This is a genomic window from Streptomyces sp. T028 (assembly GCF_048159505.1).
GTDB lineage: Bacteria > Actinomycetota > Actinomycetes > Streptomycetales > Streptomycetaceae > Streptomyces.
Genome location: NZ_JBLRVZ010000001.1, coordinates 221,006 through 277,895, shown reverse-complemented (window position 1 = coordinate 277,895; position 56,890 = coordinate 221,006). Strand labels below are relative to the sequence as shown.

Here is a 56,890-nt window from a genome sequence, read left to right as displayed (position 1 = left end):
CGATCTGTCGGCCGCCGACCGTGGCCCTCAGGCGCGTGCGCTGCTCCATGCGCAGCTGCACAGTGCCGCCCATGACATCGGCTTCTTCCAGCTCGTCGGACATGGGGTCAGCAAGGAGGAGACCGAGCGGCTGGTCGGGGCCATGCATGCCTTCTTCCGGTTGCCCGAGGCCGAGCGGCTCGCCATCGACAACGTGAACTCGCCGCACTTCCGGGGCTACACGCGCACCGGTGACGAGCGGACCGGCGGGCGGCAGGACTGGCGGGACCAGATCGACATCGGGGCCGAGAGGCCCGCGCGCATACCGGGGGCCGGTGAGCCCTCGTACTGGTGGTTGCAGGGGCCCAATCAGTGGCCTGCCGGGCTGCCCGAGCTGCGGGAGGCCGCGCTCGCCTGGGTCGAGCGGCTGAGTGGGGTCGCCGAGCGGCTGTTGCGGGAGCTGCTCGCGTCGATCGGCGCTGATCCCGGGTTCTATGACTCCGTCTTCGGGGAGCGGGCGCATCCGCAGCTGAAGCTGGTGCGGTATCCGGGAAGCTCGGGGGACGGGGCCGGGCAGGGGGTGGGGGCCCACAAGGACTACGGGTTCCTGACGCTGCTGCTTCAGGACCAGGTGGGTGGGCTTCAGGTGCAGCGGGAGGACGGGCTGTTCCATGACGTGCCGCCGGTCGAGGGCGCGTTCGTGGTGAATCTGGGGGAGCTGTTGGAGGTGGCCACCAACGGGTATCTCGTCGCCACCAATCACCGGGTCGTGTCGCCGCCGGGGGCGGTGGAGCGGTTCTCGGTCCCGTTCTTCTACAACCCCCGGCTGGACGCTCGCGTGGAGCCGCTGGTGTTCCCGTACGCCGCCGCCGCGCCCGGGGTGACCGACGATCCGGCGAACCCGCTGTTCGCTGAGTACGGGTTCAACGAGCTGAAGGGCAAGCTGCGGGCCCATCCGCTGGTGGCCGAGCGGCATCACGCGGAGCTGCTCAGCCCCGCGTGATCACCCTGGGAACGGCTCGTACGGCTCAGTGTGCGATGGCCTCGTAGCCCTCGATCTCCTGGGGGCCGCGGGTGCCGGGGCCGATGTAGCGGGCGGAGGGGCGGACCAGGCGGCCGGTGCGCTTCTGTTCCAGGATGTGGGCCGACCAGCCGGCGGTGCGGGCGCACGTGAACATCGAGGTGAACATGTGCGCGGGGACCTCGGCGAAGTCGAGGACGATCGCCGCCCAGAACTCGACGTTCGTCGCGAGGACACGGTCGGGGCGGCGGGCGTGCAGTTCGGCGAGGGCGGCCTTCTCCAGAGCCTCGGCGACCTCGAAGCGGGGTGCGCCGAGTTCGCGGGCGGTGCGGCGCAGGACGCGGGCGCGGGGATCCTCGGCGCGGTAGACGCGGTGGCCGAAGCCCATGAGGCGTTCGCCCTGGTCGAGGGCACGCTTGACGTAGGCGTCGGCGTCGCCCGTGCGTTCGATCTCCTCGATCATGCCGAGGACGCGGGAGGGGGCGCCGCCGTGCAGGGGGCCGGACATGGCTCCCACGGCGCCGGAGAGGGCGGCGGCCACGTCGGCGCCGGTGGAGGCGATGACGCGGGCGGTGAAGGTGGAGGCGTTCATGCCGTGTTCGGCGGCGCTCGTCCAGTAGGCGTCGACGGCCTTGACGTGCTTGGGATCGGGTTCGCCGCGCCAGCGGATCATGAAGCGTTCGACGACGGACTGGGCCTTGTCGATCTCGCGCTGCGGGACCATGGGGCGGCCCTGGCCTCGGGCGGACTGGGCGACGTAGGACAGGGCCATGACGGCGGCGCGGGCGAGGTCCTCGCGGGCGTGTTCGGCATCGATGTCCAGCAACGGCTTGAGGCCCCATACCGGGGCGAGCATGGCGAGGGCGGACTGGACGTCGACGCGGATGTCGCCGGAGTGGACGGGGATGGGGAACGGCTCGGCGGGCGGCAGGCCGGGGTTGAAGGCGCCGTCGACGAGGAGGCCCCAGACGTTGCCGAACGAGACGTGGCCGACCAGGTCCTCGATGTCGACGCCCCGGTATCGCAGGGCGCCGCCTTCCTTGTCCGGTTCGGCGATCTCCGTCTCGAACGCGACGACTCCTTCGAGTCCGGGTACGAAGTCGGACATGAGGCGGCTCCTCGTGAGGTGTGCGGCGGGTTGTGGCGCCGACGGATCCACAGCGCCGGTGCGGCGCACTCGTCGTGGCATCTGCACCATATCCCCGAGTGTCACCTTTGGGGAGTGGTGCGGCACTCAGTGCCACGCGGCGCGGGGATGTCTCCCGTACGGCGGCCCGCAGAGGGATTCCATACGGCAGGATGACCATGTGACCGACGCAGATTCCGTCTATTCAGGGCCCGTGCCCGATCCCTCCGCCATGCGCAAGCAGTACCGGGCGGAGGGCCTCGACGAGGCGGATCTGGCCGCCACGCCCGTGGAACAGTTCGCGCGCTGGTTCAAGGAAGCGGCCATCGAGGCCCATCTCTTCGAGCCGAACGCGATGGTCGTGTCGACCGCGGACGCGCAGGGGCGGCCGAGTTCGCGGACAGTGCTGCTGAAGCAGTTCGACGAACAGGGGTTCGTCTTCTATACGAACTACGAGTCCCGCAAGGCACGTGACCTCGCCGAGAACCCGTATGTGTCGTTGCTCTTCCCGTGGCATCCGATGGCCCGGCAGGTCATCGTGCAGGGGGTGGCGCGGCGTACGGGGCGGGACGAGACGGCGGCGTATTTCCGGACCCGGCCGCACGGCTCGCAGCTCGGGGCCTGGGCGAGCGGCCAGTCGTCGGTGATCGCCGGGCGTGCCGAGCTCGATACGTCCTACGCGGAGCTGACGGCGCGGTATCCGGAGGGTGAGCAGGTGCCGGTGCCGCCGCACTGGGGCGGGTTCCGGGTGGTGCCGGAGTCGGTGGAGTTCTGGCAGGGCCGGGAGAACCGGCTGCACGACCGGCTGCGGTATGTGGGTCGGACGGAGGGCGCCTGGTCGGTGGAGCGGCTCGCTCCCTGAGCGGTACCCGCGTTCACGCTGTCAAGGTTCACTGTGAGGTTGCCGCGGTCGGGGACTTGCGCCGGGTGGGAACGGGGCCCGGCGTTGCCGGGTGCCGCTGCGCCCACCCGTGCCGCCTGGGGGCACCTCCCAGGCCCTTAAGGCACTGGGGGAGGCACGACTGCCCGCAGCTACGTCCGGTGTGGCACGACTGCCCGCAGCTACGTCCGGTGTGGGGGTGCCCAGAGCCCGTCCAGCAGTTGCGCCCACTGTGCCACCACGCGTTCGCGGCGGGCGGTGTCGTCGGTGAGGAGGTTGGCGAGGCCGAGGCCGCGGGCCATGTCGAGGAGGCCCTGGACGGTTTCGCGGACGCCGGGGACGGATTCGTCGGCGTCGAGGAGTTCGACGGCGATGCGGTGGGTCTCGCGGCCGACGCGGCCTTCCAGTTCGGTGACGCGTGGTCCGAGTTGTTGCTCGTTGGAGGCGGCGACCCAGAGGTGGAGCGCGGCACGGAAGAGGGGGCCGGTGTAGACGTCGACGAGGGCGGTCAGGACCGCGCGGCGGTCGGCGCCGCCGTCGGGGAACAGGGCGCGCAGGGCCAGGCAGCGTTCCTCGGCGACGTACTCGACGGCGGCGGTGAAGAGGTCCTCGCGGGTGGGGAAGTGGTGCTGGGCGGCGCCGCGGGAGACGCCCGCGCGTTCGGCGACGACGGTGACCGTGGAGCCCGCCCAGCCGTGTTCGGCGAGGCAGGCCACGGCGGCTTCCAGGAGCCGCTGCCGGGTGGCGCGGCTGCGGTCCTGTTTGGGGACACGATCCCCGGGCCGGTCGCCGGACGGCCGGTCGGCCGTGGTCACAGCACCCATGCGGGATCCCGTCGTTCGAGGAAGGCCGTCATGCCTTCGCGGGCCGGCGCGGAGGAGAACAGCCGGGCCGAGAGTGCGGTGAGGTGGGCCGCGTCCCGGTCGAATGTCTCCAGCACCCTAGCCGTGAGCAGGCGTTTCGTCTCGGTGAGGGCCTGTGGGGCGGATCTGCGGAGTCCGTCGAGGACGGGTGCGAGGACGGTGTCGACGTCGTCGCCGGTGGTGGTGAGCAGGCCGACGCGGGCGGCTTCGGGGGCGTCGAAGCGCTCGCCGGTGAGGTAGTAGCGGGTGAGGGCGCGGGGGTCGGTGCGGGGCAGCAGAGGGAGGGAGATGACGGCGGGTGCGACGCCGATGCGTACCTCGGTGAAGGCGAACGTGGCCGGGGTGGCGGCGGCGGTGATGTCGCAGGCGGCGAGCAGGCCGAGGCCGCCGGCCCGGACGTGACCGGTGACGCGGGCGACGACGGGCTGGGGCAGTTCGACGATCTGGCGGAGCAGGGCGACGAACGCGTCGGGGGCGGGCGGGTCGCGCAGGTCGGCACCGGCGCTGAAGGTGTTTCCGGCGTGGGTGAGGACGACGGCGCGGACGTCGGGGTCCTTGGCGCAGTCGGTGAGCGCGTCGGCGAGTTCGCCGACGAGGGCGGCGGAGAGGGCGTTGCGGGTGTCGGGGGCGTCGAGGGTGAGGGTCTCGACGCCGCGCGTGCGGGTGCGGCCGACGCGGGTCACGGGGTCTCCCTGAGCTGCCGGCGCAGGATCTTTCCGGAGACCGCGCGCGGGACGGCGTCGATGAAGGTGACACGGCGGACGCGCTTGTAGGGGGCGACACGTTCCGCGACGTACATCGCGATCTCTCCTTCGGAGAGGTCGGGGGACGTGGGCTGGCGGACGACGAAGGCGTGCGGGACCTCGTTGCCCTCGTCGTTGTACTCGCCGATGACGGCGGCGTCGGCGACGGCCGGGTGGGTGAGGAGGAGGGCTTCGAGCTCGGCGGGGGCGACCTGGAAGCCCTTGTACTTGATCAGTTCCTTGACGCGGTCAACGACGAAGAGCCAGCCGTCGTCGTCGACGCGCCCGATGTCGCCGGTGTGGAGCCAGCCGTCGGGGTCGATCATGGCGGCGGTGGCGTCGGGGCGGCCGAGGTAGCCCTTCATGACCTGGGGTCCCCGGATGAGGATCTCGCCGTCCTCGCCGGGGCCGAGGTCCTTGGCGGGGTCGTCGAGGCACACGATCCGCATCTCGGTGCCGGCGATGAGCCTGCCGACCGTTCCGGCGGGGGCGTCGCGCATGGCGTCGAGGGAGACGACGTGGGTGCCGGGGGACAGTTCCGTCATGCCGTAGGCCTGGCCGACGGGCGGCAGGTTCAGGCGGTCGGAGCAGGCGGCGGCGAGGTCGGCGTCCAGGGGTGCGGCGGCGCTGATGACGTACTGCAGGGACGACAGGTCGTACTGGGTGACCGCCGGGTGCTTGGCGAGGGCGAGGACGATCGGCGGGGCGACGTAGAGGCCGGTGATGCGGTGGGTCTGGATGGCCGCGAGGAAGGTCTCCAGGTCGAAGCGGGGCAGGACGACGACCGTGGCGCCCCGCCTGAGGGGGGCGTTCATCAGGGCCGTGAGGCCGTAGATGTGGAAGAACGGCAGGACGGCGAGGATGCGGTCGCCGGGGCCCGCGGAGATGGCCGGTTCCAGCTGGGCGAGGTTGGTGGCGATCTGCCGGTGGGTGAGCATGACGCCCTTGGGGGTGCCGGTGGTGCCGGAGGAGTACGGCAGGGCGGCCACGTCCTCCACGGGGTCGATGTCGACCTGCGGCTCGGGGGCGGCCGAGGCGAGCATGTCGATCAGGGAGCGGTGCCCGGGCGCGCTGTCGCAGACGAAGATCTCCTGGACACCGCCCGCGAGTGCGGCGGCCCGGCGGGCGGTCTGCAGGAACGGTGAGACGGTGACGATCCAGCGGGCCCGCGAGTCGCCGAGCTGCTTGGCGAACTCCTCGGCGGTGGCCAGCGGATGCACGGTGGTGACGGAGGCACCCGCGCGCGTGGCGGCGTAGAAGGCGATCGGGAAGGCGACGGTGTTGGGGCTGTGCAGAGCGAGCACATCGCCCTTGCGGACCCCGGCCTCGGCGAGGGCGGCGGCGACGCGCCGGTGGAACCGGTCCACCTGCTCGTAGGTGAGGGTGGTGCCGTCCGTGCCGTCGATCAGCGCGGGCTGCTCGCCGAAGGCTGCGGCGCTGCCCAGGACGGCGTCGTGGATGGGGAGTTCTACGGGCGGGACGTCTGCGTACACGCTGCGGAACACGGTTCCTCCAAGACGGGTCAGTACGACTTGGGCAGGCCCAGGGTCTGGTGGGAGACGTAGTTGAGAATCATCTCCCGGCTCACCGGAGCTATACGAGCCACGCGCGAGGCCGTGATCAGCCTGGCGATGCCGAACTCCGTGGTGAGGCCGTTGCCGCCGAGGGTCTGCACCGCCTGGTCCACGGCCCGCACGCAGGCTTCCCCCGCCGCGTACTTGGCCATGTTGGCGGCCTCGCCCGCGCCGGCGTCGTCCCCCGCGTCGTAGAGGTGGGCGGCCTTCTGCATCATCAGACGGGCCAGCTCGAGCTCGATGTGCGCCTGGGCGAGGGGATGGGCGATGGCCTGGTGGGCGCCGATGGGGGTCTTCCAGACCGTGCGGTCGCGGGCGTACTCGACGGCCTTCGCGAGGGCGTGGCGGCCCATGCCGATCGCGAACGCGGCCGTCATGATCCGCTCCGGGTTGAGGCCGGCGAACAGCTGGAGCAGCCCGGCGTCCTCTCCCCCACTGCCGAAAGCGTGGGAGGGGCCCCCACCGACGAGGGCCTCGGCGGGGAGCCTGACGTCGTCCAGGACCAGCTCGAACTGCTTCTCCACACTGTGCAGTTCCATGTCGATCCTGCGGTGCGTGAAGCCGGGGGCGTCGCGCGGGACGATGAACAGGCAGGGCTTGAGGCTGCCGGTGCGGCCCTCTTTGTCGGACACGGTTTCGGTGCGGCCGACGATCAGCGTGGCGTCGGCGATGTCGACGCCGGAGACGAAGACCTTGCGGCCGGTGAGCAGCCAGTCGGTGCCGTCGCGGCGGGCCGTGGTGGTGATGCGGTGGCTGTTGGAACCGGCGTCGGGCTCGGTGATGCCGAAGGCCATGAGGCGGGAGCCGTCCGCGAGGGCGGGGAGCCACTCCTGTTTCTGTTCCTCGGTGCCGAAGCGGGCGATCACCGTGCCGCAGATCGCCGGGGAGACGATCATCATGAGGAGGGGGTTGCCCGCGGCGCCCATCTCTTCGAGGACGAGGGAGAGTTCGGCGATGCCACCGCCGCCGCCTCCGTAGGCTTCGGGGAGGTTGACTCCGATGTAGCCGAGTTCGGCTGCCGCGTGCCAGAGGTTCTCGGTGGTGGTGTGGGCCTTGGCGAAGGAAGCTACCGCTGCGCGGAGTGCCTTGTGCTCGTCGGGTTCGATCAGGGTCGTCACTGTGGCTCCTTCGGGTGCGGGTTCGTCGTGGCTGGTCGCGCTCACGCGGCGGAGCCGCATATCAATTGCAGCCCCGCGCCCCTTGAGGTTGGCTGCTCTCCACGACTGCCAAGAGCGCGCCCATCTGCACTTGCTGTCCTTCGGTTACCGGTACCGCCGTAACCGTCCCAGTCGTCGGGGCGGAAATGACGTGTTGCATCTTCATCGCTTCGAGCCACACCATCGGTTCGCCCGCTTCGACACTCGATCCGGTGATCAGGGCGGGCGCCAGCTTGACGACCGTGCCCGGCATCGGGGCCAGGAGGGAGCCGGGGGCGTGCTGCGTTTCCGGGGCCGGGAAGCGCGGGAGGGCCGTCAAGGTCTCCCCGTTGATGTGGACCTGGTCGCCGTAGCGGGCGATCTCGTAGCGGTGGCGTACGCCGTCAATCTCCAGGACGACCAGGGACGGGTCGGCGTGCACGACCTGAACGCCCTCGGCGGTCAGGCCGGTCCGGCCGTGGGTGTAGGCGACCTCGATCTCCTCGCCGCCCACCAAGTACCGCTTCGTCTGCGGCTGGGACGGCAGGTTGCGCCAGCCGCCGAAGCGGGAGCGGGTCCGTGCCTCGGCCAGCGCCGCCGCCAGCGGGGCACAGGAGTCCACCGCCGGTGTGGTCAGGTCGGGCAGGTGGTGGTCGTAGAAGCCGGTCGTCATCCGGGCCGAGGTGAACTCCTCGTGCCGCAGGGAGCGGATCAGGAGGGCGCGGTTGGTGGGCGGGCCGTGGAGGGTGGTGCGTTCCAGCGCGCCCGCCAGCTTGCGGATCGCCTCCGCGCGCGTGGGGGCGTGGGCGACGATCTTCGCGAGCATCGGGTCGTAGTGGACGCCGATCTCGTCGCCGTCGCCGTAGCCGGTGTCCAGGCGGACGCCGTCCGGGACGGCCAGGCGGTGCAGGGTGCCGGTCTGCGGGGTCCAGTCGGTCGCGGGGTCCTCGGCGTAGAGGCGGGCCTCGACCGCGTGGCCACGCGCGCGTGGCGGCTCGGGGGCGAGGGCGGTGCCCTCCGCGACACGGATCTGTTCGGCGACGAGGTCGAGGCCGAAGACGGCCTCCGTGACGGGGTGTTCGACCTGGAGGCGGGTGTTCATCTCCAGGAAGTGCGCGCGGCCGCCCTCGACCAGGAACTCGACCGTGCCCGCGCCGACGTAGGACACGGCGCGCGCGGCCCGTACGGCCAGCTCCCGCAGTTCCTCGTCCAGGGCCGCGGGGAGTCCGGGCGCCGGCGCCTCCTCGATCACCTTCTGGTGGCGGCGCTGGAGGGAGCAGTCGCGCGTGCCGAGCGCCCACACCGTGCCGTGGGTGTCGGCGAGGATCTGGACCTCGACGTGGCGGCCGTTCTCGACGTACGGCTCGACGAACACCTCGCCGTCGCCGAAGGCGCTCGCCGCCTCCGCGCGGGCGGCCTCCAGGGCGGCGGGCAGGTCCGCCAGGCGGCGTACGACCCGCATGCCGCGGCCTCCGCCGCCCGCCGCCGCCTTCACCAGCACCGGCAGGTCCGACTCCCCCACCTCCCCCAGGGGCGCCAGCCCCATCAGCCGCTTCGCGCGCGTCTTGGACGCCATCGCCTCGATGGCCTCCGGCGGCGGGCCGATCCAGACGAGTCCCGCGTCCAGGACGGCCCGGGCGAAGTCGGCGTTCTCGGAGAGGAAGCCGTAGCCGGGGTGCACGGCGTCCGCGCCGGACGCGACGGCCGCCTTCACGACCAGGTCGGCACGCAGGTAGGTGTCGGCGGGGGCCGCTCCCGGCAGTCGTACGGCCGTGTCGGCCACGCGCGCGTGGAGGGCGTTCTCGTCGGCGTCCGAGTACACGGCGACCGTCCGGATTCCCAACTCACGGCAGGTGCGGACAATACGGCAGGCGATCTCGCCGCGGTTCGCCACCAGAACAGAAGTAATCAGGGCAGAAGGAATCATGAGCCTCACATCCGGAAGACGCCGAAGCCACCGCGCACGCCCTCGAAGGGCGCGGTGTGGATCGCGGACAGGCACATTCCCAGGACCGTGCGGGTGTCGCGCGGGTCGATGACGCCGTCGTCGTAGAGCCGCCCGGACAGGAACATCGGCAGGGACTCGGACTCGATCTGCTGCTCCACCATCGCGCGCAGGGCGGCGTCGGCGTCCTCGTCGTACGGCTGTCCCTTCGCGGCGGCCGACTGGCGGGCGACGATCGACAGGACGCCGGCGAGCTGCTGCGGGCCCATGACGGCCGACTTGGCGCTGGGCCAGGCGAAGAGGAAGCGGGGGTCGTAGGCGCGGCCGCACATGCCGTAGTGACCGGCGCCGTAGGAGGCGCCCATGAGGACGGACAGGTGCGGGACGCGGCTGTTGCTCACCGCGTTGATCATCATCGCGCCGTGTTTGATGATGCCGCCCTGCTCGTACTCCTTGCCGACCATGTAGCCGGTGGTGTTGTGCAGGAAGAGCAGCGGGATGTTCCGCTGGTTGGCGAGCTGGATGAACTGGGCGGCCTTCTGGGACTCGGCGCTGAACAACACGCCCTGGGCGTTGGCCAGGATGCCGACCGGGTAGCCGTGCAGGGCCGCCCAGCCAGTGGCCAGGCTCGTCCCGTACAGCGGTTTGAACTCGTCGAAGTCGGAGCCGTCGACGATCCGGGCGATCACCTCGCGCGGGTCGAAGGGGGTCTTCAGGTCACCCGGGACGATGCCGAGGAGTTCCTCGGGGTCGTACTTGGGGGGCTCGGCCGGGCCCGGGTCGTCGTACGCCTTGCGGTGGTTGAGCCGGGCGACCACCCGGCGGGCCTGACGCAGGGCGTCCCGCTCGTCGACGGCGAAGTAGTCGGCGAGACCCGACACGCGCGCGTGCATCTCCGCGCCGCCGAGCGACTCGTCGTCGCTCTCCTCGCCGGTGGCCATCTTCACCAGCGGCGGACCGCCGAGGAAGACCTTCGCCCGCTCCTTGACCATGATCACGTGGTCGGACATGCCGGGGATGTACGCGCCGCCGGCCGTGGAGTTGCCGAAGACGACGGCGACGGTCGGGACGCCGGCGGCGGAGAGCCGGGTCAGGTCGCGGAAGATGGCGCCGCCCGGGATGAAGATCTCCTTCTGGGACGGCAGGTCGGCGCCGCCCGACTCCACCAGGCTGATGCAGGGCAGCCGGTTGGCGAGGGCGATGTCGTTGGCGCGCAGGGCCTTCTTCAGCGACCAGGGGTTGCTGGCGCCACCGCGCACGGTGGGGTCGTTGGCCGTGATCAGACACTCGACGCCTTCCACCACCCCGATGCCGGTGACGAGGGAGGCGCCGACGGTGTACTCGCTGCCCCAGGCGGCGAGCGGCGACAGCTCCAGGAAGGGGGTGTCGGGGTCGAGGAGCAGCTCGATGCGTTCGCGGGCGAGGAGCTTGCCGCGCGCGCGGTGCCGTTCGACGTACTTCGGGCCGCCGCCCGCGAGCGCCTTGGCGTGCTCGGCGTCCAGGTCGGCCAGTTTGGCGAGCATGGCCTCGCGGTGGGCACGGTGGTCGGGGCCGGTGGTGTCCAGCGCCGACGGCAGGACGGTCAAAGGAGTGCCTCCGGGATGTCCAGATGACGGGAGCGCAGCCATTCGCCGAGCGCCTTGGCCTGCGGGTCGAAGCGCTGCTGCGCGGCGACACCGGCGCCGAGGATGCCCTCGACGACGAAGTTCAGGGCGCGCAGACGGGGCAGCACATGCCGGGTCACGGTCAACTCGCCCGTCTCCGGGATGAGTTCGCGGAAGCGGTCGACGGTCAGCGCGTGGGCGAGCCAGCGCCATGCCTCGTCGGTACGGACCCACACCCCGACGTTGGCGTCCCCGCCCTTGTCCCCGCTGCGGGCGCCGGCGACGACCCCGAGGGGAGCCCTGCGCACGGGGCCCGGCGGCGGGGGCTCGGGGAGGTCCGGTGGCGGTGCTTGTTCGAGTACGAGGGTGTCGGCGGCCGGGGATACCGGGATCCGGCGTCCGTCGTCGAGGACGGCGGTGTGCGTGACCTCGTCCTGGGGGACGTACGCGGCCTCGAACACCCCGTACGGGGCGCCCTTGCCGGGTGGGGCGAGGAGGTGGAAGCCGGGGTAGCTCGCGAGGGCCAGTTCGACGGCGGCGCCGCTCAGGGCCCGGCCCACGACGGCCTGTTCGGGGTCGCGGACGACGAGCCGCAGCAGGGCGCTGGCGGTCTCCTCGGTGGCGGCGTCGGGGCGGTCGGTGCGGACGAGGTCCCAGCGCACGTCGGTGACCTTCGCCGTCGCGCCGGCCAGCTGCTCGCGCACCAGGTCCGCCTTGGCCTCGACGTCGAGGCCGGTGAGCACGAAGACGACCTCGCCCCGGAAGCCGCCGATCCGGCTCCGGCCGACCTTGAGGGTGGGCGGCGGGGCCTCGCCGCGTACACCGTCGATCCGGACGCGGTCGGGACCGTCCTCGGTGAGCCGTACGGTGTCGAGGCGGGCGGTGACATCCGGTCCGGCGTACCGGGCGCCCGTCGTCTCGTACAGCAGTTGCGCGGTGACCGTGCCGACGTCGACGAGTCCGCCGGTGCCGGGGTGCTTGGTGATCACGCTGCTGCCGTCGGCGTGGATCTCGGCGAGCGGGAAGCCGGGGCGCCGTACGTCGGCCTCCCGGAAGAAGGCGTAGTTGCCGCCGGTGGCCTGGGTTCCGCACTCCAGGACGTGCCCGGCGACGACCGCGCCCGCGAGGCGGTCGTAGTCGTGCGGCTCCCAGCCGAAGTGGGCGGCGGCCGGCCCGGTGACCAGGGCCGCGTCCGTGACCCGCCCGGTGACCACGATGTCCGCGCCCTCACGCAGACAGGCCGCGATGCCGAAGCCGCCGAGGTAGGCGTGGGCGGTGAGGGCGCCGGGGAAGCCGGCGCCGAGGTCGTCGCCCTCGACGTACGCGACACGCACGGGGACACCGAGCCGGTCGGCGAGCTTCCGGACGGCGTCGGCGAGGCCGGCCGGGTTGAGGCCGCCGGCGTTGGTGACGATCCGCACGCCCCGCTCCCGGGCGAGCCCGAGGCACTCCTCCAACTGGCGCGGGAAGGTGCGGGCGTATCCGGCGGAGGGGTCCTTCAGCCGGTCGCGGCCGAGGATCAGCATGGTCAGTTCGGCGAGGTAGTCGCCGGTGAGGACGTCGAGTTCGCCGCCGGTGAGCATCTCGCGCAGGGCGTCGGCGCGGTCGCCGTAGAAGCCGGAGAAGTTGCCGATGCGCAGAGGTGACGGCGGCGGGGGTGGCGACGGCGGCGGGGGTGTCACGCGGACTCCCCTCGAGGGGCGCGCCCCTCGCCGGGCGGGCCCGCGAAGGCCTGGGCGATGTCCAGCCAGCGGTCCGCGTCGTCACCCTCGGCGCGCAGGGCGAGGTCGGCGCGGTGGGCGCGCTGGGTGACGAGAAGGCAGAAGTCGAGGGCGGGGCCGGTGACGCGGTCGGTGGCGTCGTCGGGGCCGTACGCCCATGACTCGCCGGAGGGGCCGGTGAGTTCGACGCGGAAGTCCTCGAACGGCGGGGTGAGACCGTGCACGCCGAAGGCGTAGTCGCGGGTGCGGACGCCGAGGCGGACGATGTGCCGCAGGCGGTCCGTGGGGGTGCGGACTGCTCCGAGGGCGTCGGCGATGTCCAGGCCGTGGGCCCAGGTTTCCATCAGCCGGGCGGTGGCCATGGAGGCGGTCGACATGGGCGGGCCGTACCAGGGGAAACGGGCGCCTTCGGGGGCGGTGCGCAGGGCGTCGGCGAGGGCCGCGCGGCCGGTCCGCCAGTCCGCGAGGAGCTGCGCGGGCGGCTTCTTCGCGCCCTCCTCGGCGCCGTTGTCCACGAAGTCCCCGGGCTCGGTCAGCGCCGCCTCCACCTCACGGGCGAAGGCCCTCTGGTCGGTCACCGCGAGCAGCGAGGAGTGGTCGGTCCAGGCGAGGTGGGCGATCTGGTGGGCGACGGTCCAGCCGGGGGCGGGGGTCGGGAGCGTCCACCGCTCCGGCTCCAACTCGGCGACGAGCAGATCGAGTTCGTCGCTTTCGGCACACAGGTCGTCGATCACGGGCGTCGGGTCGGCCATGGGGTGGAGCATGGCAGCGCACCCAGAAACAAGCAAGCATGCTTGCATTTAATTTTGGGGGTACTGCCGGGGGGGCGGGTGCCGCCCCAGCGGCACGACTGCCCGCAGCTACGCCAGTTGCCTTCGCCGCCCCACCTGGGTCCGTACCGCACCCATGCTTGCCGCGATGACCAGGGCGATCGCGGCCGTCTCGGGGAGGGACAGGGACTGGCCGAGGACGAGGAGGCCGGCGGTGGCGGCGATGGCCGGTTCCAGGCTCATGAGGATGGCGAAGGTGGCGGCGGGCAGGCGGCGCAGGGCCAGGAGTTCCAGGCTGTACGGCAGGACGGACGAGAGCAGGGCCACCGCCGCGCCCAGCCCCAGGGTCACCGGGTCGGCCAGTTTCGCGCCGGACTCCACGAGGCCCAGCGGGAGGAAGAGCAGCGCGCCCACCGCCATCGCCAGCGCGAGGCCGTCGGCCTGCGGGAACCGGCGGCCCGTACGCGCGCTGAACACGATGTACGCCGCCCACATCGCACCCGCCCCCAGGGCGAACGCGACGCCCACCGGGTCGAGGTCGCCGAACCCCCCACCCGCGAGCAGGAAGACCCCGGCGAGGGCGAGGCCGGCCCAGACCAGGTTGAGGGCTCGGCGGGAGGCGACGACGGAGAGGGCGAGGGGGCCGAGGACCTCCAGGGTCACCGCCGGGCCCAGCGGGATGCGGTCGACGGCCTGGTAGAAGAGGCCGTTCATCGCGGCCATGGTGACACCGAAGACGGTGACCGTGCCCCAGTCGGTGCGGGAGTGGCCGCGCAGCCGGGGTCGGCAGACGACGAGCAGGACCACCGCCGCGACCGCCAGCCGCAGCGCCACGACCCCGAGCGCCCCCGCCCTCGGCATCAACGTCACCGCCAGCGCGCCACCGAACTGCACCGAGATGCCACCGGCGAGGACCAGGCCGACGGGGCCGAGGGCGCCGAAGCGGCCAGGGGTGCCGGCGGTGCCGGCCGAGACGGGGGTGGCGAGGGAGGCTTCCGAGGGGGCGGTCACTGGCGATCCAAGGGCTCGAATGTTCAACCGGATGAACTGTCAAGTCCAGAGTAATGAACTGAAACAGGTGCGTAAACCGCTGACGCCCGTGTCTCGCGCCGTGAGACGTTCAGGTGTCAGGACCGTCCCCGTCCTCCAGCGCGTCCGCCAGCACCTCCGCCAGGTGCCGAGCCCGCACGCCGGCCAGCTGGTCGAGCTGGGTGCGACAGGAGTAGCCGTCGGCGAGGACGACCGTGTCGGGTGAGGCATGCCCTACGGCGGGCAGCAGTTGTTCCTCCGCGCAGGCCACCGACACCTCGAAGTGGCCTTTCTCGAAGCCGAAGTTGCCCGCCAGGCCGCAGCAGCCGCCGCTCAGCTCCCCGGTGAGTCCGGCAGACGCGCGCAGCCGCCGGTCGGGCCCGTCGCCGAGCACCGCGTGCTGGTGGCAGTGGGTCTGGCCGACGACCGGACGGTCCAGCCGGGGCGGTGCCCAGTCGGGCGCGAACCGCTCCAGCGCCTCCGCGAACGTCATCACCCGCGCCGCGAGCCACCCCGCGCGCGGGTCGTCGGGCAGCAACTCCGGGAGGTCCGTCCGCAGGGCGGCGGCGCAGCTGGGCTCCAGGACGACGAAGGGCGGCTCTTCGAGGGCGTCATACGGATCGCCGTCCCCGCCCGTGTCCGTGTCCGTGTCCGTGTCGACGGTGGCCGGCGCGAGCCCCCGCAGCAGCTCCTCCTCCGGCATCAGGAAGGGTTCCAGCAGATCCAGGGTCCGCCGCATGACCTTCCGCGCCTGGTCCAGCTGGCCCGTCGAGACGTACGTCAGCCCGCAGCACACCCGGCCGCGCTGGGCGGTGAGCGGATTGAAGACGTACGACACCCCGTCGCCGACCGCCGCCCTCTTCCACCGGTGGGTGGGCGGAGTGAGCACGTTCAGCCCCGCCGCCTCCAGAACCCGTACGGCCGCCTTTCCGACGGGCGGGGCGAGGTGCTCCGTGAAGGTGTCCGGCCAGAGGAAGAGCGACTGACGGGGCCCGCCGGGCCGCAGAGGCAGCCGCACCCGCGCCACCAGCCGCCGCCCCCACCACCGGCTGAACGTCTCCGGGGCGAGTGGCGGGATCGCGCGCTCCGGGGCGATCCCGGCAGCCCGTTTCGCCGCCCACGCCAGGGGCCGCACGCGCGCGAGGGCGTTCACGAGCCGTGTCGCGCGCGTGCGGGACGCCCAGCACAGCCACTGCGGCAGCCGGCCGAGCGCGTAGTGGGCGGCGGGGCGGCGCCGGCCGGTGTAGTGGTGGTACAGGAACTCCGCCTTGTAGGTGGCCATGTCGACCCCGACCGGGCAGTCGGAACGGCAGCCCTTGCAGGACAGACACAGGTCCAACGCGTCCCGGACCTCCTCCGACCGCCAGCCGTCGGTGACCACCTCACCGGCGAGCATCTCGTGCAGCAGTCGGGCACGCCCGCGCGTGGAGTGCGCCTCCTCGCCCGTCGCGCGGAACGACGGGCACATCACGGCGGACCCGGTCGCCGCCGCCGTACGGCACTTGGCGACGCCAACGCAGCGGCGTACGGCCGCCGAGAAGTCGCCGCCGTCGGCCGGGTAGCCGAAGGCGACCGGCACCGGCTCACGGGGCAGCACGGAGAAGCGCAGACCGGAGTCCAGGGGCGCCGGGCGGACCAGCATGCCGGGATTGAGCAGGTCGTCGGGGTCCCACACGCCCTTCGCACGCTCGAACAGGGCGACCATCTCGGGGCCGTACATCCTCGGCAGCAGCTCGGCCCGCGCCTGCCCGTCGCCGTGCTCCCCGGACAGCGAGCCGCCATGGGCGACGACCAGGTCGGCGAGTTCCTCGGAGAAGCGGCGGAAGCGTCCGATGCCCGCCGGCGACAGGAGATCGAAGTCGATCCGGACGTGGATGCAGCCGTCGCCGAAATGGCCGTACGGCGTCCCGCGCAGCCCGTGCGAGCCGAGCAGCGCCCGGAAGTCCCGCAGGTAGGCGCCGAGCCGGGCGGGCGGCACCGCGCAGTCCTCCCAGCCGGGCCAGGCCTCGGAGCCGTCGGGCATCCGGGTCGCCGTACCGCTGGCGTCCTCGCGGACGCGCCACAGGGCGCGCTGAGCGGCCGGGTCGGTCACGACCAGGGAGTCCACGGTGCCGTCGGCCGCTGCCGCCCGCACGATCGCCTCCGCACGCGCGCGTGCCTCGCCCTCCGACTCGCCGCCGGTCTCCACGAACAGCCAGGCACCTCCGCGGGGCAGCCCCGCCGGTGACGGGACCAGGTCGGCCGCCATGCCCTCGACTGTCAGTGGCCCATACGGCAACAACCCGGCCGCGGCCTCGGCGGCGGCGCTCTCGTCGCCGTACCCGAGCACCGCGAGCGCACGCGCGCGTGGAGCCTCGACGAGCCGTACGACCGCTTCCGTGAGCACGCCGAGGGTGCCCTCCGAGCCGCAGAAGGAGCGGGCGACGTCGGCGCCCTTCTCGGGCAGCAGGGCGTCCAGGGCGTACCCGGAGATCCGGCGGGGCAGCTCGGGGAAGCCGGTCCGCAGCCGCGCCAGCTCCCCCTCGACCAGCTCCCGCAGCCCGTCGGGCGCCCCGGCCCAGCCCTGCCCGAGCCGCAGGCGGCGCCCGCGCGCGGTGACGACCTCCAGCTCGCGCACACTGTCCGCGGTCGTCCCCCACGCGACCGAGTGCGAGCCGCAGGAGTTGTTGCCGACCATGCCGCCGAGGGTGCAGCGGCTGTGCGTGGCCGGGTCGGGCCCGAAGCGCAGCCCGTGCGGGGCGGCGGCCTCCTGGAGCCGGTCGAGGACCAGCCCCGGCTGTACGACGGCGGTACGCGCCTGCGGGTCCAGGTCCAGCACCCGGTTCATGTGCCGGGTGAAGTCCAGCACCACACCCGAGCCGGTGGCCTGCCCGGCGATCGACGTGCCCCCGCCCCGCGCCACGACGGGCACGCCGTGCGCCCGGCACACGTCCAGGACGGCGGTCACGTCGTCGGCGTCCCGGGGGGCGACGACCCCCAGCGGGACCCGCCGGTAGTTGGACGCGTCCATGGTGACCAGCGCCCGGGAGGTGGCGTCGAAGCCCACGTCACCGCGGACGGCCCTGCGCAGCTCGGCCTCGAGTTCTGTCATGTCGTCCACCATCAGCCACCCATCAGCCACCTGTCGGAACACCGTCTCACCCGACGGACGAGGTTTCGCCGAGGTTTCCCCCACCCGATAACCTCCCCCCGTGGCTGAGATCCAGATTCCCTCTGACATCAAGCCCGCCGACGGACGTTTCGGCGCGGGCCCCTCCAAGGTGCGGACGGAGGCGCTGGACGCCCTCGCCGCCACCGGCACCTCCCTCCTCGGCACCTCCCACCGCCAGGCTCCCGTGAAGAACCTGGTCGGCAAGGTGCGCGAGGGCATCTCCGAGCTGTTCTCCCTCCCCGAGGGCTACGAGGTCATCCTCGGCAACGGCGGCTCCACCGCGTTCTGGGACGTCGCGACCCACGGTCTGATCGAGAACAAGTCGCAGCACCTCACGTTCGGTGAGTTCAGCTCGAAGTTCGCGAAGGCCGCCAAGCTCGCCCCGTGGCTGGCGGAGCCCACGGTCGTCTCCTCCGACCCGGGCACGCACCCCGAGCCGCAGGCCGAGGCGGGCGTGGACGTCTACGCCTTCACCCACAACGAGACCTCCACCGGCGTCGCGGCCCCGCTGAAGCGCGTCGCGGGCGCCGACGAGGGCGCGCTCGTCCTGGTGGACGCCACCTCCGGAGCGGGCGGCCTCCCGGTCGACATCACCGAGACGGACGTCTACTACTTCGCCCCGCAGAAGTCCTTCGCCTCCGACGGCGGCCTGTGGATCGGCGTGTTCTCCCCGGCGGCGATCGAGCGCGCCGAGCGGATCCACGCGTCCGGCCGCCACATCCCGGAGTTCTTCTCGCTCCCCACGGCGATCGACAACTCGCGCAAGAACCAGACGTACAACACGCCGGCCCTCGCCACGCTCTTCCTGCTGAACGAGCAGCTGGAGTGGATCAACGGCCAGGGCGGTCTCGCCTGGTCCACGGCCCGTACGAAGGACTCCTCGACCCGCCTCTACACCTGGGCGGAGGAGTCGAAGCACGCGACGCCGTTCGTCACCGACCCGGCCAAGCGTTCGCAGGTCATCGGCACGATCGACTTCTCGGACGAGATCGACGCCGCCGCGATCGCCAAGGTGCTGCGCGCCAACGGCGTCGTCGACACCGAGCCCTACCGCAAGCTCGGCCGCAACCAGCTGCGCGTCGCGATGTTCCCGGCGATCGACCCGGCGGACGTCGAGGCGCTCACGCACTGCATCGACTACGTGATCGAGAAGCTCTGATCGCTCTCGAAGTGACGCAAGAGTAGTGACGCGAGAGTCTCAGCGACACGCCGTCTGCACGGCGTGTCGCTGAGACTGAGCCCACACAATCGGCGCCCACGGCCCTCACGGCACCCACGGGGCGCCCTTGCTCAGCGGTGGGTCCGCTCGGTTCAGCCTCGGATGCCGACCAGCCCGTGCAGGGTGTCGGCGGGCGTCGCGCCGGCCGTCTCCCGCGTGGTCAGGGCGGTGGTCGCCGTGCTCGCCGGCACGGGGTCGGCGAGCTTCTTGCAGACCGCGTCGGCCACGCCGCTGCCGTGCGGGACCGTGCCGTCGGTGAGGTACTTGACCAGGTACTTGTCGAGGCACGCGTTGCCGCTCAGCGAGATGCCGTGGTTGCCGCCGCCCTGCTCGACGACCAGGCTGGAGTGCTTGAGCAGACGGTGGACGGTGACGCCGCCCTGGTACGGGGTGGCCGCGTCGTCCGTCGCCTGGAACAGCAGCACCGGCGGGAGCTTGCTGTTGGCGACGTTCACCGGCTTCAGCGACTTGGTGGGCCAGTAGGCGCACGGCGCGTTGTACCAGGCGTTGTTCCAGGCCATGAACGGGGCCTTCTCGTACACGGCCCAGTTGTCCTTGCGCCACTGCTTCCAGTCGCGCGGCCAGGAGACGTCACGGCACTGCACGGCGGCGTAGACGCTGTAGCCGTTGTCGCCGGAGGCGTCGATGCTCGCGAAGTTCTGGTACGCCTCGACCAGCGGGGCGGAGTTCTTGTCGTTCACGTAGGCGGCGAACGCCGAGGCGAGGAACGGCCAGTAGCCGTTGTAGTAGCCGCCGGGGAGGAACGTGTCCTCCAGCTCGGAGGCGCCCACCTTGCCGCCGGCCGGCGTCTTGGCGAGTTCGGCCCGCATCGCGTACCACTTGGCCTCGATCGCGGCCGGGTCGGTGCCGAGCTTGTACGTGCTGTCGTACTTGGCGATCCACGCCATCAGCGCCTTGTGGCGGGCGTCGAAGGCGTAGTCCTGGGAGATGTTGGCGTCGTACCAGACCCCGTTCGGGTCCACGATCGAGTCCAGGACCAGGCGGCGCACCCGGGTCGGGAAGAGCTTGGCGTAGACCTGGCCCAGGTAGGTTCCGTAGGAGTAGCCGAAGTAGTTGATCTTCTTGGCGCCGAGCGCCTTGCGGATCTGGTCCATGTCCTTCACGGCGCTGACCGTGTTGATGTACGGCAGGACGTCCGCGTACTTCGTGCCGCAGGCCTTGGCGAAGGACTTGGCGCGCGCGAGGTTGGCCTTCTCGATCGCGGCGGTGCTGGGCACGGAGTCCGGGCGGACCGGGTTGAAGTAGCCCGGCTTGCAGTCCAGGGCGGGCTTGGACTTGCCCACGCCGCGCGGGTCGAAGCCGATGACGTCGTACTGGGACGCGACCGCCTTGGGCAACGAGGACGCGACGAACCCGGCGAGTCCCAGCCCGCTGCCGCCGGGGCCACCGGGGTTGACCAGCAGGGGGCCCTGGTACTTCCGCGCGGTGTGCGGGACGCGGGACAGGGCCAGGGTTATCTTCCGGCCCTGCGGCTTGGCGTAGTTGAGCGGCACCTTCACCGACCCGCACTGCAGCGTCGGGTAGTCGTCCGTGGCGCACTTCTTCCAGGTGACCTTCGCGACCTGGGTGGCCAGAGGTGCCTGCGCGGTCTGCGAGCCGGCGGCCTCGGCGGGGACGGCCGTGAGGCTCCCGGCGAGCACGACGGTCGCGCCACACAGCACGGCTGTGCTTCTTCTCATGAACTTCCTTCACACCATGGGGGGTTCGACAGGACCGCAAGCTTCACGATCCTGGCCGGATCCTTCCGAAGAAGCACGGCGGTATGAAGGTTTTCGGCGGAAGATTTGGAACTTGTTTGATTTGAGGGGCGCCTGACAGGCAGCGGAAAGCTGCCACAACGTCAGGACACAGACTCAGGACACAGACTCAGGAGTCGACTCGACGGGGTGCCGGTCACGCACTCTGCGCATGACCGGCCACCGCGTTCTCAGGTCGCCGTACAGCTCACGCTCGGCACCGCCCCGCCCCCGGGCGCGCCCCCGAAGCCGAAGCTCGCCGAACCGCCCACCGGGATCGAGCCGTTGTGGGAGGCGTTCGCGGCGGTCACGGTCGTACCGCTCTGGGTGTACGAGGCGTTCCAGATGTTGGTGATCTGCTGGGAGCCGCTCCAGGTCCAGGTGACCTTCCAGGAACCGATCGCGGTCGTCCCGGTGTTGGTCACCTTCACCTCCGCGTTGAAGCCGCTGCCCCAGTCGCTGCTGACGGTGTAGGCGGCGGAACAGACGGCCGTGCTCCCGCCGCCTCCCCCGCCTCCGCCTCCGCCGCCCGTGGAAGGGAAGCCCGGTGCCTTCACGCTCGCCAGGTAGCCGTCCTTCACGGTGTCCACGGTCTGCCAGTCGTCCTTCAGGATCCCGCCCGTGTCACCGGAGTTGGGGTTCCAGGACCAGAACGTCCAGTGGAAGGAGTCGGCGCCGTACGTCGAGGTGGGGCGGAGGTAGCTCACCAGGGCCGCCAGCCACTGCTGGTCCACCGTCGAGGCGAGCGTCGTACCGAACTCGCCCACCCACACGGGCGCGATGTTCTGCTTGAAGATGTAGCCCCAGTACTTGTCCCAGATCCCCGGCATGTTGGCCGGGAACGTCGGGTCGCTGAACCAGCTCTGCTGGGCCACGCTCGTGGCGTAGTCGTGGGCCGAGTAGACGACCCGGTTCGCGACGTTCAGCTGCACCGCGTACTGCGCGACGCCCATCAGGTTGCCGCCCCACCAGCCGGAGACGCCGTTGAAGGACTGGACGCCCTCCACGAAGATCAGCAGCTCGGGGTTGACGGAGAGGACCGCGTTCCCGGCACGCTGGGCGGCCAGCCGCCAGTCCGTCGCCGTGTCGCCGCAGCCCCAGCAGGCCGGGTCGTGCGGCTCGTTGTGCAGATCGATGCCCACGACCGTGTCCTGACCGGCGTAACGGGTCGCCAGCGTCTTGAGGTTGGCGATCCACGTCGACTCGGGGACCGCGGACGTGTACCAGAGGGCGGACTGGCCGCCGGCGTCCGGGCGGTGCCGGTCGAGGATCACCTTGAGGCCGTCCTGACCGGCGTACGAGACGATCCTGTCGAGGATGCCCAGGGAGTTCAGCCCCTGCAGATCCGCGTTCTTGCCGCTGCTGAAGTCGATGCTGTTGGGGACGGTCGAGCTCTTGAAGATGTCGTCGCTGTACGGGATGCGGATCGTGTTGTAGCCCAGCGACTTCATCTGGTCGATCATGCTCTTGTAGTCGCGGGACCACAGGCCGTGGACGACGTAGTTGCCGGTCTCGAAGCCGAACCAGTTGATCCCGGCGATCCGGACCGGCTGCCCGGCCTCGTCCAGGATCTGCCGGCCGCTGGTGTGCCAGTAACCTGCACCGGCGTCAGCGGCTGCGGCTGCGGGTGCGGGTGCGGCTGCGGGTGGTGCCGCGTCGGCGGACTGCGCGCCCGCCGCCAGGGGGAGCAGCAGGGCCGCGGCGGCGGCGCACAGCGCTCTGCGGAGGTTGCGGAACATGGCGTTGCTTCCTCTCGGGGGCGGCGCGGGCCCGGAACATATGGGAGCGCTCCCACACACCGCGCACCACCCAGGAAACTGACACTGCATGAGCGCGTCAAGGAGGGCGGCGGCACCTGGGGGCTGTGCCGCCGTACCTCTGCCCGACGACCGGCACCGAGTCAGGGACTGTCGGGATTCTCGATGAGGTTGAGCAGGGCGGCGATGTCGTTGATCTCCCCGTCACCGGTGATGAGCGCGGCGACCTTGACGAAGGTGATCGGGTGCGGGGGGACGATCGGGCCGGGCGGGTAGAACGGGCTGATCTGGAGGAAGGTCGGGGTGACGATCACGGGCGAGACCGGGTCCGGCGGCCAGGCGGCCACGTCGTTGTCCGCCCCGACGAACCAATACGTCCCGCCCGTCGTCTGCCCCACGCCGGTCGTCGGGCCCAGCGCGCTGATGAACTGGGCCGTGCCGCCGCCGCCCGGGTTCGTCCTGGTGATGACGGTGACGGCGAGGCTTCCAGTGATGTCGATCTTCTCGCTGGCACCCGTGATCTCGCCGCTCAGCGGCAGGTTGGCGGTGCGCACATGCAGGGCGGGCAGGGCGGTGGCACCGGCCGGCGGGGCGGTGGTGAGGGCCAGCGGGACGGTCAGTCCCAGGGCGGCGACGAGCAGGAACAGCTTGCGGGCGGTGAGTTTCCTTGCGGCACGTATGGCATGACCGCGCATCGGGTCTCCCAAGGGGTGAGAGCCTGTGTCATATCCCCGGCCGGATCAGCGCGCGGCGTCTGGTGCGTGCGATCGCAAGGCGCCGGAGCGCCCTCGTGGCGGAGCCACGTGGGCGTTTCGGCAACGCCGCGAGCGTGCGTGCCAGGCGTCGCGCGCCCGGCCGGGGATATGACACAGGCTCTGAGAGCGGGACCGCGTTCCGAGTCCGCCCCCGTCCCGCGGGGACACCTCAGCCTGACCGGGCGGCCGTACGCGTGTCGCGCCGGGCGGGGCGGACGGGTGACACCGCCTCACCACGGGGACGCTCAGCTACGGCGGAGCAGTCGGCGGAAACCGAAGAAGGCGGCGACGACCGCGGCCACGGCGAGGGCGGCGAACTTGACGTTGCCGGTGGTCACCGAGGAGCCGGAGGAGTCGGAGGCGGAGTCCGAACCGCCCTTGCCCGAAGGGGATTCGGAGGCCGAGCCGCCGTCGGGGGCGTCCTCCGCGACCACGGAGCTCCCGGTGCCCTCGGTGCCGTACATGAGCTTGCTGCCGTCGGCCGAGTAGCTGACGGACTCCCCCTGCCGCTGCAACGGCACGTCGAGCCGGCCCTCGCGCTCGATGTCGCCGCCGTTCCAGTCGTAGGAGATGCCACCGAAGTAGCCGCGTACGGCGAGCTGGGTGCCGTCCGGGGAGAAGGCGGCGTCGGTGGCCCACAGGTCGACGGTGGCGGCGGGCTTGAAGACGTTCGTCCCCGAGGCGGAGAGCTGGGCGGGCCCTTCGTAGAGGTGCCCGCCGTCCTCGTGCTTGTCGATGATGTAGACGCGCCCCGTCCTGGGGTGGACGACCATCGACTCGGCGTCACGGGACCCGTCCGAGTACTTCACGACGTACTGCGTGGCGCGGATGGTCTGGTCGGTGAGGTTCTTGGGCTCGGGCAGCTGATAGATCCACACGTAGGGCCAGGTCACACCGTCGTTGTCGCCGATGTCACCGACGTAGATCTGGTTGTCGGGCCCGATGGCGACGGCCTCGACGTCCCGCTGCTGCCCCACACCGCTCAGGGTGATCCGCGCGACGGTCTCGCCGGTACCGCTGTCGACGGCGTAGAGATAGCTGCCGCTGTCCTGGTCGTTGTGCGTCCAGTAGATGCCGGGGTGCTGACGGGAGGCGGCGAGGCCGCTGGACTCGGTGATGCGCGGATCCTCGATGGTGAAGCCGTTGTTCCCCTTGTCCGCCTTGTCGTCGGCGGCGGAGGCGGGCACGGCGGAGGCGCCCACGAGGAGGGTCGCGGCGATGAGGGCCCCGGCTCGGGCGGCGATGAGGGCCCCGGCTCGGGCGGCGATCAGGGCCCCGGCTCGGGCGGCGAAGGGTCGGCGCATGCCCTCAAGCCTGCCATCCCGCCCGGACGTTCCGTCGCCGTGGCCGGTGTCACACGCCACGCGCGCCCGTGGGCCGCCATGATCCCTCATCATGAGCGGATGCTCAGGTTCATGCCCGTAGGCGACTCGATGACGATCGGCAGCGCGGGCGAACACACGTGGCGCCACCGCTTGTGGCAGCACCTGTGCGCGACGTACGGCGGGCCGTTCACGCTGGTCGGCCCGCGCGAGACGCTCTACGACAAGATGGCGGACGCCCCGACGTCGTACGCGTACGCCGACCCCGCCTTCCCGCGCGCCCATCTGGCCGGCTGGGGCGAGGGCTGGCTGCACATGGCCCCCCTCATCGCCGACGCCGTCCGCACCTCACGGGCGGACGTCCTGCTCGTCTCCCTCGGCCTGATCGACCTCGGCTTCTACACGAACGCCGAGCAGACGGCGCAGAACGCCCGCGCGTTCGTGGCCGAGGCCCGCTCGGCCAACCCCCGGATCCGTATGGTCTGGCTGCCGGTGATACCGAACGTCCGCGCCTCCGACGACCCGGACTTCGGGACCCAGGTCGCCCTCTTCAACGAGCTGCTGGCGAAGACCGCGGCGGACCTGGACGAGCCGACCTCGCCCATCCTGCTGGCCTCGGTCCCGGAGGCCTGGGACATCCACACCGACACCTACGACGGCACCCACCCCAACGCCCGCGGCGAGCACCGGCTGGCGGAGGCCTTCGCGGAGGCCATGCATCAGGGGTGGGGGCTGGGCGGCGAGTACGACGCCTGAGCCGACTCGGCGGCCAGGTGTTCGGCGCAGGGCAGGATGCGGTCCCGCAGATCGTCCCACCCCTCCCCCGCCTCCCCCAGGTAGATCGCCCGCGCCCGCTCCAGCACCGGCCGGTACTCCGCCGGCAGCCGGGGCAGCACCCAGTCGGCGGCGGTGTCCTTGGACCGTACGGCGCCGGTGGCGAGGGTGGCGCGGATCCGGGCGAGGGTGAGCAGCACGTTGCGGGTGTCGTGCTCCAGGTCGGCCATCAGCTCCGGGATCCCGGCGGTGATGCCCCGCACCAGGTCGTCGTACGGCACGGCGTCCAGCACCTCGGCGGGCGGGGGGCCGTACACCGGCGCGTCGCCGAGCAGGGTCATGGTGAGGAGGGGCGCGAGGTCGGGCATGGCCTTGGGCGCCGGAACGGTCCCGTTCTCGTAGTCGCCGCGCAGCCAGTCGCCGTAGAGGAAGTCGCAGACGGGCGGGTAGCGCCAGGGCCGCACGTCCGACTGCACTACGGCGATCAGCTCGACGTACCGCCGCCCGTCCCGCCCGGAGATTACGAGCAACTCGTCGAGCAGCGCGCGCCGTTGAGCGTCCGTCAGCGACTCCCGTACGACGACCAGCACATCGACGTCACTGTGCGGCCGCAGCCCGCCGAGGACGGCGGAACCGTGGAGGTAGACGCCGAGGAGGGTGTCGTCGCCGAGGGTGCGGCGGACTGTCTCGACCAGGTGCTGAGTAGTGGGTCCGTCTGGCATATGCGCGCCCCCCGTGTCCTGGTGACCATGCGTATCGTTGTACTGCGCGGCTGCACTCGTCCATGGGGGCAGCCGGGGAGGAGCGCCAGATGACCGTCCTGGACGACAGGATCGAGATCGACATGGCCGACGAGAACACCAAGCCCTTGGACGAGTGGTTCGAGCGGCTTGAGCGACTGCCCGTCCCCGAGGGATACAAGGTTGAGATCGTCGGGGGCAACATCTTCATGACTCCGCAGCGGGACATCCACTGGGAAACCATTCGCGAGATCCTCTGGGCCCTCGAGGACCACTTCGGAAGGCGGTCGTCGCGGGTCTTCACGGACGTCCGCGTCGATTTCCCCGGCCACCTGAACGGCTTCTGTCCCGACGTGGCCAAATTCCGCGAGGGAGCGACGAAGGACGAAGAGGGCCGCTGGCGGTACGAGGACATCGAGTTCGTCGGAGAGGTCATCTCGAAGGGGACGGCGCCCAACGACTACGGCCCCAAGAAGACGGCCTACGCGGTCGCCGAGATCCCGGTGTACCTCATCGCCGACCCCTACAAGCGCAGGTGCACCGTCTACACGGAGCCCAAGGACGGCGACTACCGGAGCGAACTCCGCGTCGACTACGGCACCGATGTGGACATGACCACCACCGCGCTCGGTCTCATCCTCAAGACCGACCACTTCCCCAGCGACTGACCGATCAGCCCTTGCCTGGAGCGCACTCCAAGACGTTGGCTTGTGCTCCATGAAGTACACGCAGCTCGGACGTACCGGACTCAAGGTCAGCCGACTCGTCCTCGGCACCATGAACTTCGGCCCGCAGACCGACGAAGCCGACTCCCACGCGATCATGGACTCGGCGCTGGACGCGGGCATCAACTTCTTCGACACCGCGAACGTGTACGGCTGGGGCGAGAACAAGGGCCGTACCGAGACGATCATCGGCAACTGGTTCGCGAAGGGCGGCGAGCGGCGCGACAAGGTCGTCCTCGCCACCAAGGTGTACGGCAACATGGCCGCCGACGGCGAGGCCTGGCCCAACCACGACAAGCTGTCCGCCGTGAACATCCGGCGCGCGGTCGACGCGTCGCTCAAGCGGCTGCAGACGGACCACATCGACCTCTACCAGTTCCACCACATCGACCGCTCCACTCCCTTCGAGGAGATCTGGCAGGCCGTCGACGTGCTGGTCCAGCAGGGCAAGATCCTCTACGCCGGGTCGTCCAACTTCCCCGGCTACAAGATCGCCCAGGCCAACGAGACGGCGGCCCGGCGCGGGTCCTTCGGCCTGGTCAGCGAGCAGTGCCTCTACAACCTCGCCGAGCGCCGCGCCGAGATGGAGGTCATCCCGGCGGCCCAGGACTACGGCCTCGGCGTCATCCCCTGGTCGCCGCTGCACGGCGGGCTGCTGGGCGGGGTCATCAAGAAGGAGGCCGAGGGAGGCCGCCGCGCTTCGGGCCGCGCCGCCGACTCACTCGCCACGCCCGCGATCCGCTCCCAGATCCAGGCCTACGAGGACCTCCTCGAGAAGCACGGCCTGGAACCCGGCGAGGCCGCCCTGGCCTGGCTCCTCACCCGCCCCGGCGTGACGGGCCCGATCGTCGGCCCGCGTACCGCCGAGCAGCTCGACTCGGCTCTACGGGCGGTCGAACTGGAGCTGAGCGAGGAGCTCCTGGAGGGCCTGGACGAGATCTTCCCGGGCCCGGGCCCGTCCCCGGAGGCCTTCGCCTGGTAAATCCGGGGCTGCAGGTTCTTTCCAGGGGCGCGGGGCTTTATCCCCCGCGCCCTACTTACCAAGCGCCGCAGCCAACGCAACGACAACGAACATCAGAACAAGCGCACCGGCCATGATCCGGTTCCGGGTCTTCGGGTCCACGCGTCGAGCCTAACCGGCCCCGCCGAGAGCCCATCGCCCGACCGGCTCATAGCGGGGCTGTTCCCCCCGCACCCCGGACCTCGGCAGATGGCTGCGCACCAGCACCAGCTCCTCCACGGTCCAGGTCCGCCCCCGGAACCCGTGCAGCGCCTCGACGTACGGCCGTACGTCCACCGCGTCCCGGCTGCGGGCCAGCGTGAGGTGGGCCTTGTAGCGGCGGTGCTCCCCCATGTCCAGGCCGGCCTTGCGCGCCGCCGCCTCCGCCCGGTCGGCCAGGAGCCGCAGCGCCGGCACATCCCCGTCCGCCCCGACCCACAGGGCCCGACCGTGCCCGAACTGTCCCCCGCCCCGCACGGCCAGCTCGAAGGGCGCGCCACGCCGGGCGGTCCGCTCCAGCCGTGCCGACAGTTCCGGTACGACGCCGTCGTCGACCTCGCCGTAGAAGGCCAGGGTGAAGTGCCACCCGGGGCGGCCGGTCCAGCGCAGCCCCTCCGCGCCGGGCAGCCCGCGCAACTCCGCGACTTCGGCGGCGAGTTCGTCAGCGACGTCGGCGGGAGGCAGCACGGCCGCGAAGAGTCTCATGGGACCAGTCTGCCGGGCGTGTCCCGGTCACCGTGCGTATCGTTGTACCGCGCGGCGGCACTGGTCCATCGGGGTCGCCGGGGAGGAGCGCCACCATGACCGTCCTGGACGACAGGATCGAGATGGCCGAGAGCGGTGAAGAACTCACACTCGACATGATGTTCGAGTGGCTGGAGAAGATGCCCATCCCCGAGGGATACAAGACGGAGATCGTCCGGGGGAGCATCAGTATGACGCCGCAACGGGACACTCACTGGGAGATCATCTTCAACATCTTGACCCAGTTGCACGCCAAGTACCCCCGCCGACGGCTGAAGTCCGACGTCCGCATCGACTACCCCGGACACCTCAACGGATTCGCGACCGACGTCACACTGCTGGCCGAGGACGCGCAACCGGACGCCAGGCGCCGCTGGAGCTGTGAGGACGTGGAACTCGTCGCCGAGGTGATCTCCAGGGACACCGCTCACAACGACTACGGGCCGAAGAAGCTCGCCTACGCCGCCGCCGATGTACCGGTGTACCTGATCGTCGACCCCTACAAGGGCAAGTGGTACCTGCACACCTTGCCGAAGGACGGCGAGTACCACGGCGAGGTGTGCTTCGACTTCGGCGACGAGATCGACCTGACCGGCACCGTCGTCGGCCTCGTCCTCAAGACCGACGACTTCCCCCGCGACTGACGCCGCCGCCGGTCACGTCACCCCACCGTGGCCAGCTCTCCCTTCTCCCGCGGCACGAACCGCACCCGGGGGTGCCCGTGGTGCCAGCCGACCGACAGGCGCAGATTGCCGACGCGGGCCAGGACCAGGCCGATGACGACCGCGGCAGCCGTGGCGATCGCGCCGCCCACCGCGAGGCCGGCGCGGACGCCGTACGCGTCGGTGATCCAGCCCGCTATCGGAGCGCCGACGGGCGAGCCGCCGAGGAACACCATCATGTAGAGGGCCATGACCCGGCCGCGCATGGCGGGGTCGGTGCCCATCTGGATGCTGGTGTTGGCGGTGACGTTGATCGTCATGCCGAACATGCCGATCGGGGCCATGAACAGGGCGAACAGCCACAGCGAGGGGGCCGTCGCGGCGAGGATCTCCATCGCGCCGAACAGCACCGCCGCCCCGATCATCACCCGCATCCGGGCCGTGCCTCGCCGCGCGGCGAGAAGAGCGCCGGCCAGGGAGCCGACCGCCATCAGCGTGTTGAAGAGGCTGTAGGAGCCCGCGCCGGCGTGGAAGACGTCGTCGGCGAAGGCGGAGAGGTAGACGGGGAAGTTGAAGCCGAAGGTGCCGACGAACCCGACCAGGGTGATCGTCCAGATCAGGTCCGGGCGGCCGGCGACATAGTGCAGTCCCTCTCTCAGCTGGCCCTTGGCGCGCGGGGCGCGCTCGACGGCGTACAGCTCGCGGGCGCGCATCAGCAGCAGGCCCGCTATGGGTGCCACGAAGGACAGGCCGTTGAAGAGGAAGGCCCAGCCGGTGCCGACGCCGGTGATCATCAGGCCGGCGACGGCGGGGCCGACGAGCCGGGCGGACTGGAAGTTCGCGGAGTTCAGACTGACCGCGTTCTGCAGCTGCTCGGGGCCGACCATCTCGGAGACGAAGGACTGGCGGGCCGGGTTGTCGACGACCGTGGCGAGGCCGACGGCGAAGGCGGCGAGGTAGACGTGCCAGACCTGGACATGGCCGGAGAGGGTGAGGGCGGCGAGCGCGACGCCGGTGACGGCCATCGCGGACTGGGTGACCAGCAGGGTGCGGCGCTTGGGCAGGCGGTCGACGAGGACACCGCCGTAGAGGCCGAAGAGCAGCATCGGCAGGAACTGCAGGGCCGTCGTGACGCCGACGGCCGTGGCGGAGCCCGTGAGGCTCAGGACCAGCCAGTCCTGCGCTATGCGTTGCATCCAGGTGCCGATGTTCGAGACGACCTGGCCGGCGAAGAACAGGCGGTAGTTCCTGACCCTCAGCGAGCTGAACATCGAGGAGCGGGAGGAGCGGGAGGATCCGGAGGGTCTGTGAGAGGGCTGACGGGTGGTGTCGGGGGTGGTCGGTGCGGGGGCGGAGTCTGCTCCGGGTCCCGTACTCAACAGGGTTCGCCTCCTCGGGTACTGCGGCTTACAGGTGTGCGAGCTTCTCCAGCACGGGGGCGGCGGCGCGCAGTTTCGCCCACTCGTCCTCGTCGAGGCCGTCGACCAGGGTGGCCAGGAAGGCGTTCCGCTTGCGGCGGCTCTCCTCGAGCATGGCCTCGGCCTGCTCGGTCTTGGTGACGACCTTCTGGCGCCGGTCCTCGGGGTGCGGCTCCAGCCGGACCAGGCCCTTGGCCTCCAGCAGCGCCACGATGCGGGTCATCGAGGGGGGCTGGACGTGCTCCTTGCGGGCCAGTTCGCCCGGGGTGGCGCTGCCGCAGAGGGAGAGGGTGCCGAGCACCGACATCTCGGTGGGGCTCAGCGACTCGTCGACCCGCTGGTGTTTGAGCCGGCGGGAGAGCCGCATCACTGCGGACCGGAGCGCGTTCACGGCGGCCGCGTCGTCGCCATGCGTGAGGTCAGGCATCTCTTTAGGGTAACTCATTACTCTGACTAAACAAGCTGGGGCGCGCCAAGATTCCCGTGACCCCGGCCACGGAAACCCCGTCGTCACTCGAACGAGTGAGACGTGCGCGGAAAGTCACTGACGTACGGCGCGGGCCCGCGACCCTCGACTCATGGGGACCACTGTGCTCAGCCTGCGGATAGACGGGGAGCTGCTCGAACGGCTCCGGCAGCATGCCGCCAAACGCGGAATGAGCGTCCAGGACTATGTCGTCCAGACGCTCATTCGCGATGACTTCGACCAGCGCTTCCAGTCGGCCGTCGACGAGACCGAGAAGTTCTACGGGCTCACCTGAGCCGACCGGTAGAACCCCGGTCAGGTCACGTCAGACCGAGGGCCGGCATCAGGTAGTAGAACGTGAAGACCGCCGCGACCACGTACATCGGGGCCGGGATGTCCCGGGACCGGCCCGCCACCAGGCGCAGCAGCACGAAGGTGATGAAGCCCATGCCGATACCGTTGGTGATGGAGTAGGTGAACGGCATCATCACCATCGTGATGAAGGCCGGGACGGCGATCGTGTAGTCGGCCCAGTCGATCTCCTTGACCGAGTTCGCCAGGATCATGAAGCCCACCGCGAGCAGCGCGGGGGTGGCGGCCTGGGACGGGACCATCGTGGCGACCGGCGTGAGGAACAGCGCGACGGTGAAGAGGCCGCCCGTGACGAGGTTCGCGAAACCGGTGCGGGCGCCCTCGCCGACCCCGGCCGTGGACTCCACGAACGCGGTGGTGGCCGAGGAGGAGCCGGCGCCACCGGCGGCGACGGCGAGACCGTCGACGAAGAGGACCTTGTTGATGCCGGGCATCTCGCCCTTGGCGTCGGTCAGCCCGGCCTCGTCGGAGACGCCCATGATCGTGCCCATCGCGTCGAAGAAGCACGACAGCAGGACCGTGAAGACGAACAGGACGCCGGTCAGCACGCCGACCTCGCCGAAGCCGCCGAACAGGCTGACCTCGCCGATGAGTCCGAAGTCGGGGGTGGCGACCGGGTTGCCGGGCCACTCGGGGGTGGTCAGACCCCAGGACGGGACGTCCGCGACCGCGTTGATGATCAGCGCGAGGACCGTCATGGCGACGATCGAGATCAGGATCGCGCCCGGCACCTTGCGGACGATCAGGGCGAGGGTGAGCAGGGCGCCCAGAACGAACACCAGGACCGGCCAGCCGAGCAGATGGCCGTCGGCCCCGAGCTGCAGCGGGACCGTGGTGTGGGCGGCGTCCGGGATCCGGGAGACGAAACCGGAGTCGACCAGACCGATCAGCATGATGAACAGGCCGATACCGATCGAGATCGCCTTGCGCAGTCCGAACGGGACCGCGTTCATCACGCGCTCACGCAGACCGGTCGCCACCAGCAGCATGACGACGAAGCCGGCCAGCACGACCATGCCCATGGCGTCCGCCCAGGACATCCGTGGGGCGAGCTGGAGGGCCACGACCGAGTTCACACCGAGGCCCGCCGCCAGCGCGATCGGCACATTGCCGATGACGCCCATGAGGAGCGTGGTGAAGGCCGCGGTGACACAGGTGGCGGTGACGAGCTGACCGTTGTCCAGCTGATGCCCGTACATGTCCTTCGCGCTGCCGAGGATGATCGGGTTCAGCACGATGATGTACGCCATCGCGAAGAAGGTGGCGAAACCGCCCCGGATCTCGCGGGGCAGGGTGCTGCCGCGTTCGGAGATCTTGAAGTAGCGGTCGAGTGCGCCGTAGGCGGGCCTGGCTCCCGGCTGTTCAGGGGCGGGGACCTTGGCGGGGGCCGAGGTGGGCATGTATTCGGTGTTTCCTACGAAGAGAAGCGGTCAGGCTCAAACCGTTTCAGTATGAACATATAAAGTTGGGATCGGTAATCTCCGCGCGTAGATGTGACCACCTCGTAAGCTGTCCCCATGGCGAAGTGGACACCCAAGCATGAGGCGCCGGAGCCCCTGGAAGGGCCCGTGGTCCCGGTCATCACCGGCGGCACGATCATCTGGTTCGTCCTCTTCCTCGCACAGCTCCCCTTCTACGGCTGGTTCGACGACCACGGCCATCTGTGGTGGCTGTGGACCTGCCTGGCCGGGGGCGCGCTGGGCCTGCTCGGCATCCGGATCACGCGGCGACGGGACGCGGCGATCAAGCGGGCGGAGGCGGCGGCAGCGCAGGCGGAGGCCGACACCGGATCCGACACCGGATCCGACTCCGGCTCCGGCTCCGAGAGGTCGGCCCAGCAGGCTCCCGCCGAGTAGCCGTACACCCCGTACAACCGGCGTACTACCCCCGGTCCGTCCTGGTCCTCCCCAGGTCGGATCTTCGGCATCTTCGGGGGGTGAACCCCCAAATCCGCACGTACCGTCGATTCCATGACCGATATCGACGCGACCGCCACCGTGCCGGCGGCGACCGGGCTGACCGCCGCCGAGGTCGCGGAGCGCGTCGCACGCGGTCAGGTCAACGACGTCCCCGTACGCAGCAGCCGGTCCATCGGCGAGATCGTCCGGGCGAACGTGTTCACCCGGTTCAACGCGATCATCGGTGTCCTGTGGCTGATCGTGCTGGTCGTCGCGCCCTTCCAGGACGGCCTCTTCGGGTTCGTCATCCTCGCCAACACCGGGATCGGCATCATCCAGGAGTGGCGGGCCAAGCAGACCCTGGACTCCCTCGCCGTCATCGGGGAGGTCCGGCCGACCGTGCGCCGCGACGGGGTGGCGGTCCAGGTGGCCACCTCCGACCTCGTCCTGGACGATCTCGTGGAGTTCGGCCCCGGGGACAAGGCCGTCGTCGACGGGGTGTGCGTCGAGGCGGACGGGCTGGAGATCGACGAGTCGCTGCTCACCGGTGAGGCCGACCCGGTGGTCAAGCGGCCCGGTGACCAGGTCATGTCCGGCAGTTTCGTGGTGGCCGGCGGCGGCGCCTTCCGGGCGACCAGGGTGGGACGCGAGGCCTACGCCGCCCAGCTCGCCGAGGAGGCGTCCCGGTTCACCCTCGTCCACTCCGAGCTGCGCTCCGGCATCTCCACCATCCTCAAGTACGTGACGTGGATGATGATCCCGGCCGCGATCGGCCTGATCGTCACCCAGCTGTTCGTGAAGAACAACGACCTCAAGGAATCCATCGCCCGGATGGTCGGCGGGATCGTCCCGATGGTCCCGGAGGGGCTGGTCCTGCTCACCTCCGTCGCCTTCGCGATCGGCGTGATCCGCCTTGGCCGGAAACAGTGCCTGGTCCAGGAGCTGCCCGCCATCGAGGGGCTCGCCCGCGTCGACACCGTCTGCCTGGACAAGACCGGCACCCTCACCGAGGGCGGCATGGACGTCACCGAGCTGCGCACGCTCGACGGCGCCGACGAGACGTACATACGCAAGGTGCTGGGCGCGCTCGGCGAGTCCGACCCGCGCCCGAACGCGTCCCTGCGGGCGATCATCGACGCCTACCCGGACGCCGAGGAGTGGCGCTGCACCGAGTCCCTCCCCTTTTCCTCCGTCCGCAAGTACAGCGGCGCCACCTTCAGCGAGGGCAACGGCGAGAGCAGTACGTGGCTGCTGGGGGCGCCGGACGTGCTGCTGGAGGACGGCGCCCCCGCCCTCGCCGAGACCGGGCGGCTCAACGAGCAGGGTCTGCGGGTGCTGCTGCTCGCCCGGACCGTCCGCGACCTGGACGATCCCGACGTCGCCAAGGCGGCGGGGGCGGTCGCCCTCGTCGTACTCGAACAGCGGCTGCGGCCCGACGCGGCGGACACCCTGCGCTACTTCGCCGAGCAGGACGTCCGCGCCAAGGTGATCTCCGGGGACAACGCGGTGTCGGTGGGGGCGGTGGCCGCCAAGCTGGGGCTCCAGGGCCGTACGGTCGACGCGCGGCGGCTGCCCGGGGAGCGCGAGGCGATGGGCGCGGCCCTCGACGAGGGCACGGTGTTCGGGCGGGTCACCCCGCAGCAGAAGCGGGACATGGTCGGGGCGCTGCAGTCCCGGGGGCACACGGTCGCGATGACCGGCGACGGCGTCAACGACGTGCTCGCCCTCAAGGACGCGGACATCGGCGTCGCGATGGGGTCGGGGTCGGAGGCGACCCGGGCCGTCGCGCAGATCGTGCTGCTGAACAACAGCTTCGCCACCCTGCCGTCGGTGGTGGCGGAGGGACGGCGGGTGATCGGCAACATCACCCGGGTGGCGACCCTGTTCCTGGTGAAGACGGTCTACTCGGTGCTGCTGGCGATGCTGGTCGTGTTCTGGCAGGTGGAGTACCCCTTCCTGCCCCGGCACGTGACGCTCCTGTCCACCCTCACCATCGGCGTCCCGGCCTTCTTCCTCGCCCTCGCCCCCAACAAGGAACGCGCCCGGCCGCACTTCGTCCGGCGTGTGATGCGGTACTCGATCCCGGGCGGGGTGGTGGCGGGGGTGGCCACATTCGTGACGTATCTGGTCGCCCGTCACTACTACAGCGGGGCCGGTGCGTTGGAGGCGGAGACCAGTGTCGCCACGCTCACGCTGTTCCTGATCTCGATGTGGGTGCTGGCGATCGTGGCCCGGCCGTACACGTGGTGGCGGGTGCTGCTCGTCGCCTCCATGGGGGCGGCGTTCTTGCTTGTGCTGGTGGTGCCCTGGCTGCAGGACTTCTTCGCGCTGCGGCTGGTGGGGATGACCATGCCGTGGATCGGGGTGGGGGTCGCGGGGGTGGCCGCGGTCGGCCTGGAGGGTGTGTGGAGGTGGGTCGACCGCCGTTTTCCCGTCTAGCGCGAGGACGGCCGCCCCCGGTGGCTCCGGGGGCGGCCGTCCGCTTCTTACTGTTCTGCCTTACTTCACGTCGATGAAGTCGGCGGCGGAGTTGACCGGCGCGGTCGTGGTGGTGCCGGCGAAGACGTAGCGGAAGTAGCCGTCCGCCGTCGCCTTGACCGTGGTCTTCAGGGTGCCGGTGGAGCTGCTCTTGATGGTCTTGACCGTGGTGTAGGCGGTCGCGCCCTTCTTCTTGAACTGCAGCTTCACCGACTGGGACGCGTAACCGGCGTTCTTGTTGGTGTCCCAGTTGGCGCGCGCCAGCTTGCCGGTGACCGTGATGGTCTTGCCCTTCTTCACCGGCTCCGGGGTGGCGTTGGTGGTGAGGGTGGCCTTGCGGAGGACCTTGGTGGTGCCGAGGCCGGTCTGCCACTTGAAGTCGTCAGTGCTGGCGGCGTCGTTGGGGACGGCGAGGGCACCGACCTTCCACGTACCGGCCTGGCTGTTGGCCAGGTCGTCGTACGCGCTGCTTTCGGTGGGCCGGAACTGGATCTTCGCGGTGCACTTGAGGACCGTCGAGGAGGACGCGGTGCAGGTGCCCGGGTCGTCGCCGAAGATCATGTCGGCCCTCTCGTTGAGAGCGGTGCCCCGGTACAGGATCGGGCCGTTCTCGAAGGAGCTCGTGCTGAGGTCCGCGGGCTTGGTCAGGGTGTACGAGACACTGACGGTGACCTTGGCCGAAGGACCGACCACGATGTTCTTCCCGCCGTTGACCTTCATGCTGGAGAAGGTGACGTCGGGCGCCGCCGTCGGGGCGGCCTGGGCGGCCGGAACGGCGACGGCGGAGAGGGCGACAGCGCCGAGTACGGCGGTCACCGAGGCGCGGATGCGCATGTTGTTCCTCGGGTGGAGAGAAGTACGGATGGCTGGGTTGCTCACTTGACGTCGACGAAGTCACCCGCGGTGGTGACCGCCGGGGTCGTCGAGGTGCCCGCGAAGCTGTAGCGGAAGTAACCGTCCGCCGACGCCTTGACCGTGGTCTTGAGGGTGCCGGTGGAGCTGGTCTTGATGGTCTTCAGGGTGGTGTAGGTGGAGCTGCCCTTCTTGCGGAACTGCAGCTTCACCGGCTGGCCCGTGTAGCCGTGGTACTTGTTGTCGTCCCAGTTGGCGCGGGACAGCTTGCCCGTGACGGTGATGGTCTTCCCCTTCTTCACCGGCTCGGGGGAGGCGTTGACGGTCAGCTTGGAGTAGCGCTGGAGCTTGGTGGTGGCGAGCTTGTCCTGCTCGGCGTAGCCGACCTTGGTGATGTCGATGTCGTCGCTGAACGGGTCCTGGTCGTTCCAGTCGATGACGTACCCGGCCGCCTTCCACGTGGTGGCGTCGGCGTTGGACAGCTCCTCGCCCGGCAGGATGTCGATGGTGCCCTTGCAGTTGGCGACCGTCGTCGTCACCGCGGTGCAGGTCGGCCAGTCGTCCCCGATCAGGACAGGGGCGTTCGTGTCGGTGAAGGAACCCCTGTAGATGTAGACGTCCATCCAGACGTTGTCCGCGTTGAGGTCGAGGTCTTCGGGGTGCGTGACCTTGTAGGTGACCGGAACGGTGACCTTGTTGCTGGTACCGGCGACGATCGGCTTGCCGCTGTTGACCTTCACGCTGGAGAAGGTGACGGCCAACGGGTACGGCTCGTCGGCGGCGGCCGTCGTGCCGGTGAACGCGGTGTTGCCCGAGGCGGCCCGGTGCAGCGCCTGAGCGGCGGCGAGGAAGTCCGCCTTGCTGGGCGTGTCGCCCGCGGCCTGGGCGGCCGGAACGGCGAGAGCGGAGAGAGCCAGGGCGCCGGTGACGGCGGCCACGGTGGCACGGATGCGCATGCAATCCCCCGGTGAAGAAAGGACCCTGACGGTGGGCGTTCCCCTACGGCTCGTCTCGGACAGGGCCCAAGTTGGTGAAGCCTGTTGGCTTATGAGGTCAGATCCGCGACGGGTGTGAATAGTTGTACGAAGTGATGAAGATTTTCTGACGAACCCTCTGCCGGCCCTCGTTGCGCCCCCCTGAACCGGACCTCAGATTGGAGATCGCGGATTGAGCTACCCCTTCGAGTGCGACGGCAGGACTGTGTGGGACGCGGTCTACCACAGCGGAAGGTTGTTCGTTTTGGCTGGGAACAGACCAGCCCCAGGGGTTGCAGGACCGCATCCGTGCCGCCATCCCCCACGTGACAGGCGCCGAGGAATTCACCGCCTACCTCGAAGCTGGTGGCATCCAGGTCCAGGTCCGCGCGGCCCATCAGGAGACCTCCCCGTCCAGCACCTCCAGACAGCCGCCGAGCGCCCTCGCCCCGACGCTCGCCGAACTCACGCTCGGCCACCCAGGGATCAAGCCCGCAGCGGACGGCGTAGCGCTCAGCCTCGGCGGGCGGCGCCGTCCGGCCACACCACGTCCACGGGGATACCCGCCGCCTGAGCTTCAAGGACCGTGTCGGCCGTCCCGCCGCCCTTGCCAGTAGGGGGTTCGCCGTTCCATACGGCGACGAGGCGGTCCGCGCGTTCGATGAGGACGGCGTTGGCGGCCTCGTACGCCTGTCGGTTGGCTGTTTCGTGGGGGAGGACGAGGGCCTCGGCGGCGGCTTCGAGGAGGTGGTCGAAGAGGGGGGCGTGGTCGGGCTTGACCTTGTTCTGGCGGTAGTCCTGGGAGGGGATGATGACCGTCAAGCGACCGCCGGCGGCGAGGACGGCCTCGGCGAAGAGGGAGTCGGAGCCCTTGGCGATGCAGGAGACGCCGACGAGGTCGCCGTTTTTGGCGTACTGCTTGAGCAGGTCGTCCAGGGCGGTACGGATCAGAGGGATGGTGTCCTCGGTCAGGTCCATGTGCCCGGTCACCGCGATGGTCGTCACGGTCGCGTACCCCTTTCAGGTCGAGAGCAGGTCGCGGATCCTATCGCGGGCCTCGCGCACGGGCCGGGCCGCGCCGTTGCCCACGGTGTACGGGTAGAGCTCGCTGAGCTGGGCGCGCACGCGGCTGGAGCGGGTGGCGCGCGCCGCGTCCACCGCGCGGTGGGTCTCCTCCACGGCGCCGGTGAGGTCACCGAGCAGGAAGTGGCACTGGGCCAGGCCGATGCGGTCCAGGGCGTGGCTGCGGCCGGCCTCGGAGCCGCGCTGGGCCAGGGCCTGGCGGATTTCCGTGGCTGCGGGTTCGGCGTGCTGTTTGGGGTTCCGGCGGGCCAGGTCGAGGAGGCGTCCGCCGGTGGTGCCGGCGAGTTCGGCCTCGTCGAAGTAGGCGATCCAGTACGGCTCTTCGCCCGGCTTGGCATCAGCCAACGCCTCGGCTGCCTGGACGGTGGCCCGCTGGAAGGCCGCGGTGCGGCCCATCGCCGCGTACGCCCATGCCTCCCGGGTGTGGAGCATGGCGCGCACCTTCGGGCCGGCGATGTGCCGGGCGCCGTCCTGGGCGAGGCGGATGAGTTCGAGGGCGTCCTGCGGCTGGTCGCGGCAGAGCATCTGGCGGGCCATGCCGGCCAGGACGTTGACGCCGAAGACCCTGTCGTCGCCGGCGTGGGAGGCACGCAGGGCGAGCAGGTAGTAGTTCTGGGCGCGGCGTTGAAGACCGGTGTCCCACGCCATGGTGGCTGCCGTGCCCGCCAGTTGGGCCATCACCTGGTACAGGCGCTGTTCGACCTGGGGTGTCTGATGTTCATCGAGGTGGGCGGCAACCTCGCTGAGCTGTCCCAGGACGGCCTTGCGGCGCAGACCGCCGCCGTACTTGTGGTCCCAGGCACGGAAGGCGCGAGCCGTGGACTCCAGTTCCTCGACCTCCCGTGCGCCGAGCTGTCCGCGACGGCGTGGTCGTGCCGCGGCGGCTGCGGGCTGGAGCCATCCCTCCAGAGGGTCGAGCAGGGCGGCGCCGGTGATGGCGGCCCCGGCCAGAGCGCGGGTCGCGGCGCGTCGGTCCATCACGAGATCGCTCCTCGTCAGGTTCGCGGCCAGGTCCACTGTGGCATCCGGCCGCCACGGGACCTCATCGGTGCTGGGCCGCTCGGCGCCCGGCTCCGGCGGGCGATCCTCCTGGACCAGCCGGGTCTCCCAAGCACGCGGGGCGAGTCCGAGAAGGTGGCCGGGGATGCGGAGTCCGTCGGAGATACGGCAGATGACCTCGAAGCTGGTGACCTGTTGCTGGCCGCTGATGATCGTGGAGACCTTGCCCGGGGTGAGGTGGCAGGCGGAGGCGATGCGGTTCTGGGACAGGCCGCCGTACTTCTTGATCAGGGCAAAGGCGGCTGCGAAGTCGTGCTCTGCCAAGGCTCGGCGGACATCCTCGCGTTCGAGGAGGTCGGGAGCGAGCGGGCCGGGGGTGGTGGCGTCCATGGGGCCAACTTCCGGATCGATCGTAGGCGCGATCAAGCTTCGCACGAAGCCGGGAACGAGTGTATTCCCGCCTCGGGAACACCCGCTGGTCATACCGCAGTTGCCCACGCCCGGCGACGCTTGGTGAGCACCTGGGCCTCGTCGGTGACTGATCCGAAGGTTCGGGCGATCAGGTACCAGCGGATGGAGGAGAGCCATGGCCACGCACTCACAGCAGCCCTGCCTGCCCCGGGCGACCTGGGCGAGGCGGCTGAGCCGGCCGATACTCTTCGCCGCCGGCCAGGACTGGGACGCCATCCGTGTCGAGGCCGCCATCGCCGTACGGGCGGTGCGTTTCCTCGAAGCCTCCGGCACGCCCGTGGGGCCGGTGTTGCACGACCGGGGCAACGGCCAGGCGTACTTCCTCACGCCGCCCGGCACCGCGCAGAGATGGCAGCAGGAGCAGACCCTCGCGCTCGGCGAGGGGGCGTGGGTCGTGCTGGCGCCACCGGGTTGGGAGGACGGGCTACTGCGCTGGGTGAGCGATCCGGCTGACGGCCCCGCGCACACGGCAGCCGGCGACCTCACCATCGCGTTGACCGTCGCGGCAGGTGGGGAGACCTGCTGATGATCCCGTGGATCTGGGCATGCCGAGGGGCGGCTGTGATGGGGCGGGCGGTGGGCCGGCTGGCCCGTTTCACAGGACCGCTCCTGATCGTGATGGTCTCCGCGTCCTGCGGCTTCATGATCGGAGTCGCGGTTTCTATCGCCTCGCCTTCCCCCTGAACTCCCGCTCTCTCTGCCGGTGACCGTACTCCCCTTCAACGGTTCCCCCAGCCGCATGGTCCCGGCAGAGAGCGGCCACCAGCCCACCCAGGGATGGCAGCCTTCGGCGCCCCCGAACGCGGTATCCGCGCAGCCAGCTGCACACAAGTTCAGCGCAGCCGGGTGCGGGGGTCCTGCGCTCCCCCGTCCACGCTTCCCGTGGGCGGCCCAACCACCCCTTCGGAGGTACTCGAATGGCAACCGCGACGACCGAGACGGCGCCGATCATCGGCGACGACTGGCAGCTCACCATCACGATCACGGACTCGCCGGTGCCCGTGGCCGAGGACTGCGACACCAGCGACGGCTGCGAGTCCACCTGCGCCTCCTCCTGCACGAGCTGACCCACCCATCGCGACCGGTGCGGGCCGGACTCACTCCCCGGCCCGCACCGGCCAAGCCGAACGGGACTTCACGATGACGCAGACCAGACTGCTCCGGCGCGGTGACGTGCTCCTGTTGCGGGCCGCCGTGCTCCCGCTCACCGCTCAGCCGGCCCATTGGCCCGACCTTGACGATCCGGCCGACTGCCGCCGGTGGCTTGCGGTTGCATGGGCCCGCCCGTCCTTCGTCGCCGCTGTTCGGGCTGCGTCCCCACAACTCGCACGAGCCGTCGACCACATCCTCGACGAGGACGACGGTGTCCAGCCGAAGCGGGTGCGGAAGGCGGCGAGTGCGATCGCGCGGTACCTTCTGCGGGCTGCCGGACGTCCGACGCCGTTCGGCCTGTTCGCCGGCGTGACCACCGCGGAGTGCGGTCCGGCCGAAGGCCGAGTCGGCACCGGCCACTGTGCCATCGTCCGCCCGGACACGCTGTGGCTCGACCACGTCCGCCGCGACCTCCAGCGGAGCCCCGACGTCCTGCCCCACCTGACCGTTCAGCTCAACGACCTGACGTCACGGCACGGCGACGTGCTGGTACGGCCGCTCTCCGGTGGCCGCACCGCGACCGCCGTCATCACCCAGCCACTCGCTACGGTCCTCGCGCTGGCCGCACACCCCGTTCCATATCAGAAGATCACTGATCAGCTGATCGCCTCGGGCGGCACGGCCGAACAGATCGCGCGGCTCCTCACGGACGCGCTGGAGGCGAACCTTCTGACCAGCAGCCTGTCGGCGCCGCTCACAGAGCCTGACCCCTTGAAACACATGCTGCGTGTCCTGCGTCCCCTCGCAGACCGCTTGGAACCCGAAACGGTCAGCCTGCTCGACGACTTGGAAGACGTACGTCGTCTGCTCGCCCAGCACAACGGGGCAGCCGATCCGGCCACTGCGCAAGAGCTGCGCGCAACAGTCGAGAAGCACATGAGCAGCGTCAGCGACCGAGGCCGGGTGCGGCTCAGCGTGGACCTGCGACTCGATGCCACGGTCCGCGTCCCGGCACCGGTGCTGGAGGAGGCCGAACGTGCCGCGGAGGCCCTGCTTCGGCTGACACGGAACGTGGGGGAGAAGCCCCTGTGGGCCGCTCACCACAGCCTGTTCTGGGAACGGTACGGCGCCGGCAGCCTGGTTCCGCTGCGGGATGCGGCCGACCTGGCTGCCGGCGTGGGCCTGCCGGCCGACTTCCCGATGTCGGTGTGGCCGGAACCCGCGGCGAAGGCGCTGCCCCGCGATGAGCTGCTGATGGCCAAGGCGTGGCAGGCAGCACTCGCCGGCGCCCGCGAGATCCGGCTCACGGACGCGGACCTCGACGAGCTGTGCGCCCACACCGGCCGCGACAACGCGGCCATCGCCCCGCACGTCGAGATGGCGGTGCGGGTACACGCGCCGACGACGCAGGCATTGGACCGCGGTGAGTTCACCGTGTCCGTGCGTCCCGCCTGGAGTGCGGGCACTTTCACCGGCCGGTTCGCCGCCGTCCTCCCCGACAGCGGCCTCGACGAGGTGTACCGGCAGCTGCCCACCCTGGTGGACGGCGCGTTGCCTGCCCAGCTCTCCTTCACCCCGGTCCATCCGCACGCCGAGAACGTGGCCCGCACCCGCACCCTGGTGCCGTACGTGATCCCTGTCGGCGAGCACCGGGCACCCAGCGATCACCTGATCCCACTCGATGACCTGGCGGTGTTCTCTACCAGCAAGCGGCTGCACCTGGTCAGCCTCTCGCGGCGCCGCGTCGTCGAGCCGGTTGTCCTGCACCCGCTGGCTTTGGACAAGCAGGCCCCGCCGATCGCCCGGTTCATCGCGCTCCTCGGCCGCGGCTTCGCCACCGCCTGGACCCAGTTCGACTGGGGACCTCTCGCCGCCGGAGTGCCGTATCTGCCCCGGGTCCGGTACGGCAAGGCGATCCTCTCGCCAGCCCGCTGGCGCCTGACCGCCGCCGACCTGCCGTCGGGGCGGCCCTACAACGATTCCTGGCAGGCGGCTCTGATCGACTGGTCGCGGAAGTGGAAGTGCCCGCACCGCGTCGAACTGCGCGACGATGACCGCACCCTGCGCCTGATCCTGGACGAGCCACTGCACGCACGCCTGCTCCACGGCCACCTTCGACGCCACGGCAACGCCGAGCTGCTCGAAGCCTTCGACGAGCGGGACTTCGGCTGGATCGGCCACGCCCACGAACTCACCCTGCCGCTTACCTCCACCCGGCCACCCCTGCCCCACCCAGATCTGGCGACGGCCCCAGTGGTGACGAACGGGATGCTGCCGATGCCCGCAGACGATCAGCAGCGATGGGCACAGGCCAAGATCTTCACGCACCCGATAGTCATGGACCAGATCATCACCCGCCGCCTGCCCAGCCTCCTCGAACCGTTGGGCGGACCCGACAGCTGGTTCGTGCGCTATCGCACCGGGCAGGAAGAGGACCACCTCCGTCTGCGCATTGCCGCGCACGGCCCCGAGGGGTATGCCACGGTGGCGCGGGCCGTTGCCCGTTGGGCCGCACGTCTGCAGAGCGAGGGCCTTGCCTCCCGGCTCGTCTTTGATGGCTACCGGCCCGAGTTCGGCCGCTACGGCACCGGGCCCGCCCTGGAGGCCGCCGAGGCCGTGTTCGTCGCCGACAGCGACGCGGCCCGGTACGCGCTCACCGACCTGCCCGGCCTGGACCGGTACGTCCTGTGCGCACTCGGGATGATCGATACCGCCTGCGGGCTCCTCGGAGAGGAAGAAGGCGTCCGCTGGCTGGCCACCACACCCGCACACGGCAAGGGCCTGCTCAACGTCACCCGACAGACACTTCACCGTGCCCGTACCGAAGCCCTCACGCGACACTCGAACGGGACGGTCCGCCTGGCCGACGCGTACGAACGGCGCCGCACCGCCCTCACCAAGTACCGGTCTCACCTCGCCGACGAGCAGACAAGCCCAGTGCTGGGGTCGCTGCTGCACATGCACCACAACCGGATCATGGGTCCGGACAGGGAAGCGGAAGCGGCCTGCCGCCACGCAGCACGGCAGGCATGCCGCTCACTCCTGGCACAGGGGGCAACACGGTGAACGGCCTCGTGCACGACCTGGGCCGCGGCCTCGCCGGAACACTCCTCCACCAGGCGGTCCTTGCTCAAGACAGCGGGCAGTGGGACACGGTGCACACCACCGCAAGGACTCTGGTCGGACAACCGGCATCCGTCCATCCCGCTGGCGCGAGCCTCTATCGCGGGGCACCGGCTGTGGCCTACGTCCTCCACGCGGCCGACCACCCCGCCTACCGCTCCGCGCTCGGCGACCTCGACAGCGTGCTCGCCACGCTCGTACGCACGCGGCTTGCTGACGCTCATCGCCGTATGGAGGCAGGTCGCCCGCCGCGCATGCACGAGTACGACCTGATCTCCGGCCTGACCGGCCTGGGCGCCCTGCTCCTGCGGCGAGGTACGCACCCCGGACTGCTCCACGATGTCCTGCGCTACCTGGTGCGGCTTCTCCAGGAGCCGGTCACGGTCCACGGTGAGGAAGTACCGGGTTGGTGGACCTCGGACAGCCCGAGCGGTCGGCCCGATGCCGCCTGGCCGACGGGGCACGGCAACCTCGGGATGGCGCACGGTGTCGCCGGGCCCATCGCGCTCGTCGCCCTCAGCGCCCGCGCCGGGCACAGCGTGGCCGGCCAGCACCAGGCCCTGAACCACTGCTGCCACCTGCTGGAAGAACGAGCGCAGTACCGACCCAACGGCGCAACCGCCTGGCCGGAGACCCTCACCATCGGCGGCTGGATCGACCGATCAACCATGCCGAGGCGCCCTGGCAGACCATCGTGGTGCTATGGCACTCCCGGCATCGCCCGCGCCCTCCAGCTCGCAGCAATCGCATGCTCCCGCGCGACGACCCGGCGCCTGGCCGAGGACGCGCTCACGACCTGCGCCGCAGACGTCGAACAACTCGCCCGCATCGACAACGCCACGGTCTGCCACGGCTGGGCCGGACTCTGCCTCGCTGTGGACCGGGCCGCAGCCGACACCGCCCCCGACAGCGCACTGCGACGCGTCCTGCCACGCTTGCGCTCCCGCCTCGCCACCCACGTGGCACAGCATGCGCTCCCCAGAACCGCCGGTGTCCTGACCGGCGGCGACGGGATCCTGCTCACGCTCCACACCCTCAACCCGGCCCGCCCCGTTTCCACCGGGTGGGAAACCTGCCTCCTCCTCAACTGAAAGAGTCACCGTGAACGACACCCCTACCCTCGACGACCTGCGCAACCAGCTAGTTGACGAGATCGTCGCCAAGCGCCCGCTGCCCGCCCCGATCGAGCACGCCCTGCGCACCGTCCGCCGTGACCTCCACCTGCCTGGCCTCGACCCGGCCGCCGCCTACACCAACCGGGCCGTCACCATCAAGGACAACCCCAACGGCCCTCTCGCCCTGTCCTGCGCCTCCGTGCCGTCCACAGTCGCGATGATGCTCGCCCAGCTCGCCCCACAGCCCGGCGACCACATCCTGGAAATCGGCGCCGGCACCGGCTACAACGCCGCACTCCTCGCCGAACTCGTCGGCCCAGACGGGCAGATCACCACCATCGATATCGACCCCGGAGTCGCCCTCCACGCCCGCCAGGCCCTCAACCGCGCCGGCTACGAACATGTCAGGGTCATGGAACGCGACGGACTCAAGGGCGCCCCCGAACACGCCCCCTACACCCGCATGATCGCCACCGTCGGCCTCTGGGACATCCCCGCCACCTGGTGGCAACAGCTCGCCGACGGCGGCCGACTCGTCCTCCCGCTCCGCTGGCGCGGCCAGACCCGCTCCGTCGCCCTCACCCGCCACGGCAACACCCTCGTCTCCGACGACATGGAACTGTGCGGCTTCGTCCCCATCATCGGCCAGCACGGCGAACACACCACCGAACTCGCCCACGGCGCCGTCCGCCTCCACCACGACCAGGACCAACCCATCGGCCCCGACCGACTTGCTGAGGTCTTCTCCACCCCCCTCACCGAACTGTGGTCGCAAGCCCGGGTCGGCAACGAGGAAACCTTCGACGGCATCTGGCTGCGCGCCACCGCCTCCGACGACGCCATCTGCCGAATCGAAGTCACCAACAAGGCACTGGACGAAGGAGTACGGCGACCCGCCATCCCCAGCCGTAGCCCCGCCCTCGTGTCCGGCAGCTCTCTCGCCTACTTGATCGTCGAACGCGACAACGCAGATCTCGAACGACCGTCACGACTTGGCGCCGCCGGCTACGGACCCGACGCGACCGCCCTGGCGCGGAACCTGATCGCCCACATCACCAACTGGAGCACCGACCGTGCCGCGGCACCGCACATGACCATCCATCCGGCAGGTACCCCAGACAACGAACTCCCGAAGGGGCATGTCATCGACAAGGTTGACAGCCGCATTCGCTTCACTGAACTGAACGCTTAGCCGCATGACATGCTCGCTTCCCCAACACGGTCTGGTTGGTCCAGATTGGAGATCGCGGATTGAGCTATCCCTTCGAGTGCGGCAACAGAACGGTGTGGGACGCGGGCTACCACAGCGGACAGTTGTTCGCGTCCCTGGCCCGGGGGGCGGCCGAGTTCCTCGATGTGCCAGCCGGTCTGACACCTACCCGGGAAGGTGGCTGCGAGGTGGACCCGGCGGCACTGCTCACCTTCACCGAGCGGCTTTACGGGCACTACGCCTCCACCAACAGTGAGGTGATGCACGGTCTCGCACATGGCCTCCTGATCACCTCGCTCGTACTCGTGGAGCGGACGGGAGGTACCGTCCCGCTCCGCCCGGAGCACGAGGCGTCCCTGGGCTGGGCCAAGAATGTCTTCGCACGCTCCATGGCGTAGCACGCGTACAGGGGCCGTCCGATCCGGTCGGGCGGCCCCTGTGGTGTCAGCCCCGGCGTCAGTCGAACCAGCGGTCCCGGGCCAGTTCCGCCGTGCGGGACGGGTCCTCCAGGAGGGCCGCGACCTCGAAGCGGCGGGGCCACTGGCCGGACGCCCAGGCGAGGCCGGCGGCGACGCCCTCGAGGGTGGCGGCGTGCAGGACGCCGTCGTCGGTGAGGCGCCAGTCGATCTCCACGCCGTCGACGACGAGTTCCTCGTGCTCGACGTAGGTGTCCGGGGTTCGGGGGCCGAGGAGGACGTGGACCGGTTCGGGTACGTCGTGTTCCGTGCCCTCCGAGTCGATCCGGCCGGTCACGGACTCGCTGAGCCGGCGTACCTGGAAGAGTTCGGCGAGGTCGGCGGCCCGGGCCGGGCGGACGGGGAGGAGGGGGACACCCTGCGTGAACGGGAGGAGATCGGGTGAGTCGACGACGACCGCGTCGGCGGCGTCCACGACCTCCACCCGGCCGTCGACGACCACCCGTAGGTCGTCGGGGAGAGTGACCTGCTCGGGGTCGAGGTCGGCCAACGCACCGTACAGACCGTGCAGTTGGGCGGGGGTTACCGGGCGGTCGGGGTCGGCCAGGCGGTCGAGGAGTTCGGCCGCGCCGCCCGGCTCGTCGAGGAGCGCCGCCACCGACGTCCGTACGCCCAGTGCCCGCAGGACCTGCTCGTCGTCGAAGCCGGTCGCGTCGGCCTCGTCGTACAGGCCGTGCAGGAGCGGGTCGCCGCCGGACGCCAGCAGGCCCGCCGGGCGGCGGCCGTCGAGGACGGGGTGCCCGCGCAGCCACCAGGCCGTATAGGGGCGTACGACCTCGTGGGTGCCGTCGGCGAGGAGGATGCGGACGGGCTGGGTGAGGGCGTCGCGCAGGGGCGGCTGGGCGAGGAGGGCGAGGGCCTGGGGCCAGCGGTCGTCGTCGACGAGGTCGAGGTCGCGGACGGCGACGAGTTCGGTGGCGACCGGCGGGACCGGCGAGTCGGGGAAGCGGTCGAGGATGTCCTCGCACCAGACGTCCACGGCGTCCAGCAGCCCCGCGTCGTCGGGTTCGGCGAAGTCGCCCTCGCGGGGCTCCAGTTCGTCGGGGTCGAGGACGACGTCCGTGGCGCGTACGAGCGCGAAGCCGGCGAGGACGCCGACGGCGGCGAGCGGTCCCTCGCCCCACCGCTCCGCCAATTCGGCGTCGACGAAGGCGAGTTCGTCCTCGCGGATGACGGAAGCGAACGGGCTTCCCGGGAGGACCAGTTCGCCCGCCGGGACGAGTTCGCCGTCCTCGTCGGGCAGGGCGAGGGCGCCCAGCCAGGGCTCGTCACCGGGTTCGAGGGCCGCGTCGCGGACGAGGGTGAGGACGGTGTCGGCGAGTTCCTCGGCGTCGGGGGTGTCCTGGTCGTCCCAGGCGCCGCCGTCGTCGTCCAGGGAGGCGGCGACCGCGGCCCGCACCTGCGGGGTGGTCAGCACCGCGCGGGGCGTGGCGGGCAGCGCGCCGAGCTTCTCCAGCAGGGGGTGCGCGGCGTCCGCGTGGGCGACCTTGAGACCGAGGCGCGCGAGGACCTCCGCGTCGGCGCCCGCCTCACCCGCGACGGGCAGCAGGACCTGGCGGGGGCCGATCGTCGTCCGGCCGTCGGCGAGCGGCACGGGCAGCCCGGAGAGCCGGTCCGGGTCGACGCCCGCGAGGCTGTCGTAGAGCCGGTACCACCAGTCGGGATCCTTCTCCAGCCCGGCCAGGCGGTCGACGGCGTCGGCGAGCGGGATGCGGGCGACCCCGAGCGTGCGCAGCTCGACGCGGCGTTCCAGACCGGCGGGGAGGAGCGTCGGCAGGACCTCGGCGAGGACCCGCACGGTATCCGCGCCCGCGCCCTCGACCACCTCGGCGTCCCGCGGGCGCAGGACCTCCGGGAGACCGTCCTCGTCCTTGACGGGCTCGACGGCGGGCGGCAGGAAGGCGGTGCGCGGCAGCCGTTCGAGGATCACCCGGCGCAGCGCCCCGTCCAGCTCGCCCTTGCCGAGCGGGCCGGGTACAAGGTCGATGATGCCGGGGGTCACCGGCCGCCAGTCGGCGAGGAGTTCGGCGTAGGCGTCGGCCGCGCGCTCGACGAGGTGGTCGGTGAGCGGGCCGGGGGCCGCGTGCCGGCGGGTGGTGTCCAGCGGGAAGGACGCGATGAGCAGGGCGGGCACACCGAGCGGCTCGTCGCTGGGAGTGGGTGCGTGCACGACGGGGCTGGTGCGGGGCCGTACGGGGGCGTCCTGCTCGTCGACGGGGACGGCCCAGGTGACCGACCAGTGCGGCCGCTGCCGCTCCTCGACCGGCCGGTCGGCGAGCAGATCGGGCGTGAGCGGCCCGTGCGCGGCGGCCGTACGCCAGCGGGTGACGCCCTCCCGCGAGTCCTCTACGACGGTGAGGGCGCCGTCGCCGGAGCGGCGCAGGGTGCGGGGCGCGTCGCCGCCGGTCTCGATCACGACCTCCTCCAGGCCCGGCAGGGCGAGGAGCAGGGCGTCGTCGACGGCGGTGAGGAGCCGCTCGGCGAGGTCGGCGGCGGCCGCGTCGCGCAGCGGGAGGATGACGGCGGTGTCGTACGGGTCCGGGGCGGTGCCCTGGGCGGCGAAGGGGAGGCGCAGCAGCGGGACGTGTCCGTCGCGGCGGCGGATCTCGTCACCGAGGCCGGGGCTGTGGCGGGCGGTCTCGGCGGCCAGCTCGCGGGCCTCGGCGAGGTCCCAGCGGACGCCGCCGTGCCGGCCGACGACGGCGGGCTCGTCGGTGACGGACAGGACGGCGGCGAAGCCGACACCGAAGCGGCCCACGGACACCTGCTGGGTGTCGCGCTTGGCGGAGGCGCGCAGGGTGGCGAGCGACTCGACCCCGGTCGCGTCCAGGGGGGCGCCGGTGTTGGCGGCGACGAGGACGCCGTCGCGGAGCGTGAGCCGCAGTCGGCCGGGCACCCCGGCCCGGGCGGCCGCGTCGGCGGCGTTCTGGGCGAGCTCCACGACGACCCGGTCACGGTAGCCGCCGAGGACGAGGTCCTCCTCGGCGTTGGCGTCCTCCCGGAAACGGGCGGGACTGGTGGCCCAGGCGTCCAGGACCCCGCGGCGCAGGCGGGCCGTGCCGAAGGGATCAGCGCCCTCGGGTGCCGGCCGCACGAACTTGCTCACGTTCACTCTCCTCGTCGGCGTGAGAGCCCGTGTCGTTACCCCGGCCGGATCAGCGCGTGCCAGGCGTCGCGCGCCCGGCCGGGGATACGACACAGGCTCTGGGGAGAAGGTATCGCGCAGCGCGGGCCCGTATCGCCGCCGCCCGGACGGAGCAGCCCGGGCCCGGAGCGCGTGCCGGGTTCCCGAACCGTCCGCACGATGGGGGCAGGGGGTACCGGAGAGTGAGGAGTGCCGAGATGCCCGGGCCGGACGAGGATCCCTGCACCATGATGCGCCGCACAGCGGAGGACCTCCGCAAGGAGATCAAGCGCCTGCGGGAGCGGATCGCCAGACTCAGGAACGACATCGCCGCGCTCAAGCAGCAGGCCAACCCCGACCAGGCGGCGATCGCGGCCCTGGAGCAGCGGCTGGCGATCATGGAGGGACAGCTCGCGAGCGACGAGCTCTCGCTGAGCACCCTTGAGGACGTGATCAGCGAGAACTGCTGATCACGGGCCTCCCGGCTCCGCCCACGCGCTTACGCGCTCACGCGTGCCCCAGCTCCGCCGTCTCCTCGTCGGACACCGCCGGCACGGAACCCGAGTCCTCCGCGGGACGCAGCGGGAACGGGTCCACCTTCGTCTCGTCGATGACCGGCGGGGCCGGCTGCGGGGTCTTCGGCATGACCGCGGCCTCCGAGTGGCCGCCGCAGCCGTACGCCAGTGACACGACCCGGCCGTCCGCCGGGGAGAACTCGTTGGCGCAGACGCCGAAGGCCTGGCCGAGGGAGCCGCCGATGGGGGTGAGGAAGCCGCAGCTGACGCAGGTCGCGGGGGCCGCCTGGGCCATGGGGGTCTGGGCGCCGTAGGAGTCCTCCCAGCGGTCGGCGGCGATGTGCAGACCGTAACGGGACAGGACCCGGGCCCGGCGCAGGCCCAGCTCCTCGGCGACCGCGGAGATCGAGCCGCGGGCCGGGACGGTGGGCAGGGCGGCCGGCGGGGCCGCGGTCACCTCGGCGTCCTCGGCCTCGACCAGTTCCGCCATCTCGTGCGAGACCGGAGAGCTCGCCGGCGGCTCGTCCTCCCCGGAGTACCCGGGCTCCAGACGGAGGTCCTCGGCGTCGGTGGGCAGCAGGTCGCCGGGGCCCATGTCGCCGGGGCGCAGCCGCTCACTCCAGGGGACCCACTCGGGGGCGAGGACGGCGTCCGGGCCGGGCAGCAGGACGACCTCGTCGAGGGTGACGATCCTGGCGCGGGAGGCGCGGGCCACGGTGGCCGCCCAGCGCCAGCCGCGGTAGCCCAGTTCCTTGCACTCGAAGTAGTGCGTGACGACCCGGTCACCCTCGGAGAGCAGGCCTACGTGCTCGCCGACCACGCCGGGCGCGGCAGCCTCCTCGGCTGCGGCGCGGGCGAGGTCGACGGCCTCGGCGCACAGGCGGTCGGGGGTGCGGCTTCGCGTGGTCGCTGCGCTCACAGGTATCGCTTCTCTCCTACGCCGTCTCTCGGGTGCGCCGGCCTGAAGGCGGCGGGTGCGGACGGAGCGGACCGAAGGGCCGCGTCGACGTCCGCGCCCGATCGCACTCGGGCGCACCTGCTGTCATCCATTCTGCTGGATGCCGGGGAGGCGCGCGGCCGAGAACAATCGCCACGACGCGCTACGCACGCTACCCGCTCCGGGACGTTCGGCCTACACCGACGGGACGTTTGCCCGGACCTGACCCCCGCCATCCGCGCGGTAACCGCACTACAGACGCCCGTCTCGGGGCACTATGACGGAGTGGCAGCCGCGAAAGCATCCCAAGGTGCCACCGGGACCGGTGGAACAAGGGGATCGAAGGGATCGATGGGGAGGAGCCGGATCGGCGGTTCGGGCCGGGTCGGCGGGTCCTTCCGCGCGGTCGGCCGTGCCCTGCATCTTCCGTTCACCGGTACGGCCCGCGGCATCAGGAAGGCCACGCACGCGCACGGCGCCGGGGAGTCCGGCCTCGGCAAGCTGATCGAGCTGCACGGGGTGAACGGCGCCGGGGACGTGATGATCACCGTCGCGCTCGCCTCCACCGTGTTCTTCTCGGTGCCGACGGACGAGGCCCGCGGCCGGGTCGCGCTGTACCTCGCCATCACCATGGCGCCCTTCACCGTCCTCGCCCCCGTGATCGGCCCGCTCCTGGACCGGCTGCCGCACGGCCGCCGGGCGGCGATGGCCGGCGCGATGCTCGCCCGCGCCCTGCTGGCACTGATCATCGCCGGCGCGGTCGCCACCGGCGGGATCCAGCTGTATCCGGCGGCGCTGGGCGTCCTGGTCGCGTCGAAGGCGTACGGCGTGGTCCGCAGCGCCGTGGTCCCCCGTCTCCTGCCACCCCGCTTCTCCCTGGTGAAGGCGAACTCGCGCGTCACCCTCGGCGGGCTCCTCGCCACCGGGGTCGCGGCCCCCGTGGGGGCGGGGCTGCACGCGATCGGGGAGCGCTGGCCGCTCTACGGCGCCTTCGTGATCTTCATGGCGGGTACGTTCCTGTCGTTCTCCCTGCCGCCGAAGGTGGACTCGGCGAAGGGCGAGGACGTGGCGCTGCTCGCGGCGGACGAACAGCATCTGCACGGCCCGCACCGGCAGCCGGTCAAGCGCCCGGGCCTGCGGACCGTCGGCATCGCGGTCACCCACGCCCTCGGCGCGAACGCCTCGCTGCGCTGGCTGTCCGGCTTCCTGACCTTCTTCCTGGCCTTCCTGCTGCGCGAGCACCCGCTGACCGGGTCCAGCGCGGCCGTGTCGCTGGGCATAGTGGCGGTCGCGGCGGGCGCGGGCAACGCGCTCGGTACGGCGGTGGGGGCGTGGCTGCGGGCCCGCGCGCCGGAGATCATCATCGTGACGGTCCTCGCGGTGGTCCTGGGCGCGGCGATCACGGCCGCCCTGTTCTTCGGCGCGTTCCTGGTGGCGTGCCTCACCGCGACGACCGGCTTCTGTCTGGCGCTGGCGAAGCTCTCGCTGGACGCGCTGATCCAGCGGGACGTGCCGGAGCTGGTGCGGACGTCGGCGTTCGCCCGCTCGGAGACCATGCTGCAGATGGCCTGGGTGCTGGGCGGCGCGATCGGCATCGTGATGCCGCTCAACGGCACGCTGGGCCTGTGCGTGGCCGCCGGGGTGATCGCGCTCGGCTGGGTGACGACGGCCCGTGGCCTGATCGGCTCGGCCCGCCGTGGGGGGACGCCGAAGGCCCGCGTGGCGTAACACACAGCGGCATGGCCCCCCGCATAAAGAGACCGTCGCACGCGCCCGATAGCCTTCGCCCCATGACCACGCTGCACTCCGTAAAGCGACGCCGCGCCGTCGCCGCCGCCGGCGCCGTTTCCGCCGGACTGCTCGTCCTGTCGGCCTGTGACAAGCCGACGCCGCTGTCCACGATCACCGTCGGCCGCGCCTCGGTCAGCTCCGAGGCCACCTGTGGCGGCGAGGGCGACGTCCTGAACGCCGCCGCCCTGACGAAGTGCCTGGCCGACAAGGACATCGAGTCCATCGACGTCGACCCGGACGAGACGGTCCGCTTCGGTGTCGACCCCGACATCGCGGACAAGCGCTGGACGATCCTGATGAACGGCCAGCCGCTCACCGAGGACAGCGACAAGACCTACCGCACCATCCCGGGCAGCGTGTTCTTCAACGCCCAGTACGGCGCCCAGGGCGACTCCACGCTCGTCACCATCAAGGCCGGCGACGGCAAGAAGGACAGCCAGACCGCGACCGGCCTGTGGTCGTTCAAGCTGAAGAAGGACGACTAGTCACGTCCTCCGCCCGCATTCTCGTGGCCACCGCGGTTCCCGCAGAACGGGACGCGGTGGCACGGGCGTTCCCGGAGCCCGGTCGGCCGGTGTTCCTGCCCGGTGTGGAGCTGCGCCGTACCGGTGAGACGTACGACCTCCTGGCGGCCGGTGTCGGCCCGGCGCTCGCCGCCGCGTCCGTCTCCGCCGCGCTGACCGCAGCGACCCTGACCGGTGAGCCGTACACCCTGGTCGTCTCGGCCGGGATCGGAGGGGGCTTCCTGCCCGACGCGCCCGTCGGTTCCCTGGTCGTCTCGGACCGGATCACCGTCGCCGATCTGGGCGCGGAGAGCGCGGACGGCTTCCTGCCGGTCACCGAGCTGGGCTTCGGCCGGATCACCCATGTGCCGCCCAGATCCCTCGTACGGGGGACCGCCGCCGCCACCGGGGCCCGCACCGGCACGGTCCTGACCGTCTCCACGGTCACCGGCACCGCCGCCCGGGCCGCCGCCCTGCGGGAACGCCACCCCGGCGCCCTGGCCGAGGGCATGGAGGGCTTCGGGGTCGCCGAGGCGGCCGACGCGCACGGCACGGCCGTCCTGGAGATCCGCGCGGTCTCCAACCCCGTGGGCCCCCGTGACCGGGCCGCCTGGCGCGTCGGCGAGGCGCTGGACGCGCTGACGACGGCGTTCGGGAAGCTCGCACCCTTTCTGGAGAGTTGGAACCGGCATGACCAGTGAGCAGCCGCTGCGGATCGTGTACTCCCCCTGCCCGAACGACACGTTCGTCTTCGACGCCCTCGCCCACGGCCGGGTACCGGACGGACCCGCGCTGGACGTCACCTTCGCGGACATCGACATCACCAACGGCATGGCCGAACGCGGCGAGTCCGACGTGCTGAAGGTGTCGTACGCCGTGCTGCCGTACGTCCTCGACGAGTACGCGCTGCTGCCCTGCGGGGGCGCGCTGGGCCGGGGCTGCGGCCCGCTGGTCCTGACCCGGGAGGCGGGGCTCGACCTCACGGGCCGCACGGTCGCGGTCCCCTCCGAGAGGTCGACGGCGTACCTGCTGTTCCGCCTGTGGGCGGCGGACACGCTCCCCGCCGGGGTGGGCGAGATCGTGGTCCTGCCCTTCCACGAGATCATGCCGGCCGTCCGGGACGGCAAGGTCGACGCGGGACTCGTCATCCACGAGGCGCGCTTCACGTACCAGAACTACGGCCTGCACAAACTCGCGGACATGGGCGAGCACTGGGAGTCCACGACGGGCCTGCCCATCCCGCTGGGCGCGATCATCGCCAAGCGCTCCCTGGGCCCGGCCACCCTGACCCGTCTGGCGGACGCGATCCGCACCTCGGTCCGCGCCGCCTGGGACGCCCCCGAACTCTCCCGCCCGTACGTCATGGCCCACGCCCAGGAGATGGACCCGTCCGTCGCCGACCAGCACATCGGCCTGTACGTCAACGAGTTCACGGCAGACCTGGGCGAGTCCGGCTATGCGGCCGTCCGGGGCCTGCTGACCCGTGCGGCGGCCGAGGGGCTGGTGCCGCCCCTCGGGCCGGATGCGCTCGATTTCCCCTGAGAGTCAGACGTCCAGCTGGTCGGCGACCGCCCGGAGCAGGCCGGCGATCTTCGCGCCGGAGGCCTTGTCGGGGTAGCGGCCCTTCTCCAGCATCGGAGTGATGTTCTCGAGGAGGGTCGTCAGGTCCTGCACGATGGAGGCCAGTTCGTCGGGCTTCTTGCGCTGGGCCGCCGCGACGGAGGGCGTCGGGTCGAGGAGGACGACGGAGAGTGCCTGGTCGCCGCGCTGTCCGGCGACGACACCGAACTCCACTCGCTGGCCCGGCTTCAGCGCCTCGACTCCGGCGGGGAGGACGGAGGAATGGACGAAGACGTCACCGCCGTCGTCGCGGGAGAGGAAGCCGAAGCCCTTCTCACTGTTGAACCACTTGACCTTGCCAGTCGGCAAAGCACACACTCCCTCGATCCGTCCAGGAGCAGCCCGGACGCCTTTGAACAGCCGTCATGACACCTTACCGGGGGTCTCTCCAGCCGAACACGCCTTAAAACGGCACTGGGCCTCTATGCGCCGTGACTGGCGCGATAGAGGCTCAGTTGCGGGTGGGAAGTGTGCAGAGTCAGTCCTGCTTGGCTTCCGACTTGATCCGGAAGACGGTCGCGCGGCCAATCCCGTGCTTCGCGGCAACCTGCGTCATGCTCATGCCGTCATTGAGGTCTGCCGGCACTGCGGCACGGTGCCACTCGCGAGAGCGCGAGGCTAGCCGACCGTCAGTGCATCGTCTCACCGAGGGCGGCGCGCAGCCAGTCAAGCGAGCCGGTCTCCAGCACGGCGTCCGCGAGGGCCTGGCCGCTCTTGGTGGTGATCCGGCTGCGGCTGTTGTCGATCCACCGCTGTGCGTGGGCGTAGCCCTGGGCGCGGTACTCGATGCCCTGGATCATGCACTCGAACTTGTCCGCGTCCCGGGCGCAGACGGCCTCCGGGGACTCCTTCGCCTCGTACTCGCCGACCACGGCACGGATGGCGTCGGCCAGGCCCTCGGGCATGCCGGCGACCTGGTCGGCGGTGATGGCGCGCGGGTCCGGCCCGCCCTGGGTGTACTTCTTGCCCAGGTGGTTCACGTCGCCGGTGCGGGTCTCCTGGGAGTCGTGCCACACGGCGAGGAGTGCGGCACGGGCCGGGTCGGCACCTTCCATCTGAGCGATGATCGAGGCGATCAGGGAGGTGCGCCAGGAGTGGTCCGCCACGGACTCCGGGTCCTTGACGCCGGCCATCCACCACCCGGACCGCTTCGTGTTCTTGAGCGTCCCCGCCTCGAACAGGAAGCGCGCTACCGCCGTCAGCTCCTGGTCCTCGGACACCGTCGGGCTCCTCTCACGCCTCGGCGAGGCGGATCGCGTACCGGATGCTCTCCAACTCCCGCCGCGCACGCGCCGAGAGTCCTCCGCTATCCAACATGATCGGGAGCCTCTCGCGCAGGGCCCGGGCCGCCTCGCCCGACCTGAGCAGGTTGGGCC

50 protein-coding genes (2 of these 50 cut by a window edge) are annotated in these 56,890 nt (G+C 71.1%); 21 read left to right on the top strand and 29 right to left on the bottom strand.

The window, feature by feature from the left end; translation table 11 throughout:
* A protein-coding gene (locus tag ACLZN2_RS01405; RefSeq protein WP_416976446.1) for an isopenicillin N synthase family dioxygenase crosses the window boundary here: on the top strand, positions 1 to 982 show its 3' portion. The gene continues 47 nt to the left of window position 1, outside the view; only the last 982 of its 1,029 coding nucleotides appear in the window; the start codon falls outside the window, past its left edge; its stop codon occupies positions 980 to 982.
* A 25-nt stretch (positions 983 to 1,007) separates the two neighbouring features.
* Here the strand turns inward: ACLZN2_RS01405 and ACLZN2_RS01400 are convergent, their stop codons facing one another.
* Positions 1,008 to 2,108: a citrate synthase 2 gene (locus ACLZN2_RS01400; protein WP_416976445.1), complete on the bottom strand. Its 1,101-nt coding sequence runs from the start codon at positions 2,106 to 2,108 to the stop codon at positions 1,008 to 1,010.
* Positions 2,109 to 2,358: 250 nt separating this feature from the next.
* Here ACLZN2_RS01400 and pdxH point away from each other — a divergent pair, with 250 nt between their 5' ends.
* Positions 2,359 to 2,988, top strand: a complete 630-nt coding sequence (pdxH, locus tag ACLZN2_RS01395) for a pyridoxamine 5'-phosphate oxidase (RefSeq protein ID WP_416976469.1) — start codon at positions 2,359 to 2,361, stop codon at positions 2,986 to 2,988.
* Positions 2,989 to 3,188: 200 nt separating this feature from the next.
* On the opposite strand, the gene ACLZN2_RS01390 is transcribed toward pdxH, so the two are convergent.
* From ACLZN2_RS01390 to ACLZN2_RS01345, 10 genes are all read right to left on the bottom strand, one after another.
* Entirely contained in the window at positions 3,189 to 3,830 is a 642-nt protein-coding gene (locus ACLZN2_RS01390) for a TetR/AcrR family transcriptional regulator (protein ID WP_416976444.1), read from the bottom strand.
* Positions 3,818 to 4,552, bottom strand: a complete 735-nt coding sequence (locus ACLZN2_RS01385) for an enoyl-CoA hydratase family protein (protein ID WP_416976443.1) — start codon at positions 4,550 to 4,552, stop codon at positions 3,818 to 3,820. Before ACLZN2_RS01385 ends, ACLZN2_RS01390 begins: the two co-directional genes overlap by 13 nt.
* The gene (locus ACLZN2_RS01380) at positions 4,549 to 6,117 is read right to left on the bottom strand and encodes a 4-coumarate--CoA ligase family protein (protein ID WP_416976442.1); all 1,569 of its coding nucleotides are present in this window, start codon (positions 6,115 to 6,117) and stop codon (positions 4,549 to 4,551) included. Before ACLZN2_RS01380 ends, ACLZN2_RS01385 begins: the two co-directional genes overlap by 4 nt.
* A gap of 17 nt (positions 6,118 to 6,134) precedes the next feature.
* Positions 6,135 to 7,304, bottom strand: a complete 1,170-nt coding sequence (locus tag ACLZN2_RS01375; protein WP_416976441.1) for an acyl-CoA dehydrogenase family protein — start codon at positions 7,302 to 7,304, stop codon at positions 6,135 to 6,137.
* A 61-nt stretch (positions 7,305 to 7,365) separates the two neighbouring features.
* Positions 7,366 to 9,234: a biotin carboxylase N-terminal domain-containing protein gene (locus tag ACLZN2_RS01370; RefSeq protein WP_416976468.1), complete on the bottom strand. Its 1,869-nt coding sequence runs from the start codon at positions 9,232 to 9,234 to the stop codon at positions 7,366 to 7,368.
* Positions 9,235 to 9,254: 20 nt separating this feature from the next.
* Complete coding sequence (locus tag ACLZN2_RS01365; protein ID WP_416976440.1) at positions 9,255 to 10,853, bottom strand: acyl-CoA carboxylase subunit beta; 1,599 nt, start codon at positions 10,851 to 10,853, stop codon at positions 9,255 to 9,257.
* Positions 10,850 to 12,553: an acyclic terpene utilization AtuA family protein gene (locus ACLZN2_RS01360; RefSeq protein ID WP_416976439.1), complete on the bottom strand. Its 1,704-nt coding sequence runs from the start codon at positions 12,551 to 12,553 to the stop codon at positions 10,850 to 10,852. The genes ACLZN2_RS01365 and ACLZN2_RS01360 overlap by 4 nt, the downstream gene beginning before the upstream one ends.
* Positions 12,550 to 13,344 carry a TIGR03084 family metal-binding protein gene (locus tag ACLZN2_RS01355; RefSeq protein WP_416976438.1) on the bottom strand — a complete coding sequence of 265 codons (795 nt, stop codon included), beginning with the start codon at positions 13,342 to 13,344 and terminating at the stop codon, positions 12,550 to 12,552. Before ACLZN2_RS01355 ends, ACLZN2_RS01360 begins: the two co-directional genes overlap by 4 nt.
* Positions 13,345 to 13,452: 108 nt before the next feature.
* Positions 13,453 to 14,373, bottom strand: a complete 921-nt coding sequence (locus ACLZN2_RS01350) for an EamA family transporter (RefSeq protein ID WP_416976437.1) — start codon at positions 14,371 to 14,373, stop codon at positions 13,453 to 13,455.
* A gap of 109 nt (positions 14,374 to 14,482) precedes the next feature.
* Positions 14,483 to 17,482 (bottom strand): FAD-binding and (Fe-S)-binding domain-containing protein, encoded by a 3,000-nt coding sequence (locus tag ACLZN2_RS01345; protein ID WP_416976436.1) that lies wholly within the window; start codon positions 17,480 to 17,482, stop codon positions 14,483 to 14,485.
* Between the two features lie 100 nt (positions 17,483 to 17,582).
* Here ACLZN2_RS01345 and serC point away from each other — a divergent pair, with 100 nt between their 5' ends.
* A complete protein-coding gene (gene serC, locus ACLZN2_RS01340) occupies positions 17,583 to 18,701 on the top strand; it encodes a phosphoserine transaminase (protein ID WP_416976435.1) in 1,119 nt (372 codons plus the stop codon).
* Between the two features lie 152 nt (positions 18,702 to 18,853).
* Here the strand turns inward: serC and ACLZN2_RS01335 are convergent, their stop codons facing one another.
* The 4 genes from ACLZN2_RS01335 to ACLZN2_RS01320 form a co-directional block, all read right to left on the bottom strand.
* Positions 18,854 to 20,461: an alpha/beta hydrolase gene (locus ACLZN2_RS01335; RefSeq protein WP_416976434.1), complete on the bottom strand. Its 1,608-nt coding sequence runs from the start codon at positions 20,459 to 20,461 to the stop codon at positions 18,854 to 18,856.
* Between the two features lie 248 nt (positions 20,462 to 20,709).
* A complete protein-coding gene (locus ACLZN2_RS01330; protein WP_416976433.1) occupies positions 20,710 to 22,257 on the bottom strand; it encodes a cellulase family glycosylhydrolase in 1,548 nt (515 codons plus the stop codon).
* A 161-nt stretch (positions 22,258 to 22,418) separates the two neighbouring features.
* A complete protein-coding gene (locus ACLZN2_RS01325) occupies positions 22,419 to 22,970 on the bottom strand; it encodes a hypothetical protein (protein ID WP_416976432.1) in 552 nt (183 codons plus the stop codon).
* 305 nt (positions 22,971 to 23,275) lie between these two features.
* Positions 23,276 to 24,334, bottom strand: coding sequence for a WD40 repeat domain-containing protein (locus tag ACLZN2_RS01320; protein WP_416976431.1), 1,059 nt, complete (start codon positions 24,332 to 24,334; stop codon positions 23,276 to 23,278).
* A 99-nt stretch (positions 24,335 to 24,433) separates the two neighbouring features.
* On the opposite strand from ACLZN2_RS01320, the gene ACLZN2_RS01315 reads away from it, so the two are divergent.
* Positions 24,434 to 25,108 (top strand): SGNH/GDSL hydrolase family protein, encoded by a 675-nt coding sequence (locus ACLZN2_RS01315; protein WP_416976430.1) that lies wholly within the window; start codon positions 24,434 to 24,436, stop codon positions 25,106 to 25,108.
* Here ACLZN2_RS01315 and ACLZN2_RS01310 read toward each other — a convergent pair.
* The gene (locus tag ACLZN2_RS01310; RefSeq protein ID WP_416976429.1) at positions 25,072 to 25,848 is read right to left on the bottom strand and encodes an aminoglycoside adenylyltransferase family protein; all 777 of its coding nucleotides are present in this window, start codon (positions 25,846 to 25,848) and stop codon (positions 25,072 to 25,074) included. The two genes, ACLZN2_RS01315 and ACLZN2_RS01310, sit on opposite strands and share 37 nt — an antisense overlap.
* An 89-nt stretch (positions 25,849 to 25,937) precedes the next feature.
* Here ACLZN2_RS01310 and ACLZN2_RS01305 point away from each other — a divergent pair, with 89 nt between their 5' ends.
* Positions 25,938 to 26,534: a Uma2 family endonuclease gene (locus ACLZN2_RS01305; protein ID WP_416976428.1), complete on the top strand. Its 597-nt coding sequence runs from the start codon at positions 25,938 to 25,940 to the stop codon at positions 26,532 to 26,534.
* Positions 26,535 to 26,583: 49 nt separating this feature from the next.
* Positions 26,584 to 27,573, top strand: coding sequence for an aldo/keto reductase (locus ACLZN2_RS01300; protein ID WP_416976427.1), 990 nt, complete (start codon positions 26,584 to 26,586; stop codon positions 27,571 to 27,573).
* Between the two features lie 150 nt (positions 27,574 to 27,723).
* Here ACLZN2_RS01300 and thpR read toward each other — a convergent pair whose 3' ends face one another.
* On the bottom strand, positions 27,724 to 28,296 hold the full coding sequence (thpR, locus tag ACLZN2_RS01295; protein WP_416976426.1) for an RNA 2',3'-cyclic phosphodiesterase: 573 nt from the start codon (positions 28,294 to 28,296) through the stop codon (positions 27,724 to 27,726).
* A gap of 95 nt (positions 28,297 to 28,391) precedes the next feature.
* Between thpR and ACLZN2_RS01290 the strand changes: the two genes are divergently transcribed.
* Positions 28,392 to 28,979, top strand: coding sequence for a Uma2 family endonuclease (locus ACLZN2_RS01290; protein ID WP_416976425.1), 588 nt, complete (start codon positions 28,392 to 28,394; stop codon positions 28,977 to 28,979).
* A 17-nt stretch (positions 28,980 to 28,996) separates the two neighbouring features.
* Here the strand turns inward: ACLZN2_RS01290 and ACLZN2_RS01285 are convergent, their stop codons facing one another.
* Both ACLZN2_RS01285 and ACLZN2_RS01280 read right to left on the bottom strand, forming a co-directional pair.
* Entirely contained in the window at positions 28,997 to 30,376 is a 1,380-nt protein-coding gene (locus ACLZN2_RS01285) for an MFS transporter (RefSeq protein ID WP_416976424.1), read from the bottom strand.
* A gap of 28 nt (positions 30,377 to 30,404) precedes the next feature.
* A complete protein-coding gene (locus ACLZN2_RS01280; protein ID WP_055636008.1) occupies positions 30,405 to 30,842 on the bottom strand; it encodes a MarR family winged helix-turn-helix transcriptional regulator in 438 nt (145 codons plus the stop codon).
* A 151-nt stretch (positions 30,843 to 30,993) separates the two neighbouring features.
* On the opposite strand from ACLZN2_RS01280, the gene ACLZN2_RS01275 reads away from it, so the two are divergent.
* A complete protein-coding gene (locus tag ACLZN2_RS01275) occupies positions 30,994 to 31,176 on the top strand; it encodes a ribbon-helix-helix protein, CopG family (protein WP_416976423.1) in 183 nt (60 codons plus the stop codon).
* A gap of 25 nt (positions 31,177 to 31,201) precedes the next feature.
* On the opposite strand, the gene ACLZN2_RS01270 is transcribed toward ACLZN2_RS01275, so the two are convergent.
* Positions 31,202 to 32,653, bottom strand: coding sequence for an NCS2 family permease (locus tag ACLZN2_RS01270; protein ID WP_416976422.1), 1,452 nt, complete (start codon positions 32,651 to 32,653; stop codon positions 31,202 to 31,204).
* Between the two features lie 117 nt (positions 32,654 to 32,770).
* On the opposite strand from ACLZN2_RS01270, the gene ACLZN2_RS01265 reads away from it, so the two are divergent.
* Positions 32,771 to 33,109: a DUF2530 domain-containing protein gene (locus tag ACLZN2_RS01265; protein ID WP_416976421.1), complete on the top strand. Its 339-nt coding sequence runs from the start codon at positions 32,771 to 32,773 to the stop codon at positions 33,107 to 33,109.
* Between the two features lie 114 nt (positions 33,110 to 33,223).
* On the top strand, positions 33,224 to 35,590 hold the full coding sequence (locus ACLZN2_RS01260) for an HAD-IC family P-type ATPase (RefSeq protein WP_416976420.1): 2,367 nt from the start codon (positions 33,224 to 33,226) through the stop codon (positions 35,588 to 35,590).
* Positions 35,591 to 35,650: 60 nt separating this feature from the next.
* Here ACLZN2_RS01260 and ACLZN2_RS01255 read toward each other — a convergent pair whose 3' ends face one another.
* The 4 genes from ACLZN2_RS01255 to ACLZN2_RS01240 all read right to left on the bottom strand — a co-directional run bounded on the left by ACLZN2_RS01255 (position 35,651) and on the right by ACLZN2_RS01240 (position 39,927).
* Positions 35,651 to 36,463 carry a hypothetical protein gene (locus ACLZN2_RS01255; RefSeq protein WP_416976419.1) on the bottom strand — a complete coding sequence of 271 codons (813 nt, stop codon included), beginning with the start codon at positions 36,461 to 36,463 and terminating at the stop codon, positions 35,651 to 35,653.
* Positions 36,464 to 36,504: 41 nt separating this feature from the next.
* On the bottom strand, positions 36,505 to 37,437 hold the full coding sequence (locus ACLZN2_RS01250; protein WP_416976418.1) for a hypothetical protein: 933 nt from the start codon (positions 37,435 to 37,437) through the stop codon (positions 36,505 to 36,507).
* Positions 37,438 to 37,968: 531 nt separating this feature from the next.
* Positions 37,969 to 38,460 carry a hypothetical protein gene (locus ACLZN2_RS01245; RefSeq protein WP_416976417.1) on the bottom strand — a complete coding sequence of 164 codons (492 nt, stop codon included), beginning with the start codon at positions 38,458 to 38,460 and terminating at the stop codon, positions 37,969 to 37,971.
* Between the two features lie 15 nt (positions 38,461 to 38,475).
* Positions 38,476 to 39,927, bottom strand: coding sequence for a hypothetical protein (locus ACLZN2_RS01240; protein ID WP_416976416.1), 1,452 nt, complete (start codon positions 39,925 to 39,927; stop codon positions 38,476 to 38,478).
* A 196-nt stretch (positions 39,928 to 40,123) separates the two neighbouring features.
* Between ACLZN2_RS01240 and ACLZN2_RS01235 the strand changes: the two genes are divergently transcribed.
* From ACLZN2_RS01235 to ACLZN2_RS01210, 6 genes are all read left to right on the top strand, one after another.
* Positions 40,124 to 40,534 carry a hypothetical protein gene (locus tag ACLZN2_RS01235; RefSeq protein ID WP_416976415.1) on the top strand — a complete coding sequence of 137 codons (411 nt, stop codon included), beginning with the start codon at positions 40,124 to 40,126 and terminating at the stop codon, positions 40,532 to 40,534.
* 391 nt (positions 40,535 to 40,925) lie between these two features.
* Positions 40,926 to 41,075 carry an FxLD family lanthipeptide gene (fxlA, locus tag ACLZN2_RS01230; protein ID WP_416976414.1) on the top strand — a complete coding sequence of 50 codons (150 nt, stop codon included), beginning with the start codon at positions 40,926 to 40,928 and terminating at the stop codon, positions 41,073 to 41,075.
* Positions 41,076 to 41,148: 73 nt separating this feature from the next.
* Positions 41,149 to 44,166, top strand: coding sequence for a lantibiotic dehydratase (locus tag ACLZN2_RS01225; RefSeq protein ID WP_416976413.1), 3,018 nt, complete (start codon positions 41,149 to 41,151; stop codon positions 44,164 to 44,166).
* Positions 44,130 to 45,314 (top strand): lanthionine synthetase C family protein, encoded by a 1,185-nt coding sequence (locus ACLZN2_RS01220; RefSeq protein ID WP_416976412.1) that lies wholly within the window; start codon positions 44,130 to 44,132, stop codon positions 45,312 to 45,314. Before ACLZN2_RS01225 ends, ACLZN2_RS01220 begins: the two co-directional genes overlap by 37 nt.
* Positions 45,315 to 45,324: 10 nt before the next feature.
* Positions 45,325 to 46,530, top strand: a complete 1,206-nt coding sequence (gene fxlM, locus ACLZN2_RS01215) for a methyltransferase, FxLD system (protein ID WP_416976411.1) — start codon at positions 45,325 to 45,327, stop codon at positions 46,528 to 46,530.
* Positions 46,531 to 46,589: 59 nt separating this feature from the next.
* On the top strand, positions 46,590 to 46,946 hold the full coding sequence (locus ACLZN2_RS01210) for a DUF6086 family protein (protein ID WP_416976410.1): 357 nt from the start codon (positions 46,590 to 46,592) through the stop codon (positions 46,944 to 46,946).
* Positions 46,947 to 47,004: 58 nt separating this feature from the next.
* On the opposite strand, the gene ACLZN2_RS01205 is transcribed toward ACLZN2_RS01210, so the two are convergent.
* Positions 47,005 to 50,130: a sacsin N-terminal ATP-binding-like domain-containing protein gene (locus ACLZN2_RS01205; RefSeq protein WP_416976409.1), complete on the bottom strand. Its 3,126-nt coding sequence runs from the start codon at positions 50,128 to 50,130 to the stop codon at positions 47,005 to 47,007.
* Between the two features lie 236 nt (positions 50,131 to 50,366).
* Between ACLZN2_RS01205 and ACLZN2_RS01200 the strand changes: the two genes are divergently transcribed.
* Positions 50,367 to 50,618 carry a hypothetical protein gene (locus ACLZN2_RS01200; protein WP_416976408.1) on the top strand — a complete coding sequence of 84 codons (252 nt, stop codon included), beginning with the start codon at positions 50,367 to 50,369 and terminating at the stop codon, positions 50,616 to 50,618.
* Positions 50,619 to 50,655: 37 nt separating this feature from the next.
* Here ACLZN2_RS01200 and ACLZN2_RS01195 read toward each other — a convergent pair whose 3' ends face one another.
* Positions 50,656 to 51,582, bottom strand: a complete 927-nt coding sequence (locus tag ACLZN2_RS01195) for a DUF3027 domain-containing protein (protein WP_416976407.1) — start codon at positions 51,580 to 51,582, stop codon at positions 50,656 to 50,658.
* A 303-nt stretch (positions 51,583 to 51,885) separates the two neighbouring features.
* Between ACLZN2_RS01195 and ACLZN2_RS01190 the strand changes: the two genes are divergently transcribed.
* The 4 genes from ACLZN2_RS01190 (at position 51,886) to ACLZN2_RS01175 (ending at position 55,436) form a co-directional block, all read left to right on the top strand.
* Positions 51,886 to 53,328 (top strand): MFS transporter, encoded by a 1,443-nt coding sequence (locus tag ACLZN2_RS01190; RefSeq protein ID WP_416976406.1) that lies wholly within the window; start codon positions 51,886 to 51,888, stop codon positions 53,326 to 53,328.
* 62 nt (positions 53,329 to 53,390) lie between these two features.
* The gene (locus tag ACLZN2_RS01185; protein ID WP_416976405.1) at positions 53,391 to 53,876 is read left to right on the top strand and encodes a DUF2771 domain-containing protein; all 486 of its coding nucleotides are present in this window, start codon (positions 53,391 to 53,393) and stop codon (positions 53,874 to 53,876) included.
* Positions 53,846 to 54,595 (top strand): futalosine hydrolase, encoded by a 750-nt coding sequence (locus ACLZN2_RS01180; RefSeq protein ID WP_416976404.1) that lies wholly within the window; start codon positions 53,846 to 53,848, stop codon positions 54,593 to 54,595. Before ACLZN2_RS01185 ends, ACLZN2_RS01180 begins: the two co-directional genes overlap by 31 nt.
* Positions 54,585 to 55,436 (top strand): 1,4-dihydroxy-6-naphthoate synthase, encoded by an 852-nt coding sequence (locus tag ACLZN2_RS01175; protein ID WP_416976403.1) that lies wholly within the window; start codon positions 54,585 to 54,587, stop codon positions 55,434 to 55,436. Before ACLZN2_RS01180 ends, ACLZN2_RS01175 begins: the two co-directional genes overlap by 11 nt.
* A gap of 3 nt (positions 55,437 to 55,439) precedes the next feature.
* Here the strand turns inward: ACLZN2_RS01175 and ACLZN2_RS01170 are convergent, their stop codons facing one another.
* The 3 genes from ACLZN2_RS01170 to ACLZN2_RS01160 form a co-directional block, all read right to left on the bottom strand.
* Positions 55,440 to 55,823, bottom strand: coding sequence for a cold-shock protein (locus tag ACLZN2_RS01170; protein ID WP_416976402.1), 384 nt, complete (start codon positions 55,821 to 55,823; stop codon positions 55,440 to 55,442).
* 320 nt (positions 55,824 to 56,143) lie between these two features.
* Positions 56,144 to 56,734 (bottom strand): HD domain-containing protein, encoded by a 591-nt coding sequence (locus ACLZN2_RS01165; RefSeq protein ID WP_416976401.1) that lies wholly within the window; start codon positions 56,732 to 56,734, stop codon positions 56,144 to 56,146.
* Positions 56,735 to 56,747: 13 nt separating this feature from the next.
* Positions 56,748 to 56,890: the 3' end of a helix-turn-helix domain-containing protein gene (locus ACLZN2_RS01160; protein WP_416976400.1), read on the bottom strand. It continues 970 nt past the right edge of the window; only the last 143 of its 1,113 coding nucleotides appear in the window; its start codon lies off the right edge, out of view — the gene reads right to left on this strand; it ends in the stop codon at positions 56,748 to 56,750.

Bases quoted from the DNA above. Each gene is read 5' to 3' on its own strand.
- ACLZN2_RS01400 (WP_416976445.1), bottom strand. From the start codon at position 2,108: ATGTCCGACTTCGTACCCGGACTCGAAGGAGTCGTCGCGTTCGAGACG.
- pdxH (WP_416976469.1), top strand. From the start codon at position 2,359: ATGCGCAAGCAGTACCGGGCGGAGGGCCTCGACGAGGCGGATCTGGCC.
- ACLZN2_RS01390 (WP_416976444.1), bottom strand. From the start codon at position 3,830: ATGGGTGCTGTGACCACGGCCGACCGGCCGTCCGGCGACCGGCCCGGG.
- ACLZN2_RS01355 (WP_416976438.1), bottom strand. From the start codon at position 13,344: ATGGCCGACCCGACGCCCGTGATCGACGACCTGTGTGCCGAAAGCGAC.
- ACLZN2_RS01345 (WP_416976436.1), bottom strand. From the start codon at position 17,482: ATGACAGAACTCGAGGCCGAGCTGCGCAGGGCCGTCCGCGGTGACGTG.
- ACLZN2_RS01335 (WP_416976434.1), bottom strand. From the start codon at position 20,461: ATGAGAAGAAGCACAGCCGTGCTGTGTGGCGCGACCGTCGTGCTCGCC.
- ACLZN2_RS01330 (WP_416976433.1), bottom strand. From the start codon at position 22,257: ATGTTCCGCAACCTCCGCAGAGCGCTGTGCGCCGCCGCCGCGGCCCTG.
- ACLZN2_RS01325 (WP_416976432.1), bottom strand. From the start codon at position 22,970: ATGCGCGGTCATGCCATACGTGCCGCAAGGAAACTCACCGCCCGCAAG.
- ACLZN2_RS01320 (WP_416976431.1), bottom strand. From the start codon at position 24,334: ATGCGCCGACCCTTCGCCGCCCGAGCCGGGGCCCTGATCGCCGCCCGA.
- ACLZN2_RS01315 (WP_416976430.1), top strand. From the start codon at position 24,434: ATGCTCAGGTTCATGCCCGTAGGCGACTCGATGACGATCGGCAGCGCG.
- ACLZN2_RS01310 (WP_416976429.1), bottom strand. From the start codon at position 25,848: ATGCCAGACGGACCCACTACTCAGCACCTGGTCGAGACAGTCCGCCGC.
- ACLZN2_RS01305 (WP_416976428.1), top strand. From the start codon at position 25,938: ATGACCGTCCTGGACGACAGGATCGAGATCGACATGGCCGACGAGAAC.
- ACLZN2_RS01300 (WP_416976427.1), top strand. From the start codon at position 26,584: ATGAAGTACACGCAGCTCGGACGTACCGGACTCAAGGTCAGCCGACTC.
- thpR (WP_416976426.1), bottom strand. From the start codon at position 28,296: ATGAGACTCTTCGCGGCCGTGCTGCCTCCCGCCGACGTCGCTGACGAA.
- ACLZN2_RS01290 (WP_416976425.1), top strand. From the start codon at position 28,392: ATGACCGTCCTGGACGACAGGATCGAGATGGCCGAGAGCGGTGAAGAA.
- ACLZN2_RS01280 (WP_055636008.1), bottom strand. From the start codon at position 30,842: ATGCCTGACCTCACGCATGGCGACGACGCGGCCGCCGTGAACGCGCTC.
- ACLZN2_RS01275 (WP_416976423.1), top strand. From the start codon at position 30,994: ATGGGGACCACTGTGCTCAGCCTGCGGATAGACGGGGAGCTGCTCGAA.
- ACLZN2_RS01270 (WP_416976422.1), bottom strand. From the start codon at position 32,653: ATGCCCACCTCGGCCCCCGCCAAGGTCCCCGCCCCTGAACAGCCGGGA.
- ACLZN2_RS01265 (WP_416976421.1), top strand. From the start codon at position 32,771: ATGGCGAAGTGGACACCCAAGCATGAGGCGCCGGAGCCCCTGGAAGGG.
- ACLZN2_RS01260 (WP_416976420.1), top strand. From the start codon at position 33,224: ATGACCGATATCGACGCGACCGCCACCGTGCCGGCGGCGACCGGGCTG.
- ACLZN2_RS01255 (WP_416976419.1), bottom strand. From the start codon at position 36,463: ATGCGCATCCGCGCCTCGGTGACCGCCGTACTCGGCGCTGTCGCCCTC.
- ACLZN2_RS01250 (WP_416976418.1), bottom strand. From the start codon at position 37,437: ATGCGCATCCGTGCCACCGTGGCCGCCGTCACCGGCGCCCTGGCTCTC.
- ACLZN2_RS01240 (WP_416976416.1), bottom strand. From the start codon at position 39,927: ATGGACGCCACCACCCCCGGCCCGCTCGCTCCCGACCTCCTCGAACGC.
- ACLZN2_RS01235 (WP_416976415.1), top strand. From the start codon at position 40,124: ATGGCCACGCACTCACAGCAGCCCTGCCTGCCCCGGGCGACCTGGGCG.
- fxlA (WP_416976414.1), top strand. From the start codon at position 40,926: ATGGCAACCGCGACGACCGAGACGGCGCCGATCATCGGCGACGACTGG.
- ACLZN2_RS01225 (WP_416976413.1), top strand. From the start codon at position 41,149: ATGACGCAGACCAGACTGCTCCGGCGCGGTGACGTGCTCCTGTTGCGG.
- ACLZN2_RS01220 (WP_416976412.1), top strand. From the start codon at position 44,130: ATGCCGCTCACTCCTGGCACAGGGGGCAACACGGTGAACGGCCTCGTG.
- ACLZN2_RS01200 (WP_416976408.1), top strand. From the start codon at position 50,367: ATGCCCGGGCCGGACGAGGATCCCTGCACCATGATGCGCCGCACAGCG.
- ACLZN2_RS01185 (WP_416976405.1), top strand. From the start codon at position 53,391: ATGACCACGCTGCACTCCGTAAAGCGACGCCGCGCCGTCGCCGCCGCC.
- ACLZN2_RS01175 (WP_416976403.1), top strand. From the start codon at position 54,585: ATGACCAGTGAGCAGCCGCTGCGGATCGTGTACTCCCCCTGCCCGAAC.